48 protein-coding genes, 1 other RNA gene and 4 pseudogenes (2 of these 53 cut by a window edge) are annotated in these 56,477 nt (G+C 69.4%); 14 read left to right on the top strand and 39 right to left on the bottom strand.

Going from position 1 to position 56,477, the window contains the following annotated elements:
• The 16 genes and pseudogenes from hisG to IPG65_RS00845 form a co-directional block, all read right to left on the bottom strand.
• Window positions 1-41, bottom strand: the beginning of a protein-coding gene (gene hisG / locus IPG65_RS00920; protein ID WP_293187437.1) for an ATP phosphoribosyltransferase. The gene continues 610 nt to the left of window position 1, outside the view; the window shows 41 of its 651 coding nt (coding positions 1-41); its start codon is at window positions 39-41; the stop codon falls past the left edge of the window.
• Window positions 38-1,312 (bottom strand): UDP-N-acetylglucosamine 1-carboxyvinyltransferase, encoded by a 1,275-nt coding sequence (gene murA / locus IPG65_RS00915; RefSeq protein WP_293187436.1) that lies wholly within the window; start codon window positions 1,310-1,312, stop codon window positions 38-40. Before murA ends, hisG begins: the two co-directional genes overlap by 4 nt.
• Window positions 1,313-1,389: 77 nt before the next feature.
• Window positions 1,390-1,632, bottom strand: a complete 243-nt coding sequence (locus IPG65_RS00910; RefSeq protein WP_293187434.1) for a BolA family protein — start codon at window positions 1,630-1,632, stop codon at window positions 1,390-1,392.
• 59 nt (window positions 1,633-1,691) lie between these two features.
• Complete coding sequence (locus IPG65_RS00905; protein WP_293187432.1) at window positions 1,692-2,498, bottom strand: ABC transporter permease; 807 nt, start codon at window positions 2,496-2,498, stop codon at window positions 1,692-1,694.
• Window positions 2,495-3,445, bottom strand: coding sequence for an ABC transporter ATP-binding protein (locus tag IPG65_RS00900; RefSeq protein WP_293187430.1), 951 nt, complete (start codon window positions 3,443-3,445; stop codon window positions 2,495-2,497). Before IPG65_RS00900 ends, IPG65_RS00905 begins: the two co-directional genes overlap by 4 nt.
• A gap of 49 nt (window positions 3,446-3,494) precedes the next feature.
• On the bottom strand, window positions 3,495-3,797 hold the full coding sequence (locus tag IPG65_RS00895; RefSeq protein ID WP_293187428.1) for an STAS domain-containing protein: 303 nt from the start codon (window positions 3,795-3,797) through the stop codon (window positions 3,495-3,497).
• Between the two features lie 9 nt (window positions 3,798-3,806).
• Window positions 3,807-4,466 (bottom strand): phospholipid-binding protein MlaC, encoded by a 660-nt coding sequence (locus IPG65_RS00890; protein ID WP_293187426.1) that lies wholly within the window; start codon window positions 4,464-4,466, stop codon window positions 3,807-3,809.
• A 93-nt stretch (window positions 4,467-4,559) separates the two neighbouring features.
• Window positions 4,560-5,327: a VacJ family lipoprotein gene (locus tag IPG65_RS00885; protein ID WP_293187424.1), complete on the bottom strand. Its 768-nt coding sequence runs from the start codon at window positions 5,325-5,327 to the stop codon at window positions 4,560-4,562.
• Between the two features lie 18 nt (window positions 5,328-5,345).
• The gene (gene mlaD, locus IPG65_RS00880; protein ID WP_293187422.1) at window positions 5,346-5,846 is read right to left on the bottom strand and encodes an outer membrane lipid asymmetry maintenance protein MlaD; all 501 of its coding nucleotides are present in this window, start codon (window positions 5,844-5,846) and stop codon (window positions 5,346-5,348) included.
• A 195-nt stretch (window positions 5,847-6,041) separates the two neighbouring features.
• Window positions 6,042-6,824: a lipid asymmetry maintenance ABC transporter permease subunit MlaE gene (mlaE, locus tag IPG65_RS00875; protein WP_293187421.1), complete on the bottom strand. Its 783-nt coding sequence runs from the start codon at window positions 6,822-6,824 to the stop codon at window positions 6,042-6,044.
• Window positions 6,821-7,648, bottom strand: a complete 828-nt coding sequence (locus IPG65_RS00870) for an ABC transporter ATP-binding protein (protein WP_293187420.1) — start codon at window positions 7,646-7,648, stop codon at window positions 6,821-6,823. Before IPG65_RS00870 ends, mlaE begins: the two co-directional genes overlap by 4 nt.
• A 149-nt stretch (window positions 7,649-7,797) precedes the next feature.
• A pseudogene (locus IPG65_RS00865) lies at window positions 7,798-9,274 on the bottom strand (glutamate synthase subunit beta).
• A 15-nt stretch (window positions 9,275-9,289) separates the two neighbouring features.
• Entirely contained in the window at window positions 9,290-14,068 is a 4,779-nt protein-coding gene (locus IPG65_RS00860) for a glutamate synthase-related protein (RefSeq protein ID WP_293187419.1), read from the bottom strand.
• 191 nt (window positions 14,069-14,259) lie between these two features.
• Window positions 14,260-14,952 carry a transposase gene (locus IPG65_RS00855; protein ID WP_293187418.1) on the bottom strand — a complete coding sequence of 231 codons (693 nt, stop codon included), beginning with the start codon at window positions 14,950-14,952 and terminating at the stop codon, window positions 14,260-14,262.
• Window positions 14,953-15,070: 118 nt separating this feature from the next.
• On the bottom strand, window positions 15,071-18,436 hold the full coding sequence (locus IPG65_RS00850; protein ID WP_293187416.1) for an IPTL-CTERM sorting domain-containing protein: 3,366 nt from the start codon (window positions 18,434-18,436) through the stop codon (window positions 15,071-15,073).
• A 351-nt stretch (window positions 18,437-18,787) separates the two neighbouring features.
• A complete protein-coding gene (locus IPG65_RS00845) occupies window positions 18,788-19,822 on the bottom strand; it encodes a LysR family transcriptional regulator (RefSeq protein WP_293187414.1) in 1,035 nt (344 codons plus the stop codon).
• Between the two features lie 92 nt (window positions 19,823-19,914).
• On the opposite strand from IPG65_RS00845, the gene IPG65_RS00840 reads away from it, so the two are divergent.
• A complete protein-coding gene (locus IPG65_RS00840) occupies window positions 19,915-20,439 on the top strand; it encodes a carboxymuconolactone decarboxylase family protein (protein ID WP_293187412.1) in 525 nt (174 codons plus the stop codon).
• A gap of 32 nt (window positions 20,440-20,471) precedes the next feature.
• Entirely contained in the window at window positions 20,472-21,434 is a 963-nt protein-coding gene (locus tag IPG65_RS00835; protein WP_293187411.1) for a tripartite tricarboxylate transporter substrate binding protein, read from the top strand.
• A 487-nt stretch (window positions 21,435-21,921) separates the two neighbouring features.
• Here the strand turns inward: IPG65_RS00835 and IPG65_RS00830 are convergent, their stop codons facing one another.
• Complete coding sequence (locus IPG65_RS00830) at window positions 21,922-22,908, bottom strand: tripartite tricarboxylate transporter substrate binding protein (RefSeq protein WP_293187410.1); 987 nt, start codon at window positions 22,906-22,908, stop codon at window positions 21,922-21,924.
• Between the two features lie 140 nt (window positions 22,909-23,048).
• Between IPG65_RS00830 and IPG65_RS00825 the strand changes: the two genes are divergently transcribed.
• The 3 genes from IPG65_RS00825 (at window position 23,049) to IPG65_RS00815 (ending at window position 26,761) form a co-directional block, all read left to right on the top strand.
• Window positions 23,049-24,140: an SGNH/GDSL hydrolase family protein gene (locus IPG65_RS00825; protein ID WP_293187409.1), complete on the top strand. Its 1,092-nt coding sequence runs from the start codon at window positions 23,049-23,051 to the stop codon at window positions 24,138-24,140.
• Window positions 24,141-24,178: 38 nt separating this feature from the next.
• Window positions 24,179-25,825, top strand: a complete 1,647-nt coding sequence (locus IPG65_RS00820; RefSeq protein ID WP_293187408.1) for an MBL fold metallo-hydrolase — start codon at window positions 24,179-24,181, stop codon at window positions 25,823-25,825.
• A 141-nt stretch (window positions 25,826-25,966) separates the two neighbouring features.
• Window positions 25,967-26,761 carry an rRNA pseudouridine synthase gene (locus IPG65_RS00815; RefSeq protein ID WP_293187406.1) on the top strand — a complete coding sequence of 265 codons (795 nt, stop codon included), beginning with the start codon at window positions 25,967-25,969 and terminating at the stop codon, window positions 26,759-26,761.
• A 73-nt stretch (window positions 26,762-26,834) separates the two neighbouring features.
• On the opposite strand, the gene rnpB is transcribed toward IPG65_RS00815, so the two are convergent.
• An RNA gene (gene rnpB, locus IPG65_RS00810) (RNase P RNA component class A) lies at window positions 26,835-27,195 on the bottom strand.
• A gap of 95 nt (window positions 27,196-27,290) precedes the next feature.
• Between rnpB and cysK the strand changes: the two genes are divergently transcribed.
• On the top strand, window positions 27,291-28,208 hold the full coding sequence (gene cysK / locus IPG65_RS00805; RefSeq protein WP_293187405.1) for a cysteine synthase A: 918 nt from the start codon (window positions 27,291-27,293) through the stop codon (window positions 28,206-28,208).
• A gap of 68 nt (window positions 28,209-28,276) precedes the next feature.
• Here cysK and IPG65_RS00800 read toward each other — a convergent pair whose 3' ends face one another.
• From IPG65_RS00800 to IPG65_RS00785, 4 genes are all read right to left on the bottom strand, one after another.
• Window positions 28,277-29,053 (bottom strand): alpha/beta hydrolase, encoded by a 777-nt coding sequence (locus IPG65_RS00800; protein WP_293187403.1) that lies wholly within the window; start codon window positions 29,051-29,053, stop codon window positions 28,277-28,279.
• A 49-nt stretch (window positions 29,054-29,102) separates the two neighbouring features.
• The gene (locus IPG65_RS00795) at window positions 29,103-29,729 is read right to left on the bottom strand and encodes a TetR/AcrR family transcriptional regulator (RefSeq protein ID WP_293187402.1); all 627 of its coding nucleotides are present in this window, start codon (window positions 29,727-29,729) and stop codon (window positions 29,103-29,105) included.
• 29 nt (window positions 29,730-29,758) lie between these two features.
• Window positions 29,759-30,217 carry a phasin family protein gene (locus tag IPG65_RS00790; RefSeq protein ID WP_293187401.1) on the bottom strand — a complete coding sequence of 153 codons (459 nt, stop codon included), beginning with the start codon at window positions 30,215-30,217 and terminating at the stop codon, window positions 29,759-29,761.
• Window positions 30,218-30,290: 73 nt separating this feature from the next.
• Window positions 30,291-30,824 (bottom strand): hypothetical protein, encoded by a 534-nt coding sequence (locus IPG65_RS00785; protein WP_293187400.1) that lies wholly within the window; start codon window positions 30,822-30,824, stop codon window positions 30,291-30,293.
• 241 nt (window positions 30,825-31,065) lie between these two features.
• On the opposite strand from IPG65_RS00785, the gene IPG65_RS00780 reads away from it, so the two are divergent.
• On the top strand, window positions 31,066-32,781 hold the full coding sequence (locus IPG65_RS00780; protein WP_293187398.1) for an NAD(P)/FAD-dependent oxidoreductase: 1,716 nt from the start codon (window positions 31,066-31,068) through the stop codon (window positions 32,779-32,781).
• 36 nt (window positions 32,782-32,817) lie between these two features.
• Window positions 32,818-33,564 (top strand): ProQ/FINO family protein, encoded by a 747-nt coding sequence (locus tag IPG65_RS00775; protein WP_293187396.1) that lies wholly within the window; start codon window positions 32,818-32,820, stop codon window positions 33,562-33,564.
• 99 nt (window positions 33,565-33,663) lie between these two features.
• Here IPG65_RS00775 and htpX read toward each other — a convergent pair whose 3' ends face one another.
• From htpX to IPG65_RS00740, 7 genes and pseudogenes are all read right to left on the bottom strand, one after another.
• Window positions 33,664-34,533, bottom strand: a complete 870-nt coding sequence (htpX, locus tag IPG65_RS00770) for a protease HtpX (RefSeq protein ID WP_293187394.1) — start codon at window positions 34,531-34,533, stop codon at window positions 33,664-33,666.
• 171 nt (window positions 34,534-34,704) lie between these two features.
• The gene (locus IPG65_RS00765) at window positions 34,705-35,463 is read right to left on the bottom strand and encodes a DUF3025 domain-containing protein (RefSeq protein ID WP_293187392.1); all 759 of its coding nucleotides are present in this window, start codon (window positions 35,461-35,463) and stop codon (window positions 34,705-34,707) included.
• Window positions 35,450-37,219, bottom strand: a complete 1,770-nt coding sequence (locus IPG65_RS00760) for a monovalent cation:proton antiporter-2 (CPA2) family protein (RefSeq protein WP_293187390.1) — start codon at window positions 37,217-37,219, stop codon at window positions 35,450-35,452. Before IPG65_RS00760 ends, IPG65_RS00765 begins: the two co-directional genes overlap by 14 nt.
• Before the next feature lie 36 nt (window positions 37,220-37,255).
• On the bottom strand, window positions 37,256-38,005 hold the full coding sequence (locus tag IPG65_RS00755) for an NYN domain-containing protein (RefSeq protein WP_293187388.1): 750 nt from the start codon (window positions 38,003-38,005) through the stop codon (window positions 37,256-37,258).
• Window positions 38,002-39,044: pseudogene (gene pyrC / locus IPG65_RS00750) on the bottom strand (dihydroorotase). Before pyrC (IPG65_RS00750) ends, IPG65_RS00755 begins: the two are co-directional and overlap by 4 nt.
• 134 nt (window positions 39,045-39,178) lie before the next feature.
• Complete coding sequence (locus IPG65_RS00745) at window positions 39,179-40,192, bottom strand: tripartite tricarboxylate transporter substrate binding protein (RefSeq protein ID WP_293187387.1); 1,014 nt, start codon at window positions 40,190-40,192, stop codon at window positions 39,179-39,181.
• A gap of 12 nt (window positions 40,193-40,204) precedes the next feature.
• Window positions 40,205-41,374: a M20 family metallopeptidase gene (locus IPG65_RS00740; RefSeq protein ID WP_293187386.1), complete on the bottom strand. Its 1,170-nt coding sequence runs from the start codon at window positions 41,372-41,374 to the stop codon at window positions 40,205-40,207.
• 89 nt (window positions 41,375-41,463) lie between these two features.
• On the opposite strand from IPG65_RS00740, the gene IPG65_RS00735 reads away from it, so the two are divergent.
• Entirely contained in the window at window positions 41,464-42,399 is a 936-nt protein-coding gene (locus IPG65_RS00735) for a MurR/RpiR family transcriptional regulator (protein WP_293187385.1), read from the top strand.
• Window positions 42,400-42,471: 72 nt separating this feature from the next.
• Here the strand turns inward: IPG65_RS00735 and pyrC (IPG65_RS00730) are convergent.
• A pseudogene (pyrC, locus tag IPG65_RS00730) lies at window positions 42,472-43,511 on the bottom strand (dihydroorotase).
• Between the two features lie 39 nt (window positions 43,512-43,550).
• Entirely contained in the window at window positions 43,551-44,663 is a 1,113-nt protein-coding gene (locus IPG65_RS00725; protein ID WP_293187384.1) for an Ig domain-containing protein, read from the bottom strand.
• Between the two features lie 334 nt (window positions 44,664-44,997).
• On the opposite strand from IPG65_RS00725, the gene IPG65_RS00720 reads away from it, so the two are divergent.
• The 3 genes and pseudogenes from IPG65_RS00720 (at window position 44,998) to dctP (ending at window position 47,809) form a co-directional block, all read left to right on the top strand.
• Window positions 44,998-45,603 carry a TRAP transporter small permease gene (locus IPG65_RS00720; protein ID WP_293187383.1) on the top strand — a complete coding sequence of 202 codons (606 nt, stop codon included), beginning with the start codon at window positions 44,998-45,000 and terminating at the stop codon, window positions 45,601-45,603.
• On the top strand, window positions 45,600-46,898 hold the full coding sequence (locus IPG65_RS00715; RefSeq protein ID WP_293187382.1) for a TRAP transporter large permease: 1,299 nt from the start codon (window positions 45,600-45,602) through the stop codon (window positions 46,896-46,898). The genes IPG65_RS00720 and IPG65_RS00715 overlap by 4 nt, the downstream gene beginning before the upstream one ends.
• An 87-nt stretch (window positions 46,899-46,985) precedes the next feature.
• A pseudogene (dctP, locus tag IPG65_RS00710) lies at window positions 46,986-47,809 on the top strand (TRAP transporter substrate-binding protein DctP).
• 81 nt (window positions 47,810-47,890) lie between these two features.
• On the opposite strand, the gene IPG65_RS00705 reads toward dctP, so the two are convergent.
• The 5 genes from IPG65_RS00705 to IPG65_RS00685 form a co-directional block, all read right to left on the bottom strand.
• Entirely contained in the window at window positions 47,891-48,628 is a 738-nt protein-coding gene (locus tag IPG65_RS00705; RefSeq protein ID WP_293187918.1) for an amino acid ABC transporter ATP-binding protein, read from the bottom strand.
• A gap of 22 nt (window positions 48,629-48,650) precedes the next feature.
• Complete coding sequence (locus IPG65_RS00700) at window positions 48,651-49,325, bottom strand: amino acid ABC transporter permease (protein ID WP_293187381.1); 675 nt, start codon at window positions 49,323-49,325, stop codon at window positions 48,651-48,653.
• A gap of 1 nt (window position 49,326) precedes the next feature.
• On the bottom strand, window positions 49,327-50,082 hold the full coding sequence (locus IPG65_RS00695) for an amino acid ABC transporter permease (protein WP_293187917.1): 756 nt from the start codon (window positions 50,080-50,082) through the stop codon (window positions 49,327-49,329).
• 88 nt (window positions 50,083-50,170) lie between these two features.
• Window positions 50,171-51,085 carry a transporter substrate-binding domain-containing protein gene (locus IPG65_RS00690; RefSeq protein WP_293187380.1) on the bottom strand — a complete coding sequence of 305 codons (915 nt, stop codon included), beginning with the start codon at window positions 51,083-51,085 and terminating at the stop codon, window positions 50,171-50,173.
• Window positions 51,086-51,248: 163 nt separating this feature from the next.
• Window positions 51,249-53,105: an ABC transporter ATP-binding protein/permease gene (locus IPG65_RS00685; protein WP_293187916.1), complete on the bottom strand. Its 1,857-nt coding sequence runs from the start codon at window positions 53,103-53,105 to the stop codon at window positions 51,249-51,251.
• A gap of 144 nt (window positions 53,106-53,249) precedes the next feature.
• On the opposite strand from IPG65_RS00685, the gene IPG65_RS00680 reads away from it, so the two are divergent.
• The gene (locus IPG65_RS00680) at window positions 53,250-53,612 is read left to right on the top strand and encodes an acyl-CoA thioesterase (RefSeq protein WP_293187915.1); all 363 of its coding nucleotides are present in this window, start codon (window positions 53,250-53,252) and stop codon (window positions 53,610-53,612) included.
• A gap of 37 nt (window positions 53,613-53,649) precedes the next feature.
• Window positions 53,650-54,177, top strand: coding sequence for an ureidoglycolate lyase (locus tag IPG65_RS00675; RefSeq protein ID WP_293187379.1), 528 nt, complete (start codon window positions 53,650-53,652; stop codon window positions 54,175-54,177).
• A gap of 95 nt (window positions 54,178-54,272) precedes the next feature.
• Here the strand turns inward: IPG65_RS00675 and IPG65_RS00670 are convergent, their stop codons facing one another.
• The 3 genes from IPG65_RS00670 to IPG65_RS00660 all read right to left on the bottom strand — a co-directional run.
• Window positions 54,273-54,821, bottom strand: a complete 549-nt coding sequence (locus tag IPG65_RS00670) for a GNAT family N-acetyltransferase (RefSeq protein WP_293187378.1) — start codon at window positions 54,819-54,821, stop codon at window positions 54,273-54,275.
• Window positions 54,822-54,864: 43 nt separating this feature from the next.
• A complete protein-coding gene (locus IPG65_RS00665; protein WP_293187377.1) occupies window positions 54,865-55,641 on the bottom strand; it encodes an enoyl-CoA hydratase in 777 nt (258 codons plus the stop codon).
• Window positions 55,642-55,753: 112 nt separating this feature from the next.
• Window positions 55,754-56,477, bottom strand: partial view of a thioesterase family protein gene (locus IPG65_RS00660; RefSeq protein WP_293187376.1) — the 3' portion only. 143 nt of this gene lie beyond the right edge of the window; the window shows 724 of its 867 coding nt (coding positions 144-867); the start codon falls outside the window, past its right edge; its stop codon occupies window positions 55,754-55,756.

Raw genomic sequence — 56,477 nt, 5'->3', positions numbered from 1 at the left:
TCGTCGAAGATGCGGCCTTTGGAGAGGGCGAGGGTAATCATGAGATGCGCTCGATGTCGGCCCCGATGCCGCGCAGCTTGTCTTCCATCTGGTCGTAGCCGCGGTCGAGGTGGTAGATGCGGTCCACCAGCGTCTCGCCGTCGGCCACCAGGCCGGCGATGACCAGGCTGGCGGAGGCGCGCAGGTCGGTGGCCATGACGGTGGCGCCGGACAGGCGCGGCACGCCCTCGATCAGGGCCGCGCGGCCGTCCACATGGATCTGGGCGCCCAGGCGCACCAGCTCGTTGACGTGCATGAAGCGGTTCTCGAAGATGGTCTCGGTGACCATGCTGGAGCCGGCGGCCACGCAGTTGAGGGCCATGAACTGCGCCTGCATGTCGGTGGGGAAGCCGGGGTACTCGGTGGTGCGGAAGGTCTGCGCCTTCAGCGCCCGGCCGCCGGGGCTGGCCACGCGAAGGCCGTCCGGCGCGGGCTCGACGGTGGCGCCGGCCTCGCGCAGCTTGTCGATCACCGCGTCCAGGTGGTCGGCGCGCGCGTGGCGCAGCGTCGCGTCGCCGCCGACGGCGGCCACGGCGCACAGGAAGGTGCCGGCCTCGATGCGGTCGGCCACCACTTCGTGGGTGCAGCCGTGCAGGCGCGCCGCGCCCTGGATGCGGATGCGGCTGGTGCCGTGGCCGTCGATGCGCGCGCCCATCTTGATGAGCATCTCGGCCAGGTCGGTGATCTCGGGCTCCTGGGCGGCGTTCTCCAGCACGGTCTCGCCCTCGGCCAGGCAGGCGGCCATGAGCAGGTTCTCGGTGCCGGTGACGGTGACCATGTCGGTGGTGACGCGCGCGCCCCGCAGGCGGGTGCGGCCCGGCGGCAGGCTGGCCACCATGTAGCCGTGCTCCACCACGATGTCGGCGCCCATGGCCTGCAGGCCCTTGATGTGCTGGTCCACCGGCCGCGAGCCGATGGCGCAGCCGCCGGGCAGCGACACCCGGGCGCGGCCGAAGCGCGCCAGCAGCGGCCCCAGGGCCAGCACCGAGGCGCGCATGGTCTTGACCAGCTCGTAGGGCGCCTCGGGGTTGAGGGTATCGGGCGCCTGGAACGACATGCCGCCGCGCTCGCCATGCGTCTCGGTCGCCACGCCCATGTGGCCCAGCAGCCGGCGCATGGTGCGCACGTCGTGCAGGCGCGGCACGTTGGCCAGGTGCACCGGCTCGCCGGTGAGCAGGGCGGCGCACATCTCGGGCAGGGCGGCGTTCTTGGCGCCGGAGATGTCGACCTCGCCCCTGAGCGGGCGGCCGCCGCGGATCAGCAGTTTGTCCATGGTTGGCGGGGTTTATGAATCAAGTTGGCCATCAGCCCGCACCAAATATGCACAGGCAGCTATCAAATAAATAGTAATCACGTGCGCCGCGCGGCCCATTCGGTGGGCGTCAGGGTCTTCATCGACAGCGCGTGCACCTCGTCGGACTGCAGGCGCTGGCCGAGCGTGGCGTATACGCGCTGGTGGCGGGCGATGGGGCGCTGGCCCTCGAACTCGGCCGAGACGATGGTGGCGAACCAGTGGCGCCCGTCGCCCTCGACGTCGAGGTGCTCGCACGCCAGGCCGGCGGCGATGAGTTGCTTGAGTTGGTCGGCGGTCATTGTTTTGCGTTGCGCGTTTGGCGTGGGGCGTGGTGGATTTCTCGCTCCACGCTCCACGCTCAACTTCTGAGTTTGTAGCCGGTCTTCAGCAGGTGCTGCGTCAACGCGGCCAGCACCAGCAGGCTGCCCCCCGCGATGGCCAGGCTGAGCCAGGGCGAGACGTCGCTGACGCCGAAGAAGCCGTAGCGGAACCCGTCGATCATGTAGAAGAACGGATTGAGGTGGCTCAAGCCCTGCCACACGCCGGGCAGCGAGTGGATGGAATAGAACACGCCGGCCAGGAAGGTCATGGGCATGACGATGAAGTTCTGGAACGTGGCCATCTGGTCGAACTTGTCGGCCCACAGCCCGGCCAGCAGGCCCAGCACGCCCATCAGCCCCGCGCCCAGCAGGGCGAAGACGACGATCCACAGCGGGGCGGCGGCGCGCGGCGGCGCGTACAGCAGCGTCACCAGGTACACGCCCAGCCCCACCAGCAGCCCGCGCGCAATGGCCGCGCCCACGTAGGCGACGAACCAGTGCCAGGCCGACAGGGGCGTGAGCAGCTGGAACACCAGGTTGCCCATGATCTTGCTCTGCACCAGGCTGGAGGCGCTGTTGGCGAAGGCGTTCTGCAGCACGCTCATCATCACCAGGCCGGGCACCAGGAAGGCGACGTAGCCGACGCCGGGGTAGACCTCCACGCGGCCGCTGAGCACGTGGCCGAAGATCATCAGGTACAGCACGGCCGTGAGCACCGGCGCGGCGATGGTCTGGAAGGCGACGCGCCAGAAGCGCAGCACCTCCTTCTTCAGCAGCATCTTCCAGCCGTCGTTGGTGGCCGGCGCCGCCTGCAGGCGGGGGGCCAAGGCGCTGGCCTGCTTCATCGCGCGACCTCCACGGCGGCGGGCGCGTCGGCGCCCTGCCCGGCCATGAGCTGGATGAACACGTCCTCCAGGTCGGCCTTGCGGATCTCGATGTCCTCCACCGCCACGGCGGCCTCGCGCAGCGCGGCCAGGTGGCGCTCGATCTCGGCCGGGTCGTGCGCGGGCAGCTCCACGATGCGGCCGGTGACGCGCGCCTGCACCGCCAGCGGCCCGGGCAGCGCGCTGTCGGTCTTGAAGTGCAGCACGTTGGCGGTGGCGTTGGCCAGCAGCGTGCTGGTGCGCTCCAGCGCGATCACCCGGCCCTGCTTGAGCATGGCGATGCGCTGGCACAGCGCCTCGGCCTCTTCGAGGTAGTGGGTGGTCAGCAGCACGGTGTGGCCCTGCCGGTTGAGGTTGGCGACGAACTGCCACAGCGTCTGGCGCAGCTCCACGTCCACGCCGGCGGTGGGCTCGTCCAGCACGATGACGGGCGGCTTGTGCACCAGCGCCTGCGCCACCAGCACGCGGCGCTTCATGCCGCCGGAGAGCTGGCGCATGTTGGCACCGGCCTTGTCGAGCAGCCCCAGGCCGGCCAGCAGTTCGTCGATCCAGTCGCCGTTGCCGTGCAAGCCGAAGTAGCCGGACTGGAAGCGCAGCGCCTCGCGCACGGTGAAGAAGGGATCGAACACCAGTTCCTGCGGCACGATGCCCAGGTGGCGGCGCGCCTGCGCGTAGTCGGCCTGCACGTCGAAACCGTGCACCAGCACACGGCCGGCGCTGGCGCGGGCCAGCCCCGCCAGAATGGAGATCAGCGTGGTCTTGCCGGCGCCGTTGGGGCCGAGCAGGCCGAAGAATTCGCCCTCTTCGATGTCGAAGCTGACGTTGTCGAGGGCCTGGAGGGGACGGGAGCCCGGCTTGCCGGAGGCCGCGTAGACCTTGGAAACCGATTGGAAGGAGATCGCGGGCATGAAGCCCGCCATTGTACGTTTTCGAGGGTTTTCGAGCGGCTGCGGGGCCTCAGGACGCGGCCAGCACCGCGTCGGCCGCCGCCGCCGGGGCGGGCAGCAGAGCGCCGACGCCGTACAGACCCGCCAGCTCGCGCAGGCGCGGCGCCAGCCCGTGCACCGCGAAGCCCTTGCCGTCATGCAGGCATTCGCGCCGCACCGCCAGCAGCACCGCCAGCGCCGACGAATCGAAGCGCGCCAGCGGCGTGGCATCGACCAGCACCTGCGTGTCCGTCTCGGCCCGGGCGGCCTTCAGCAGCAGGTCCAGGCAGGCGGTGGCCTGGGCGTGCGTCAACTCGACGGGAAGCACCAGCACGGCGAGCGCTCAGTTTTTGCCGTTGGCGGCGAGGTTGGTTTTGTTGCGCTCGGCCAGCGCACCGATCAGCGCGTCGATGCCGCCGGTGTTGATCTGCTGCGCGAACTGCGGGCGGTAGTTGTCGACCAGCCACACGCCCAGCACGTTCAGGTCGTAGATTTTCCAGCCGGTGCCCTGGCCGGGGGTGCGCTCCATGCGGTAGTCGAGCTGCACCGGGTCGCCCTTGCCCTTGACCAGCGTGCGCACCACCACTTCCTTGTCGTCCGCGCCGGCACGCATCGGCCGGACCTCGACGGTCTGGTCGCCGACCTGCCGGAGCGCGCCGGCGTAGGTACGCACCAGCAGGGACTTGAACTCCTGCTGCAGCTTCTGACGCTGCTCGGGCGTGGCCTTGCGCCAGCCGGGGCCGGTGGCCGAGGCGGTCATGCGCGTGAAGTTCACGTTGGGCATGATCTTGGTGTCCACCACCGCCATCACGCGGTCGATGTCGCCGTTCTGGATCGCCTTGTCGGAGCGGATGATCTGCAGCACCTCGCTGGACAGGCGCTGCACCATGGCGTCGGGCGCCTCCTCGGCGGCGCGCGCCCAGGGCGCGGCGGCCAGGGCAAGCGCGCCCAGCGCGGCGGCGACGGTGGATTTGACGAGGAAACGGCGGTAGGGCTGGTTCATGCGAATGGCTTTCTCCCGGCGCGACGCGCGCCGTCCGGGATTTGGAATGCCTGAGGGCACCCCGGTTCCCCCAGGGTGTTACAAGTTGCGCGCCTACTTGGGCGCGCCTTCGGGCGCGGCGCCCTCCTCCAGGTCGTAGCGCTCCTCGTCCGACGGCGGGTTGCCGTCGTGGACGTCGTTGCGCCGCTTCTGCAGGTAGGCATCGCGCTTGAAGGTGTAGGGGTCGAGCGCGGCCGAGTCGAGCAACTCGCCCGCCTCCAGCAGCCTGGCGCGGGTGTCGATGGCCTGCAGGCCGATCAGCGAGTTGCGCACCGATACATCGTTCACGTGGCCGAGCGGCTGGCCGTAGAAGTCCACCGGCAGCGCCACCGAATCGCGCAGCGTGGACGGCCCCAGCAGGGGCAGCACGAAGTACGGCCCCGCGCCCACGCCCCAGTGGCCCAGGGTCTGGCCGAAGTCCTCGCGGTGGCGATCCAGCCGCATCTCGGTGGCCGGGTCGAGCACGCCGCCCAGGCCGATGGTGGTGTTGATCACCACACGCCAGAAGGAGTGCAGCGCGCCCTCGGGCTTGGCCTGCAGCACGTTGTTGACGAAGGACCAGGCGTCGCTCAGGTTGCCGAAGAAATTGCCCACGCCGGTGCGCACGGGCTGCGGCAGCACTTCCTTGTAGGCGGTGGCGACGGGCTTGATGACGGCGCCATCCACCGCGTCGTTGAACCTCGTCATGGAGCGGTTGTAGCCCTCCCACGGATCGCGCGGATCGGGGTTGGCCACGGTGGCGCAGCCCGCCAGCAGGGCCAGCGCCAGCCCGACGGCCAGTGCGCCGGTGCGCCGCGGCGCGTTCGCGAAAAGCATGTTCATCGACATTCGATCTTCTTCTTACTTGGCCCTGCCCGGCGCCTTGCCGCCCGCGCCGGGGGACGCGTTGCCGGCCGCGCTGTTGTAGAGGAACTGGCTGATCAGGTTCTCCAGCACCACGGCCGATTGGGTGGCGGTCACATTATCGCCGGCCGCCAGGTTGGCATCGTCGGCGCCGGCCTCGACGCCGACGTACTGCTCGCCCAGCAACCCGCTGGTGAGGATCTTCAGCGAACTGTCCTTGGGAAAGTGAAAGCGCGCGTCCATGTCCAGCGCGATCTTCGCCTGGTAGCGCTCGTCGTCGAAGCCGATCTCGGCCACGCGCCCGACCACCACGCCGGCGCTCTTGACCGCCGCCTTGGGCTTGAGGCCGCCGATGTTGTCGAAATGCGCCGTCACGCGGTAGCTGGACTGCCAGCTCAGCGTCAGCAGGTTGGCCGACTGCAGCGCCAGGAACACCAGCGCCGCCAGCCCCAGCATCACGAACAGGCCGACCCAGACATCGTTCTTGCTGCGTCCCATGGTGATCACCTTCCCGGATTGAACTTCACGAACTGAAAAATCGATGGCCCCGCACCCCAACCCAGGAATCCGGAGGCCGCGGAGCAGGCCAGGCCAGGGGCCGCCGTGGACGGGCTTTGCCCGGCCGCTGGCGGCGCCCCCTCGAGGGGGGAGGAGGAACAACGCGCAGCGTGTGGAGCCTGGGAGTGGGCCATGTCAATACGTAAACATCAGCGCTGTCAGGATGAAGTCCAATCCCAGCACCATCAGCGAAGCCATCACCACCGTGCGCGTGGTGGCGCGCGCCACGCCGTCGGCGGTGGGCTTGGCCACGTAGCCCTGCAGCAGCGCGACGAAGGTCACCGCCACGCCGAACACCAGGCTCTTGAGCACGCCATTGCCCAGGTCGGCCCACACGTCGACGCCGCCCTGCATCTGGCTCCAGAACGCGCCGGGATCGACGCCGATCATGAGCACGCTGACGATCCAGCCGCCCATGATGCCGACGGCGTTGAACACGGCGGCAAGCAGCGGCATGACGATCACGCCGGCCCAGAAGCGCGGCGCGATGATGCGCTGCACCGGGTCCACGGCCATCATCTCCATGGCCGAGAACTGCTCGCCCGACTTCATCAGCCCGATCTCGGCCGTGAGCGAGGTGCCGGCGCGGCCGGCGAACAGCAGCGCCGTCACCACCGGCCCCAGCTCGCGCAGCAGCGACAGCGCCACCATCAGGCCCACCGCCTCGGACGAGCCGTAGCGCTGCAGGATGTTGTAGCCCTGCAGCGCCAGCACGAAGCCGACGAACAGGCCTGACACCGTGATGATGGCCAGCGAGTAGTTGCCCAGGAAGTGGATCTGGTCGCGCACCAGCCCGAAGCGCCGGAAGGTGGGTCCGAACAGCCCCACCAGCCGCCCAAAGAAGCGCGCCGCGTAGCCCGTGTCGGCCAGTTTCGAGCGCACGGCAAAACCGACGTCGGCGGGATGCCACCAGCTCATGCGGTCTCTACCCCGAAGTCCTGCTCCACCGTCGGGCCGGGGTGGTGGAAGCGCACCGGCCCCTCCACGTCCAGGCCGATGAACTGGCGGATCAGCGGGTCGGCGCTGGCGCGCACCTCGGCCGGCGTGCCGCGCACCGCGACCTTGCCGTCGGCCAGGATCACCACCTGGTCGGCGATGGAGAAGGTCTCGGCCACGTCGTGCGACACCACGATGCTGGTGATGCCCAGCGCGTCGTTGAGCTGGCGGATCAGCCGCGCCGAGGTGTTCATCGAGATCGGATCGAGCCCGGCGAAGGGCTCGTCGTACATCACCAGCTCGGGGTCGAGCGCGATCGCCCGCGCCAGCGCCACGCGCCGCGCCATGCCGCCCGACACCTGCGCCGGCATCAGGTCGCGCGCGCCGCGCAGGCCCACGGCGTCCAGCTTCATCAGCACGATGTCGCGGATCAGCGCCTCGGGCAGGTTGGTGTGCTCGCGCAGCGGGAAGGCCACGTTGTCGAACACCGTCAGGTCGGTGAACAGCGCGCCGAACTGGAACAGCATGCCCATGCGGCGCCGCGCGGCGTAGAGCTGGCGCTCGTCCATCGCGCCCACGTCCTGGCCGCCCACCAGCACCTGCCCGGCCTGCGCGCGCTGCTGCCCGCCGATCAAGCGCAGCACCGTGGTCTTGCCGCCGCCGGAGGCGCCCATGAGCGCCGTCACCCGGCCGCGCGGCACGGCCAGCGACAGGTTGGCCAGCACCGGGCGATCGCCGTACCCGAAGGTGACGTCGCGCAGTTCGACCAGGGCATCGCCCTGGGGGGCGGCTGAAGGGCTGGACATGGAGGCCATCTTAAAAAAACAAGCCGGCATCAAGCCGGCCTGGGAGATGAACGGATTTTAGCCAGCGGGCGCCAAAGCCTGTAACACTACTATTTCAGGAGCTTTTGACGCAAAATCCATGCGGGCTGGAGTCCGATTCGGCTTGAAGTTCAGCGCGGCAGGTCGCTCGATCCCATCAGGTACTCGTCCACCGCGCGCGCCGCCTGCCGGCCTTCGCGGATGGCCCAGACGACCAGGCTCTGCCCGCGCCGCATGTCGCCGGCCGCGAACACCTTGGCCGTGCTGGTGGCGTAGCCGCCGCTGAACTCGGTGGTGGCCTTGGCGTTGCCGCGCGCGTCCTTGGCCACGCCGAAGGCATCGAGCACGCTGGCCACCGGGTTGGTGAAGCCCATGGCCAGCAGCACCAGGTCGGCCGGCCACTCCTTGTCGGTGCCGGGCACCTCGACCAGCTTGCCGTCCTTGAACTCGATCTGCGCGGTCCGCAGCGCCCTGACCTGGCCCTTCTCGCCCACGAATTCCTTGGTGGAGATGGCGAACTCGCGAACCGCAGCCTTCCTCGTGGCTGGAGCTGGTGCGCAGCTTGATGGGCCAGTAGGGCCACACCAGCGGCTTGTTCTCCTCTTCGGGCGGCATGGGCATGACCTCGAACTGGGTCACGCTCTTGGCGCCGTGGCGGTTGCTGGTGCCCACGCAGTCGCTGCCGGTGTCGCCGCCACCGATGACGATGACGTGCTTGCCCTTGGCCGAGATCGCATCCTTCACCTGGTCGCCCGCATTGGCGCGGTTCTGCTGCGGCAGCAGCTCCATGGCGAAGTGGATGCCGTCCAGCTCGCGCCCCGGCACGGGCAGGTCGCGCGAGTGCTCGGCACCGCCGGTGAGCAGCACGGCGTCGAAGTCCTGCGTGAGCTGCGCGGCGGACACCGTCTCTTGCGCCAGGTTGGTGACCTTGGCGCCCGGGCCCTCGCCCGGCATGCCGCCCACCAGCACGCCGGTGCGGAAGGCGACGCCCTCGGCCTGCATCTGCGCCACGCGGCGGTCGATGTGCGACTTGTCGAGCTTGAAGTCGGGGATGCCGTAGCGCAGCAGGCCGCCGATGCGGTCGTTCTTCTCGAGCACGGTGACGTCGTGGCCGGCGCGCGCCAGTTGCTGCGCCGCCGCCATGCCGGCGGGGCCGGAGCCGACCACGGCGACCTTCTTGCCGGTGCGGTGCGCGGCCGGGCGCGGCGCGACCCAGCCCTCGTCCCAGGCGCGGTCGATGATGGCGTGCTCGATCGACTTGATGCCGATGGGATCGTTGTTGATGTTCAGCACGCAGGCGGCCTCGCAGGGCGCGGGGCAGATGCGGCCGGTGAACTCGGGGAAGTTGTTGGTGGAGTCGAGCACCGCGAAGGCATTCTTCCAGTCGCCGCGGTACACCAGGTCGTTGAAGTCCGGGATGATGTTGTGGACCGGACAGCCGTTGTTGCAGAACGGCGTGCCGCAGTCCATGCAGCGCGCGCCTTGCAGGCGCGCTTGCGCCTCGTCCAGGCCGATGACGAATTCCTTGTAGTGCCGCACGCGCTCGGCGACGGGCGCGTAGCCCTCTTCCACGCGCTCGAATTCCAGAAAGCCGGTGACTTTACCCATGATCTCGCATCCTTCTCACTTGGCCGCGGCCGCTTCTTTTTTGGTAGCTTCTGGCGCTTTATCGGTGCGGGCCAGAGCCTGTTTTCTTGCATGAATCTCGCCCAGGGCGCGCTTGTACTCGGTGGGCATCACCTTGACGAACTTCTCGCGCGTGGCGCTCCACTCGTCGAGCAGCTCGCGGGCACGGCGGCTGCCGGTCCAGCGCAGATGCTCGTCCAGCAGCTGGCGCAACTGCTCCTCGTCGGTGCGGCCGCGGTGCCAGGTGCCGGGGTCCTGGCTGGCCTTCTGCTCGGTGGCGGGCAGCACCTTGTCCAGGCTGACCATGGACAGGTTGCAGCGCCGGGCGAACTGGCCGTCCTCGTCATAGACGTAGGCCACGCCGCCCGACATGCCAGCGGCGAAGTTGCGGCCCGTGGCGCCCAGCACCACCACGGTGCCGCCGGTCATGTATTCGCAGCCGTGGTCGCCCGTGCCCTCGACGACCGCCGTGGCGCCCGACAGGCGCACCGCGAAGCGCTCGCCCGCCACGCCGGCAAAGAACGCCTCGCCCGTGGTGGCGCCGTACATGACGGTGTTGCCGACGATGATGTTCTGGTGCGCGACGCCGCGGAAGTCCAGGCTGGGGCGGATGGCGATGCGCCCGCCCGACAAGCCCTTGCCGGTGTAGTCGTTGGCCTCGCCGATCAGGTAGAGCGTGATGCCCCGGCACAGGAAGGCGCCGAAGCTCTGGCCGCCCGTGCCTTCGAGCTGGATGCGGATGGTGTCGTCGGGCAGCCCCTCGGGGTGCGCCTTGGTCACCGCGCCCGACAGCATGGCGCCGACCGAGCGGTTGACGTTGCGCGCCGTGTCCATGATCTTGACGGCCTCGCCCTGCTCGATGGCGGGGCGCGACTTCTCGATCAGGCGGTTGTCCAGCGAGCGCTCCAGGCCGTGGTCCTGCCTGTCGACCTGGCGGCGCGGCACGTCGGCCGGCACGTCGGGCCGGGCGAACAGGCGCGAGAAGTCCAGGCCCTGGGCCTTCCAGTGCCGCAGCCCCGTGCGCATGTCCAGCAGGTCGCTGCGGCCGATCAGCTCGTCGAACTTGCGGATGCCGAGCTGCGCCATGATCTGGCGCGCCTCCTCGGCGATGAAGAAGAAGAAGTTGACGACGTGCTCGGGCTTGCCGGAGAACTTCTTGCGCAGCACCGGGTCCTGCGTGGCCACGCCCACCGGGCAGGTGTTGAGGTGGCACTTGCGCATCATGATGCAGCCCTCGACCACCAGCGGCGCGGTGGCGAAGCCGAACTCGTCGGCGCCCAGCAGCGCGCCGATGACCACGTCGCGGCCGGTCTTCATCTGCCCGTCGGCCTGCACGCGGATGCGCCCGCGCAGGCGGTTGAGCACCAGGGTCTGCTGCGTCTCGGCCAGGCCGATCTCCCACGGGCTGCCGGCGTGCTTGATGGACGACCAGGGCGAGGCGCCCGTGCCGCCGTCGTGCCCGGCGATCACCACGTGGTCGCTCTTGCACTTGGCCACGCCCGCGGCGATGGTGCCCACGCCGATCTCGCTGACCAGCTTGACGCTGATGTCGCTGTGCGGGGCGACGTTCTTCAGGTCGTGGATGAGCTGCGCCAGATCCTCGATGGAGTAGATATCGTGGTGCGGCGGCGGGCTGATGAGGCCCACGCCGGGCACGCTGTGGCGCAGCTTGCCAATGTAGTCGCTGACCTTGCCGCCGGGCAGCTGGCCGCCCTCGCCCGGCTTGGCGCCCTGCGCCATCTTGATCTGGATCTGGTCGGCGCTGGACAGGTACTCGGCCGTGACGCCGAAGCGGCCCGAGGCCACCTGCTTGATGCGGCTGCGCAGCGAGTCGCCAGCCTCCAGGGGCATGTCGACCTCGACGTTCTCGTCGCCGATCACGCTCTTGAGGCTGTCGCCCTGCTGGATGGGGATGCCCTTGAGCTCCTGCCGGTAGCGGCGCTCGTCCTCGCCGCCCTCGCCGGTGTTGCTCTTGCCGCCGATGCGGTTCATGGCCACGGCCAGGGTGGCGTGCGCCTCGGTGCTGATCGAGCCCAGCGACATGGCGCCGGTGGCGAAGCGCTTGACGATCTCGGCGGCGGGCTCGACCTCGTCCACCGGGATGGCCTTGGCCGGATCGACCTTGAACTCGAACAGGCCGCGCAGCGTCATGTGGCGGCGGCTCTGGTCGTTGATGATCTGGGCGTACTCCTTGTACGTCCCCCAACTGTTGGCGCGCGCGCTGTGCTGCAGCTTGGCGATGGCGTCGGGGCTCCACATGTGCTCCTCGCCGCGCGTGCGCCAGGCGTATTCGCCGCCGGCGTCCAGCATGCCAGCCAGCACCGGGTCGGCGCCGAAGGCGGCGCGGTGGCGGGCCAGGGCTTCCTCGGCGATCTGGAACACGCCGATGCCCTCGACCCGGCTGGCGGTGCCGGTGAAATACTTGGCGATGGTGTCGGAGTTGATGCCGATGGCCTCGAACAACTGCGCGCCGCAGTAGCTCATGTAGGTGCTCACGCCCATCTTGGACATGATCTTGGACAGGCCCTTGCCGATGGCCTTGACGTAGTTGTAGATGGCCTTCTCGGCCGACAGCTCGCCCGGCAGGTCCTGGTGCATGGCGGCCAGGGTCTCCATGGCCAGATAGGGGTGCACGGCCTCGGCGCCGTAGCCGGCCAGCACGGCGAAGTGGTGCACCTCGCGCGCGCTGCCGGTCTCCACCACCAGGCCGGCGCTGGTGCGCAAGCCCTCGCGGATCAGGTGCTGGTGCACCGCCGACAGCGCCAGCAGCGCCGGGATCGCCACGCGGTCGGCGCCCGCGCCCCGGTCGCTGATGATGAGGATGTTGTGCCCGCCGCGGATGGCGTCCACCGCCTGCGCGCACAGGCTGGCCAGGCGCGCCTCCACGCCCTCGGCGCCCCAGGCCAGCGGGTAGGTGACGTCCAGCACCGCGCTGCTGAACTTGCCCTGCGTGTGGCGCTTGATGTCGCGCAGCTTGGCCATGTCGGCCGGGTCCAGCACCGGCTGGCTCACCTCCAGCCGCATCGGCGGGTTGACCTGGTTGATGTCCAGCAGGTTCGGCTTGGGGCCAATGAAGCTGACCAGGCTCATCACGATGGCCTCGCGAATCGGGTCGATCGGCGGGTTGGTGACCTGCGCGAACAACTGCTTGAAGTAGCTGTACAGGGGCTTGTTCTTGTCCGACAGCACGGCCAGCGGGCTGTCGTTGCCCATGGAGCCGATGCCCTCCTCGCCGTTGGCGGCCATGGGGCTCATCAGGAACTTGATGTCCTCCTGCGTGTAGCCGAAGGTCTGCTGCAAATCGAGCAGCGCGGGCGGGGTGCTCTCGACCCCGGCGGACTGAGGCTCGGTCTCGCCGATGGGCAGCTCGGTCGCGTCGGCGCCGGCGACGGGCTGCACGACGTCGTCGAGGCGGATGCGCAGGTCCTCGATCCAGCGCTTGTAGGGCTTGGCGTTGGCCAGGCTGGCCTTGACCTCCTCGTCGTCGATCATGCGGCCTTGGTCGAGGTCGATCAGGAACATCTTGCCCGGCTGCAGGCGCCACTTCTTGATGATCTTGTGCTCGGGCACGGGCAGCACGCCGGCCTCGGATCCCATGATGACGTAGCCGCTCTCGGTCACGCAGTAGCGGGCCGGACGCAGGCCGTTGCGGTCCAGCGTGGCGCCGATCTGGCGGCCGTCGGTGAAGACGATGGAGGCCGGGCCGTCCCAGGGCTCCATCATGGAAGCGTGGTACTCGTAGAACGCGCGGCGGCGCTCGTCCATGGTGGCGTGCTGCTCCCACGGCTCGGGGATCATCATCATCACCGCCTGGGCCAGCGGGTAGCCGGCCATGGTCAGCAGTTCCAGGCAGTTGTCGAAGGTGGCGGTGTCGGACTGGTCGGCGAAGCTGATGGGGTAGAGCTTCTTCAGGTCGGCCTGCAGCACGGGCGAGCTCATCACGCCCTCGCGCGCGCGCATCCAGTTGTAGTTGCCCTTGACGGTGTTGATCTCGCCGTTGTGCGCCACGTAGCGGTACGGGTGCGCCAGCGGCCACTCGGGGAAGGTGTTGGTCGAGAAGCGCTGGTGCACCAGGCCCAGCGCGGAGACGCAGCGCTCGTCCTGCAGATCATGGAAGTAGGTGCCCACCTGGTCGGCCAGCAGCAGGCCCTTGTAGATCACCGTGCGGGTGCTCATGCTGGGGACGTAATACTCCTTGCCGTACTTGAGCTTGAGCGCCTGGATGTTGGCGCTGGCCGTCTTGCGGATGACGTAGAGCTTGCGCTCCAGCGCGTCCTGCACGATCACGTCGGCGCCGCGGCCGATGAACACCTGGCGGATCACCGGCTCGGTGGCGCGCACGGCGGGCGACATGGGCATGTCGCGGTTGACCGGCACGTCGCGCCAGCCCAGCAGCACCTGGCCCTCGGCGGCGATGGCGCGCTCCATCTCCTCCTCGCAAGCCTGGCGGCTGGCGTGCTCCTTGGGCAGGAAGATCATGCCCACGCCGTACTCGCCCGGCGGCGGCAACTCGACCCCCCGCCGGGCCATCTCTTCGCGGTACAGCGCGTCGGGCAACTGAATCAGGATGCCGGCGCCATCGCCCATCAGCTTGTCGGCGCCCACCGCGCCGCGGTGGTCCAGGTTCTCCAGGATCTTCAGCGCATGGGTGACGATGCCGTGGCTCTTCTCGCCCCGGATGTGCGCCACGAAGCCCACGCCGCAGGCGTCGTGCTCGTGGGCCGGGTCGTACAGGCCGGTGTGCTGCAAGTGCTGTCGCTCGGCGGGCGTGCTCATCGCGTGTTCCATTCGTGGGGTAGGGAGAAAGAAGCGTGAGGATACTGCACCGCAACAACAATGCCAAGAAAATAAATCGGGGTCAGATCAAAATAAAATCATCCATTCAAACAATTCAATTAAATTAGGGACATATCAAAATAGATAGCAACTAGCACAATACTGGTGCCGGCATGAGCACTATTTGATACTCAATCCGCAGGCTTCGGTGGCCGCCCTCGCGGCGCGCGGACCACCCGGCGCTCGGCGCGCCGCTGCAGGTCTCGCACGAAATCAGCGCCGCCCAGCGCCCAACCGCTGTGCACGGCGCGCGCCAAATCGGTGTGCTGGCCGGCGTCGAGGCCGGCATGCACCAGATCGGCGTAGGCCCGCTCGCGCGCGAACGGCGTGTTGCCCAGCGCCCAGTACAGGGGATGCGGCGTGACCAGCGGGTCGCCGCGCAGGCCGACGCCGTGGGCGTGGCTCGACCACGGGTAGTCCGCCGGGTCCGCCGCCAGCCCCGCGCGCACGGGGTTGAGGTCGATGTAGGCCATGCACGCCAGCAGATGGCGCTCGGCCTCGATCAGCGTGCTGCGGTAGCGCCCCTCCCACAGCGTGCCGCTGCGGTCGTGCCGGCGGTTGAAGTAACGCACGTACGCGCGCCCCAGGCCCTGCATCATCAGCGGCACGCCGTCGGCGGTCTCGGGCGTCACCAGCAGGTGCAGGTGGTTGGTCATCAGCACATAGGCATGCACGGCCACCTGGTGGGCGGCGGCCTGGGCCTTCAGTTCGTCCAGCAGGCGCTGGTAATCGGCCTCGTCGCCAAAGATCGCCTGGCGGTTGTTGCCGCGCTGGACGATGTGGTGGGGATAGCCTGGGAGGGTGAGACGGGGAAGTCGGGACATTCAGTAATTTTAATCTGACCCCATTAATTTCCATGAAAACGCCGCAAACAGTGGCCTGTTTGCGGCGCAGCGGCTGTTTGATCAGCCGAACCATCCTGACGATGGCAGCAGGGACAACTTAGCGCTTGTGCCGTCCGATGCCACGGTGGCGCAGGCTGCCAGCCCCCATCACCGCCACCATCAACACGCTCAGCAAGAGCAAGGCGTATTCGTTCATCGTGGGAACGGCCACTGGTCCTGCAATCTGCTCCTTCTTCTTGAAGGTCACGTGCACATGGCAGTCTGCATGGACCGGCAAGGTGGTGTAGTTGCCGCCAGAGAAATTGCCACCGCTGCAGGTCGTGGTGATCTCACCCACGACATACCCGGTGTCAGGCGTGATGCCCAGCGTGGCCGTCGCACCGTCGATCACGTTTTGGCTGTCTGGGCCGATGGCCCCGCCAGGGCCCGCCGTTCCGGTGACCACATAGCTGACGCTGGCGACATCCACACGCACATCCTGGGATGACAACACCGGCGATCTACCGCTGAAGGTTCCAGTGGCACGGAAGTTGTTGATGTAACGTCCACCGCTTCCATTGCCCGAGGCCTCCATCACGATACCCACGTTGTAAACGGTGCCAGAGGTCAAGATCGCCGCTTCAAAGCGCAGGCCAGTGACTTCCGCCAACGACGCGGGGCAAGCACCCCCGCTCAGGCTGGCGCACCAGATACTGCCCGGATTCACATTGCTGGCATGGGCAGGGTCAGGGTTCAGATTGCCGGGTGCCAGCTTGGTGTAGGTCGCTGTCACACCTGCCGGCACATTGATGGCGGCCAGCACGGCCGTACCTGGAAAGCTGGAGCCGGTGGCGCCGCGAATGCCTGCATCACCGTTGTAAGGCAGGATGTCGATCCAACGGGCATTCGTGACGTCTCCGCCAATACCTGTCAATGCCAGGTTGAAATCCATCGTGGAGTTGATGGGCCGTGTTGGCTCCGGGGTTGTTTTCGCCAGATAGAAGCCCGGAGGCGCCGACACCACCAGCAATTTGTGGGAGGCCTTCTGGCACCCTGGATTGACGAAGCCCGTTGCTGGCCCCTGGTACGTGCAGTCACCCGCATAGTCATGCTCCGAATCCAGGGTGGACGAGTTCAGCAACTGGGTGCCACTGGCGACCACACCGACCACGGCATCGAACTGGAGATGGCCCAGCAGGCTGTTGGGGTCTGCATTTTCGAAACTGAATGCAGGCTGGGTGGCATTGATGGTCCATGCCAGCGTGGTGCAGGTGGGGCAGCCAGGCGCACCGGCACTCACGGAAGGTTCTCCCGCCAGAGTACCAGGCAAGCCCCCGCGGTAACCGTTGCCAAGCACCGTCCCGTTTTGCTGCGGGTTGCCCGCGTAGGTGCTGCTCCCGGCCACATACGACAAACCGGGCGGCAACACGTCCGTCACCGTCAGCGTTTCAGGCCCGGCGTAACCGACATTGCGGCTGTAGATCGCCAGTTGGTACTTGAGCGTCTGGCCAATCCCAACCGGATCCGGCGAGGTGTGGATGGGAGAGATGCTGGTCTTGCGGATGGAATTGAACACGCTGGGGCGTCGCACCCCCACGGACACGGTATAGCCAGCGGGCGCTTCCGTCCACCCAGTCGCCATCGCCGCGATCTTGTTGAGCACACGGTAGTTGGCAGGGCTGTAAAAGCTGTCGTCGGGCACGATGCTGCTGTTGGCTGCATAGGTGCCCGCGAAGGCCGAAGGTGTGTTCACGGCCGTGGTGTAGCGCCACGTCGACCGCAATTGCACGCCGTAACGCACCCCGATGGCTGCGCCAGGCGGCAAACCACCCTCTCCGACGTAGCGAACGCGGATGCGGGTCACGCCACCCACACCACCTGGCAAGGTGCTGGGGTCGGTTGCCCATGTCACCCCCGTATCGTTGCAGCGCGCCTGGGTTTGGGCAGAGCTGTTGCCCACACTGGCCCACTGCCCGCTCGGATCCAGCGCACCGCCCGTGCCATATTCCAGCACGTAGTTCGCTGGGGGAATGGGAGGCCGCGGCGCCCCCGTGCTGGGGGGAGCGTACGTCGCATTGGCCGTGGCATACACACCCGGCGAGGTTTCAATCAGATCCTGCCGTGCATTGTCAAAATAGTCACAGAGGAGAAGGTTGGTCATGGACACCGAGGTGGTGTTGGCGATGCTGAATCGAGGCCGCCAGCGCGACCCAACCACCGTCGTGTTGACAGCGTCCGCATAGCCCGTGGGCACGCCGCCTGGCGCATCGTTCGGCCCAACGGGCTGGTTCACGTCAAGACCCCATGGCACGCTCAGCTTGAAGAGAGTTCCGGCCCCCCCGTTGCGTAGTCCGCTGGTGAACGAGTTGTTCGACGTGTTGGGCTCGGTGTACGTCTGCTGGCCATCCTGCGCGGTGAAGGTGGTCGCCGGGATCGTGTTGGTGATGCTGGTCAGTTCGCCACCGGGAGCCACATCTGCCTGTGGAATCCAGACAAACAGATTTTTGGAGATGATCGCGGTGGTGCGGATGTCGCTGGGTGGAATGACATCACCGGACCAGGTGCTCGGCCGGTGCGTCAGGCTGGAGTCCACGCCCGTCAAGGTGAGGGCGGCGGTCTGCCCCACCTGCGTGGCGGCGCAACTGCCGCCATTGGCAACGGCTTGAGCACTGGTGCTGCTCGTCGGGCCGAGGTCCAGAACAGAATTGTTAAATTGGTTGAAACCAGTACCTTGCCCCACGCAAGCTGTGGTTTGGTATGGATTGGCGTAATCCATGATGCGCGCATTGGGGGTCGGCAGCGTGTCGTTGATGACGACCGTGGCGCCCAGCGGAGCCAGCCCCTTGAGGGAGTCTGCCCCGCCCCGGCTCTTGTAGTTCTCCGCCTGCACCATGATGTTGTAGGGCAGGATGAAGCCAGGAACTCCACCGGGCCCGGAATCCACGCGGAACACCTGGCCATAACCGGCTTCGAGCTTCACCACATCCCAACGAGGAGCCGCGGACCCCGTCAGGGTGGGCGGCGCGGTGTAGGCGGGCGGCGTCGGCGTCTCGTTGGACGTGAAGTTGACCGTGGCCGGCGGCACCGACGAGCCCTGCGTGCGGGCACCCGCATTCATCTCCAGATCGATGCTCTGGACTTGTGCATTGGGAATGTTGCCCAGCACGCAGGTCAGAACCTGCCCGACGATGGCTGAACCGGCGCCGCATCCGGCAGGCATATAGCTCCAGCGCGCACCCGCGGGTGCCGTGAAGACCGCCTGGGCGTTGGTGTCACCACCGGTCGTCTGGTAGAAAAAGCGGTAACCAACCCTGTCATTGCTTCGGATGACCGTGTTGGCATCACCAAAGTCGTTGCCTGCAAGATCATCGTCGTCAAACGGCGCTGTGCCGCTGTACAACATGGTGAGGTCGCCAGCCGTCAACGCGGCGTGCGCGGAAGTCGCGAAGCCCCCCGCGGCCAATCCCCCGATGGCCAGCAGCACCCCACCCAGCAGGTTAGCGCTTCGCCCGAATGGTGCTAGGAGAGGGGGGGGGGGTACAACTTCTCGGCAAGCCAGCCTCCTTGCGGTCGCGCAACAACTGCTTCAGTACGATGTTATTCATGACACCTCTCGTCTTTTTGCGGTTTGATCAGCCGGGTCGCGGCCATTTGTCTGCCCCACCGATCTGAATGCTTGCCGCGCAAGCACGGGCCGCCCAAACCGTGGAGAGGCCTTGAATTTCGCACAAAACGTGTCCAACAGTCAGAGTGGAAACCACATCTGTGTCAAAAAAACGAAATAGTTGACACATCGCCCCTTCTCTCGACCAGTCCAGGCCGGCCCGGTCGGCGATCACCAGCCCGTGGGCCTGGCTCGCGCGGATGGCGTCTGGCGTCTGGCGTGAGCGTGATCGGCATCAGGAAATTCAACCTGACCCTGTTTTGGGCCCCCTTGCCCACTGGCCACCGGAATGATCCAGCCCGCATGCCGGACCAGCAAGTCCTGCGTGGTGGCCCGGACCTCCTCCATCGCCGCCAGGGCCACCGACGTGGGGTTGCCCAGGCGGCGGGTCACGATGCCCACGGAGCGCAGCGGCCCGTCCACGATCTCGGACATCTGCACGCCGCGCATCCCGAAGATGGGCATCACGCCCAGATAGGGCAGGACCGCCACGCCCACTTCCTTCTTCACCAGGCCGGCCACGGTGGCCACCTGATCGACCTGCATCTTGGGGCGGTACTCGATGCCGCGCTGCAGGTACGCCGCGCTCATGTAGCGCATGGCGGTGCTGGCATCGGTGAGGGTGATGAGCGGCAGGGCCAGCAGTTCGTCGAGACGCATGCGCGCAGCCACCTGCTGGCGCCATTTGCCGCAGGCCAGCAGCACGAAGCGGTCGCGCAGCAGTTCCTCATAGGCCAGGTCGGGGTGCGAGGGCGCGACGGACGCCAGCGCGAAGTCGGCCTGGTGGTGGAGCAGGCGCTGGATGCAGGCGCTGTTGGCGCAGTCGTGGATGGTGACCTGCGGCGCGCGGAACCGCCGCTCGATGGCGGCGCACACGCCGGGCAGCACCACGTGCGCCAGCGAGGGCCAGCAGGCGATGGCCAGTTGCAGGGCCTCGCGCTCGGCCGACGATTGCATGCGCCGCAGGCCGGTGTCGAACTCGCCCACGATGGAGCGCGCCAGCGTCGCCATGCGGGCGCCGCCGGGGGTGAGCCGCACGCTGCGCGTGGTGCGCTCGAACAGGGGCAGCCCCAGGGCGGCCTCAAGGTCCTGGATCGCCTTGCTCAGCGATGGCTGCGTCATGAACAACTGCTCGGCCGTCTTGCTGAAGTTGAGCGATTCGGACAGCGCCAGGAACATGCGCAGGTGCTTGGGCGAGATATTCATTCTTTTGATTGATAAATCGATAGATATAAAGAATTTCAAAAATATATCGCAGACCTCTAGCATCCGCTTCCCAGAACAAAGGAGCGAATCCCGTGGCCCGTATCCCCTACGCCGACTGCACCAGCGCCGCCGCGCGCCCGCTGGCCGAGCGCATCGCCGCCGAGCGCGGCGGCGTCCTGCACCTGTACCAGATGCTGCTGCACAGCGCCCCGGTGGCCGAGGGCTGGCTGAACTACCTGACGGCCATCCGCCAGAAGTCCCAACTGCCGGGCGACGTGCGCGAGCTGGTCATCATGCGCGTGGCACTGCTCAACCACGCGCCCTACGAGGCCGACCAGCACGCGCCCATCGCGTTGATCGAGGGCGTGTCGCAGGCCAAGCTGGACGCGCTGCCCGATTGGCCGGACTGCCCGCTGTTCGACGCGCGCGAGCGCGCCGTGCTGGCCTACACCGACGCCATGACGCGCCAGGTGCAGGTGAGCGATGAGGTCTTCGCCGCCGTGGCCGCGCACTTCGAGCCGCCGCGCCTGGTGGAGCTGACGGCCACGGTGGCCGCCTACAACATGGTTTCGCGCTTCCTGGAGGCACTGCGGATCCATTCGCACGACGCCCGCTGAGTGACCTGACTTATTTCAACAAGGAGACATGCATGTTCAAGAAAGCCCTTGCCATCGCCGCGCTCGCGCTGCCGCTGGCCGCCGCCGCCCAGGACGCCTGGCCCAGTAAACCCATCACCTTCGTGGTGCCCTACCCGCCCGGCGGGCCGACCGACCTGATGGCGCGGCTGATCGCCACGCCGCTGTCCAAGCGACTGAACGTGCCCGTGGTGGTGGAGAACAAGGCCGGCGCCAGCGGCAACATCGGCACCGTGCAGGTGGTGCGGGCCAAGGCCGACGGCCACACCATCCTGCTGGCGGCCAGCGGCAACCTGGCGGTCAACCAGTACCTGTACAAGAAGCTGGGGTTCGATCCGGTCAAGGACCTGGCGCCGGTGATGCAGATTTCCAGGTTCCCGCTGGTGCTGGAAGTCTCGGAAAAAAGCCCCATCAAGAATTTCAAGGATTACGTGAACCACGCGCGCAAGGCCGACAACCGCGTGACCTTCGGCTCGGCCGGCAACGGCACCCCGCAGCACCTGGGCGGCGAGCTGTTCAAGGCCACGGCCAAGGTCGACATCTCCCACGTGCCCTACAAGGGCGCGGGCCCGGCCATCGTGGACCTGATGGGCGGGCAGATCACGAGCATGTTCGACATCCTGGGCAGTTCCATGCAGCACATCCAGTCGGGCAAGTTCAGGCCGCTGGCCGTCACCACCAAGGCCCGCTCCGCGATGCTGCCCCAGGTGCCGACCATCAGCGAACTGGGCTACCCCGATTTCGACTATTACGCTTGGCACGGCATATCGACCACGGCGGGCACGCCCCAGCCGGTCATCGCGCGGCTGAACGCCGAGTTGCGCGGCATCTTCAGCGACGAGGCGTTCAAGGCGAAGTGGCTGGAGATCGGCTCCGAGGTCGTCGCGGGCACGCCCGAGCAGTTCGACGCCGTCATCAAGACCGAGGCGCGCAAGATGGACGGCCTGATCCGCACCCTGAACATCCAGTTGGACTGAGCCACGGCGGAAAGCGCCATGGCGGTGACACCAGGACGGGAACCTGGGCGCGCCGTGCATCATCCGCGCAAGGTAGCCGATCCGCATCCTTCGGATGGGCGATGCGCTCCGGCCGAGCCGGTGCCATGGTGCCGGTGCCAGGGGGGTAAACCTTGGCCCTCGCCGCCGAAATGGACCGCTTCGTGAACGCCTCCACCGCCGCGCAACAGCCACTGGACCGGGGCCAACGCGGCGATGGCGGCCTGGCTGCACGAACACAACGGCCAGCGCCTGGACAAGGCGATCGCGGTGAACATCGGCAACTCGGCCATGTGCCTGATCACCACCGCGGTGATCATCTGGTTCCGGCTGTAGGGGTGCCGGGATCGGCCACGGAAAGCGCCTCGGTCACTATTATTTTCATAGCTCACGGCGTAATAGTGGTGCCGGCTACAGGCCAATTCGGCCTGGAATACCGGGTTGCCCCCGCCGGGCCGGCGCCGGCCGCCTAATCCGCCTTGATCTGGGCCCGCGCGGCCACCGCGCGGATCTGGGGCAGCTCCTGCTCCACCCGCTCCCGCAGGGCCTGGCCCGTGCTCCAGCGCGGGGTCAGGCCCACCTCCCTGAGCTTGCCCTGCACCTCGGGCCGCGCCATCACCGCCTGCAGCGCCAGGGCCAGCTTGCGCTCGACGGGCGCCGGCAGGCCGGCGGGCGCCAGCAGCCCGTACCACGCCGTGGCCTCGAAGCCGGGGTAGCCGCTCTCGGCCACCGTGGGCACCTCGGGCAGCAGCGGCAAGCGCTGGGCGCTGAGGGCGGCCACGGCGCGCACGCGGCCGGCGCGCACCAGCGGCGCCGAGGCCACCACGGTGTCCACGGCCACCGGCACCTGCCCGCCCATCAGCGCCGTCAGGCTCTGCGAGCTGCCGTTGAACGGCACGTGCGTCATGCGGATGCCCAGGGCGGACTGCAGCAGCTCGGCGCCCACGTGCACCGATGAGCCGGCGCCGAACGAGGCGTAGCTGAGCTGGCCCGGCTCGGCCTTGGCCCGGCGCACCAGGTCGGCCAGCGTCTTCACCCGGGCGTCGGGATGGGCGACGACGAGCAGCCCCATGTCGGCCACGCCGCCGAGCATGGCGAAGCTGGCGAGCGGGTCGTACGGCAGCGCGGCGCGGATGGCCGGGTTCAGCGTCAGCGTGCTGTTGGACGCCAGGAACAGGGTGTAGCCGTCGGGGGGCGACTTGGCGACCTGCGACGCGGCGACCATGGTGCCGGCTCCTGGCCGGTTCTCCACCACCACGGGCTGGCCCAGCCGGTCGGCCAGCGACGACGCGAGCAGGCGCCCCAGGATGTCGGTGGCGCCGCCGGCGGCAAAGGGCACGACGAGCTTCAGCGGCCGCTGAGGAAAGTCGGTCTCGGCCGCGAGGCCCGGCCCCGCCGTGGCGAGCGCGCCGGCGCCCAGGGCGCCGCGCAGGAACTGCTGGCGGGTCAACGTCATGGAAATACCTCCTTGGCCAAGTGGATGAAGCGGGACGGAACGCCCCCGCGCCATGGTACGCGCGCAAGGCAGGGCGGCTGGCATACTGCCCGCCGGCACGCGTCGCGCCGTGTCCAAGACCACAAACCCCGGAGACAAGCATGAAGAATTCCAGAAGCCGCGCATGGCTCGCGGCGGCCGTGTGCGCACCCCTGATCGCCGCCCTGGGCGCCTGCGGCGGCGATGGCGGCGACGGCAAGATGGCGGTGAAGTCCATCACCGTCTTCGGCGACAGCCTGAGCGACGTGGGCACCTACCAGGTCGCGACGGGCGACCCCGCCAACCCGGGCAAGTTCACGGTCAATCCAGGCAAGGTCTGGGCCGAGAACGTGGCCGAGCACTATGGCCTGGCGCTCAAGCCCCACCGCTCCCTCACCCTGGACAAGGACGCCAGCTACGGCGCCACCACGGAGGTCGGCACCGCCACGGTGATCGGCGGCAATGGCTACGCCGAGGGCGGCGCGCGCGTGGCGCGACTGCCCAGCCAGAGCGGCGTCGGCAACAACCGGCTGGTGGCGCCGGTGCGCGAGCAGGTCAACAGCTACCTGGCGGCCCACGGCAAGTTCCCCGCCGGCGAGCTGCTGCTCGTCAGCGGCGGCGGCAACGACCTCTACGCGCAGTTCAGCGCCGTGTGCTGGGGCACCGACGAGAACGGCCTCGGCCCGGGCAACACCACGCTCGACATCGCCAACGCAGAGATCGCCAAGGCGGCCCAGGCCGCCGTCGACATGGTCAAGCAGATGCAGGCCAACGGCGCCAGGCTGATCCTGGTGCTGGCGCAGGGCAACCCCATCGTCAGCCCCTTCTCGCGCCACTACGGTTCGCCCGAATACCAGGCCACCGGCTGCTACACCCCCGTGACGGCAGAGCAGGTGAATGCATGGACGTCGCAATTCAACGCCATCCTGAAAAGCGGCCTGGCCCCGCTGCCTGGCGTCGTGCTGCTGGACACGGGCTCGCTCTGGTCGGAGGTGCAAGCCAACCCGGCGCGCCACGGCCTGGTCAACCTGACCGACCCCGCCTGCGTGGGCACCCGGCCGATCAACAGCGCCGCGTTCTGCACCGCCGCCACGCTGGCCGCCCCCGACGCCGCCCAGACCTGGTTCTGGGCCGATTCGTCGCACCCGACCCCGCGCGGGCACCAGATCCTGTCGGACCACGCGCTGGCGCTGCTGAAGGAGCACGCGCGCTGAGCCGGCGCGGCCCCGGTGCGCGCCCCATAATCGCCGCCATGCCGCGTCCCAGCCAACTCCTGCACCCCCCGCGCGAGCCCGCGCTCCCCCGCCCCGCCGCCACCGTGCTGCTGCTGCGCGACACGCCGGCTGGCATCGAGGTGCTGATGACGCGCCGCTCGCCCACCGCCAGCTTCGTGCCGGGCGCCTATGTGTTCCCGGGCGGCGGCATCGACGCGGCGGATGCGGCGGCGCATGCCCTGGCCACGCGCCGCCCGACGCAGAGCGACGAGCACCTGACGCAGGCCATCGCCGCCATCCGCGAGAGCTTCGAGGAGCTGGGCGTGCTGATCGCGCGCCGCGCCGATGGCACCCCGGCCACCGCCAGCGACGTGGCCGCGCTGGACCGCCACGCGCCCCTCGCCACGCAGTGCGCCGCGCGCGGCCTCCTGCTGGCGGCGGCCGATGTGTTCGTGCTGGCGCGCTGGATCACCGACCGCGACCTGCCCCGGCGCTTCGACGTGCCCTTCCTGGTGGCGCGCATGCCCGAGGGCCAGACGCCGGTGGCCGACGAGGCCGAGCAGTTCGAGCCCGTGTGGGTGCGCCCGCGGGACGCGCTGGCGCGGCACGCGGCGGGCGACTTCTTCATCATCTTCCCGACCATCCGCACGCTGGAGCGTCTGCAGCGCCACGCCACCGTGGACGCCGTGCTGGCCGCCTGCGCCGGCGACAAGCCGCTGTGGACGAGCTGCCCGCGCGGCGGCCTGCTGGCCGGCAAGGAAGAGCGCTACATGGAGCACGAGCCGCCCTACGGCGAGCTGGCGCTGGTCTGCCCCGGCGGCCAGCTGCTGCACGCGCTGGACTGGCAGAGCGAGCAGCCCGTGCCCCTGCTCAGGAACGTGCAGCGCCTGACCGCGCCCAACCCCGGCTTCATGACCGGCCCCGGCACCAACAGCTACCTGGTGGGCGACCCGCGCACCGGCTACGTTGCCATCGACCCCGGCCCGGCGGACGCCGCCCACGTCGAGCGCCTGTGGCGCGCCGCCGGCGGCGACATCCGCGCCATCGTCTGCACCCACTCTCACCCCGACCATTCGCCCGGCGCCCGGCCGCTGCAGGCGCTGTGCGACGGCCGCTCGCCCATCCTGGGCCTGCCGTCGCAGCCGACGGCGCGCGCCGCCAGCGAGTTCACGCCCGACCGGGCGCTACAGGATCAGGAGCTGATCACGCTTTCTGGACGCGGGCCAGAGGGCGAAATCACCCATATCCTGCGCGTCATCCACACCCCTGGCCACGCCGCCAACCACCTGTGCCTACTGCTGCAGGAGGACGGCCTGCTGTTCTCCGGCGACCACATCCTGAACGGCAGCACCACCGTGGTGGACCCACCCGACGGCGACATGACCGCCTACCTGGACTCGCTGGACAAGCTGGACGCCGCCTGCGCCGCGCACGGCGCCGACTTCATCGCGCCCGCCCACGGCCACGTGCTGGGCAGCGCGCGCGCGGTCATCTCGCACCTGAAGCAGCACCGCCTCGCGCGCGAGGCCAAGGTGCTGGCGGTGATGCGGGCCGACCCTGGCGGCACAATGGACGACTGGGTGGCCATGGCCTACGACGACGTGCCGCCGCGTGTGTGGCCGGTGGCCAAGCGCTCGCTGCTGGCGCACGTGGAGCGTATCCAGGCCATGGCGCCGGGGAATTGAGACACCCGCCTGAGTCGCTTCGCGCTGGCGCAGCCGGCGGGGTGCGCCAGCGGCCAGCCCGGACGGCGCCAATCCCCACTTGATTTGCTGTGCATTTGATGGCAACCGATGCTTTCTGGATGCTGGCCAACGGGTTCAATCATGACTGAAGACACCCTCCACCCCGGCCTGGTTCGACTCGCCAAGCGCGTCGCCGATCAAATGCGCTGCTCACGCAGCACGGCCGAGCGCTACATCGAAGGCGGCCTGGTCAGCGTGGACGGCCGCGTGATCGAAGTGCCCGGCGCGCGCGTGGCGCCGCACCAGCGCGTGGTGCTGGAAGCCAACGCCAGCCTGATGGACCTGGCCCCGGTCACCCTGCTGCTGAACAAGCCCGCCGGCCACGAGGCCGGGCTGGGCGCACCCGCCGCCGCCACCGCGCAGCGCGCCCACGCCAGCCGCAGCCAGGGCGCGCCCCTGGCGCAGGCGCTGCTGACCGAGGCCCATCACGTGGCCGACGACGCCAGCGGCATACGCGTGCTGCAGCGCCACTTCAAGCTGCTGGCGTGCCACACGCCGCTGCCCACCGAGGCCAGCGGCCTGGTGGTGTACACGCAGGACGCGCGCATCGCCCGCAAGCTGGCCGAGGACATCGAATCGCTGGAGCAGGAATGCATCGTGGAAGTGGCCGGCACGATGGCCGAGGGCGGCCTGGCGCGCCTGTGCCACGGCCTGTCCTTCAACGGCCGGCCGCTGCCGCCGGTCAAGGTCAGTTGGCAGAACGAGACCCGCCTGCGCTTCGCGCTCAAGGGCATCCGCCCGGGGCAAGTGCCCTCGATGTGCGAGGCGGTGGGCCTGCGCGTGGTGGCGCTGCGCCGCATCCGGCTGGGCCGCGTGCCCCTGGCCAAGATGCCCGAAGGCCAGTGGCGCTATCTGCAGCCGTGGGAAAAGTTTTGATTCTTCAGGCCGAAAACCCTTTGCGGGTGCCAGCCGGCAGCTAGGTGTTTCATAGCCACCGGCATTGAACAAAGTGTGAAGCCCGCCGATACGCCGGATTCTGTGCGCCCTGGTTGCCCAAGGCGTGACCGCCATCAATCTGGGCCGGGGGTCGCCCACCCGGCTCGGTGCCACCTACCCGCCAGCTCGTCCCGCGGAGCCACAAGATCGAGAGAGGTCGCCCTGCTCCCGTGGCTGGCCTCACTTGGTGTTGCTGCGCGTAGAGATTGCCCGTTTCACCCGGCGCCGGGTTTCCCCATTGCCGACTCGTCTCTGTTGCTCTGATCCTCACCTTGCGGTGGAGAGGTGTTACCTCCTACGCTGCCCTGTGCAGTCCGGACGTTCCTCCAGTGCGGCCTTTCGACGCTTGCACCAGCGGCGGCCTGGCGGGCTTCACGGGGCGGATTATCCACCGGCATATGGATATGCCACTTCCGGTCGAACGATTGCGCCAGAATGGCCGACTTGCCCAACCCGATCAGGAGACCCCATGAAAGCCGACAACATCCTCGACACCATCGGCCGCACCCCCGAGGTACGCATCAACCGCCTCTTCGGCCCGCAGGCCCAGGTGTGGATCAAGTGCGAGCGCGCCAACCCCGGCGGCTCGATCAAGGACCGCATCGCCCTCAGCATGATCGAGGCGGCCGAGCAGAGCGGCCAGTTGAAGGCCGGCGGCACCATCATCGAGCCCACCAGCGGCAACACCGGCGTCGGACTGGCCATGGTGGCGGCCGTCAAGGGCTACAAGCTGGTCCTGGTGATGCCCGACAGCATGAGCGTGGAGCGCCGCCGCCTGATGCTGGCCTACGGCGCCACGTTCGACCTGACGCCGCGCGAGAAGGGCATGAAGGGCGCCATCGCCCGTGCCGAGGAGCTGGCCGCGCAAACGCCCGGCGCCTGGATCCCGCAGCAGTTCGACAACCCCGCCAACGTGGCGGTGCACGAGCAGACCACCGCGCAGGAGATCCTGGCCGACTTCCCCGACGGGCTGGACGTGCTGATCACCGGCGTCGGCACCGGCGGCCACCTCACGGGCTGCGCACGGGTGCTGAAGGCGAAGTGGCCGAATCTGAAGGTGTTCGCCGTCGAGCCCACGCAGTCGCCCGTCATCAGCGGCGGCGCGCCCGCGCCGCACCCCATCCAGGGCATCGGCGCCGGCTTCATCCCGAAGAACCTGGACACCAGCCTGCTCGACGGCGTGATCCTGGTCGAAGCCGAGGCGGCGCGCGAGTACGGTCGCCGCAGCGCGCGCGAAGAGGGCCTGCTGGTGGGCATCAGCAGCGGCGCCACGCTGGCCGCCATCGCGCAGAAGCTGCCCGAGCTGCCGGCCGGCAGCCGCGTGCTGGGCTTCAACTACGACACCGGCGAGCGCTACCTGTCGGTCGAAGGCTACCTGCCAGCCTGACGCCAACGAAACGGGCGCCCGAGGGCGCCCGTCGCTCAGTGGCCGCGGCGCGGCCCGTGGCTCCCGCCTCAGGCGCGCTGCGCCGGCGTGGGGTAGACCAGTGGGCCCAGCAGGCCGCGGTTGAAGGGCTTCCACTCGCCTTCGGGCTGCGACAGGCGGTCGGCCAGCGCATACAGCACCGCCGGGTGCACGCCCATGCCGATGTGGCTGGCCAGCACCTCGATGTTCTCCGACCGCGGGCCGTTCTGCTCCAGGCTGCACTGCCAGGCGACCACGCCGTCGGTGCGGCTGTAGATCGACGTGGTGGGCACCGGCGGCGTCGGCCGCACCGAGCTCCATTGCGCCTGGTCGTCGGCGCTCTTGCCGCTCACGTTCTCATACAGCCGCCAGGCGTTGGTGGAGTGGCCGTTGCCCACGAACGGGCTGCCCAGCGTGATGACGCTGCGCACCATGTCGGTGTGGGTGGACGCCAGCATGCGCGCGTAGACGCCGCCCAGGCTCCAGCCCACGATGCTGACCTTGCGGCCGCTCTTGTCGGCCAGTTGCTTCAGCAGGTCGACCATGCGGTCCTCGACGCCCGGCCGCGGCCCCAGGTTGCGGCCCTGGCCCCAACCGTGCGGGTCGTAGTGGCGGCTCTTGAGGTAGCGGCGCAGCAGGCCGGTCGAGGCATCGCTGGCCACCAGCCCCGGCAGCACCAGCACGGCATGGCCGTCGCCGCGCGGCGCCCGCTGCAGCAGGGGCCAGAAGGTGAGGCCCGCGACTGTTTCCCAGAGCGCGCGGCCTTCGGCCAGCAGCAGCAGCCGCGACGGCGGCGGGATCGGTTGGTCATAAGTCACTGCGGTCATGTAAGTTCCTTTCTTGCTCGGTGAGGGCAACGGAGTCCATCGGGGATGCTCATCCCAGATACTTGCTCTTCAGGTAGTCCAGATATGCCCTCGATTCGCTGGACACATAGGGAGAAATCAGGGTCAGCGCGTAGAAAGCCGCCAGCCCGGGGTCGGTGTCACGCCCGTCGCGGCCCGGGATCAGTCGCTCGAACGACAGCCAGCAGGTGGTGGTGAACACCATCTGCAGCGCCAGGATGCGCGCCTGCTCGGCGCTGGCCTGCACCACGCCCGCGGCCGCCAGGCCCTCGAACAGCGACTGCGCGGCCACCAGTTCGAGCGCGGTCAGGGCCTGCGCCCGCTGGCCCAGGGCCGGGTACTCGCTCGACAGGAAGGCCATGTCGCGGTACACGAAGCGGTACTCGCCGATGACCTCGAAGCGCAGATGCAGCGCCAGCCACAGGTCGTCCACGGCGGCGATGCCCGCGGTCGAGCTGTTGAGCGCCTCCAGCTTCTGCTCGAAACGCCGGAACAGCCAGGTGACGATCTGCTCCTTGGTCTTGAAGTGGTAGTGCAGATTGCCCGGGCTCATGCCCAGTTCGGCCGCGATCTTGTGCGTGGACACCGCCGGCAGCCCGTGTGCATTGAACAACGCCAGGCAGGTCTGCAGGATGCGTTCGCGGGTGGAGCCGGCCACGTTGGTGCGCCTGAACCCGGGTCATCGATTCAGCGTCCCGACCGCCCGCCGCGCGCGGCGGGCGCCGGCGCCGGCGGTTTGCGGCGCGAGGCGCGCAACTGGTCCACTTCAGCCCGCAGGCGCTCGATCTCGGCCTGCAGGACCTGCATTTCTTGCGCGCCCGGCCAGCCCAGGCGCTGCAGGGCACCGGCCACGCGCTGGTCGAACACGTCTTCAAACTTGCGAAAGCCGAAGCCTTCGAGGCCCGAAAACCCCAGGCCCGGCACGCCGGCGTCGCCGCGCGCGGACTTCTTGGGCGGCACCAGCCCCATCAGGTTGTCCAGCTTGAAGGCCTTCAGGCCCGCGCGCAGCAGCTCTTCGGCGGCGTGGGCCGCCGGCGTCTCGGCCGCCTTGACGCACACGCTGGCGGGCGTGCCGCCGCCCGCGGTTTTCCGGGGACGGGCGGCCTTGCGCGCCGGCGGGCTGGACGATTCGGCTTTGCTTGCCATGCGTGACTCCTGCATCGGGGCCGAGGATAGGGGAACTGGGCGCTCCCCCTCGCGGCGCGGCGTCGCCTGCGTGTCAGTCCGCCTTGCGGGCGCGGCGGGCCGGACGGGTCTCGGCGGCGACCTCTTCCTGGCCATTCACGCGGGCCTCGACGCGCTTGGCGCCGACCACGTACTGCTCAGCCACCTGGGCGGACAGTTGGGCGATCGGCAGTTGCAGCTTGCTGACGCCGTTGATGAACGCCTGCGCGGCCGGCGAATCGATCTTCTCGAGGCGGCTGGTGGCCGCGTCGATGCCGCTGGTGCTGGCCACGGCGATGCGGTCGATGACGGCGATCACGTTCTTGGTGTCGGCCTCGGCACGCTGGATCAGGAAGCCATTGAACTTCTTCTGCGCGTCGATCAGCTGGGTGCGGATCTGCTCGTTCAGCACCGGCAGCTTGGCCTGCTCCAGGTAGGCGCCGTAGCGCGTGGCTGCGCCGTTCAGCAGGCGCTGCACGCCCGTGCGGTAGGCGCCGACCAGCGTCTTGTTGGCGGTGTTGTACGACTCCACCGTGCGGATGGCGGTGTTGGCCAGGTTCTCGATGGCGGAAACGGCTTGGGTGGTCATGGTCAATTTCTCCTGTGGATTGAGTTGAGGGTTCGCGTTGTGCGATGGGTTGATCTTCCCGCACAAATCCTAGGGCTGGAAAACCAGAATCCACTGAAAACTAGGACGATCGCCCTAATTTTCGGGGGGCGCGGTTGAGGGACATCGAACTTGCCGCATCGGCGGGGAGCGCGCCGCCCGCCGCGGGGCGCGGGCCGGCCTTGCGTATCATCACCAGCCCTTTGCTTGATGACCACAAGCCATGATCCGCATCGCCGAACTCCGCCTGCCGCTGGCGCAGGCCGACGCCCCGCAGGCGCCGCTCGCCGCCGCCGCCGCGCACAGGCTGGGGCTGCCCGAAGGCGCCATCGCGCGCCTCGCCGTCTTCAAGCGCAGCTTTGACGCGCGCAAGGCCGAGCTGCTGGCCGTGTACATCGTGGACGTCGAACTGGCCGACCCCGGCGCCGCCACCGCGCTGCTGGCGCGCTTCGGGGACGACCCGCACGTGCAGCCCACGCCCGACCTGGCCTGGCGCCCGCCCGTGGCAGCGCCCGCCGGCTGGCAGGGCGAGCGGCCGGTGGTGGTGGGCTTCGGCCCCTGCGGCATCTTCGCCGCCCTGGTGCTGGCGCAGATGGGCCTGAAGCCCATCGTGCTGGAGCGCGGCAAGCCGGTGCGCGAGCGCACGCAGGACACCTGGGGCCTGTGGCGGCGCGGCCAGCTCGACCCGGAGAGCAACGTGCAGTTCGGCGAGGGCGGCGCGGGCTTGTTCTCCGACGGCAAGCTCTACAGCCAGGTGCGCGACCCGCGCCACCTGGGCCGCAAGGTGATGGCCGAGTTCGCCCAGGCCGGCGCGCCGGAGGACATCCTCTGGGTCGCGCACCCGCACGTCGGCACCTTCAAGCTGGTGAAGGTGGTGGAGAACCTGCGCGCGCAGATCATTGCCCTGGGCGGCGAGGTCCGCTTCCAGCACCGCGCGATCGATTTGCTATTAGAACAGGAGCAAGAGGCGCAAGTCCTGCGCGGGCTGAAGGTCGAAAACCTTCAGAACGGCGAGGTGCGCGAGTTGCCCGCCCGCCACGCTGTGCTGGCGCTGGGCCACAGCGCGCGCGACGCCTTCGCCCTGTTGCACGCGCGCGGCGTGGCGATGCAGGCCAAGCCGTTTTCCATCGGCGTGCGCATCGAGCACCCGCAGGGGCTGATCGACCGCGCCCGCTGGGGTCGCCACGCCGGCCACCCGCTGCTGGGCGCGGCCGAATACCGGCTGACGCACCACGCTGGCGGCGGGCGCACGGTGTACAGCTTCTGCATGTGCCCCGGCGGCACCGTGGTGGCCGCCACCAGCGAGCCCGGCCGCGTGGTCACCAACGGCATGAGCCAGTATTCGCGCAACGAGCGCAACGCCAACGCCGGCCTGGTGGTGGGCATCACCCCGGCCGACTTCCCACGCGACGCCGCCGCCTTCGAAGCCATGCTGGGCGCCACCCACGGCGCCGAGTCGCTGCAAGGCGGCGCCGCGCACCCGCTGGGCGGCATCGTGCTGCAGCGGCAGTTGGAAGCCGGCGCCTACGCGCTGGGCGGCGGTGGCTACCGCGCGCCGGCGCAGCGCGTGCAGGACTTCCTGGCCCAGCGCCCATCCACCGCGCTGGGCGAGGTCATCCCCTCCTACCAGCCCGGCGTGACCCCCGCCGACCTGCACGCCGCCCTGCCCGCCTGGGCCACCGCCGCCCTGCGCGAAGCCATTCCCGCCTTCGGCCGCAAGCTCCGGGGCTACGACCTGCCCGACGCCATGATGACCGGCGTGGAGACGCGCACCTCCTCGCCCGTCCACATCCAGCGCGGCGAGGACCTGCAGAGCCTGAACGTGCGCGGCCTGTACCCCGCCGGCGAGGGCGCGGGCTACGCCGGCGGCATCCTCTCGGCCGGCATCGACGGCATCAAGGTGGGCGAAGCCGTGGCGCAGAGCTTGCTGGGCCACTGAACCCCTTTTTCCAGCGCAGACAAGTCAACATCGCACATGACCGATACCACCCAACCCAACACCGCCACCGATGCGCGGCCGCCCGCCGCCCCACGCCGGCGCCGCCGCGGCGGCGCCAAAACGAGCCCCGACGCACGGGTTGCCCCGCCGCCCCAACCCGGCGCGCGCCCGCCGCGCAAACCCAGCCCGGTGCTGGAGCGCCTGTTCGCGCTCTACCCCCGGCTCTTCGGCGCCCGCTTCGTGCCGCTCAAGCTGGGCGTCTACGAGGACCTGCTGGCGCGACACCCCGAGGACTTCTCGCCCGAGGAGCTGAAGCTGGCGATGGGCCAGCACGCCCGCTCCACCCGCTACCTGGAGAGCGTGGCCGCCGGCCACCCGCGCCACGATCTCGACGGCAACGCCGTGGCGCCGGTGGCGCCCGAGCACGTGCACCACGCCATCCTGGAACTGCACCGCCGCCGCCACCCGCGCACCCCCGCCGACGCGCAAGCCGGGCTGAACGCGCAACTGGTGGCGCGCGTCGCCCGCGCCATCGAGGCGTCGGGCCTGCCGCACCACGACTACGCGGCGCGGGTGCGCTCGCGCGACGCCAGCGCCAATGCCGTGGTCGATGAAGCGCTCATCACCCTGGCCGCGCAGGCCGCCAAGCGCGAGGCGCTGCTGCGCGCCTTCGAGGCCAGCGGGCGCGGCGAGCCCGAATTCGCCGAGATGTACGGCATCCCGCTGGACGAGGTGAGGCGCAGCCTGCAGCAGGCGCGGGCCGCGCGAACACCGGCCACCTGAAGCGCCGGCAAAGAAAAACCGCGGCCCTGCGCGGCGCTGCGGTTTTGATAGCTTCCGGCGTACTATCCGCGCCGGCTGGAACCTGATTCTACTTGTGGATCAGCCCTGGTAGGCCTTCAGCGCCGCGATGCGCTCCTCCATCGGCGGGTGGGTGGCGAACAGCTTGCCGATGCTGCCGGCGATGCCCATGGCGGCCAGGTTCTTGGGCATGTCGGCACCGTCGGCGTGCAGGCCGCCCAGGCGCGCCAGGGCGTTGATCATGGAGCGCGGCTGGCCCATGAACTGGGCCGCGCCGCGGTCGGCGCGGAACTCGCGCTGGCGCGAGAACCAGGCCACCACGATGCCGGCCAGGAAGCCGAACAGGATGTCCAGCACGATGGTGGTCACGTAGTAGCCGATGCCGGGGCCCGAGCTGTCGCTGCCGCGCCGCAGGAAGCCGTCCACCAGCGAGCCGATAACGCGGCTGGCGAACACCACGAAGGTGTTCATCACGCCCTGGATCAGGGCCATGGTCACCATGTCGCCGTTGGCCACGTGGGCCACCTCGTGGCCAATGACGGCCTCGACCTCCTCGCGCGTCATGCCGCGCAGCAGGCCGGTGGAGACGGCCACCAGGGCTGAATTCTTGAACGCGCCGGTGGCGAAGGCGTTGGGCTCGCCCTCGTAGATGCCGACGTCGGGCATGCCGATGCCGGCCTTGTCGGCGAACTTGCGCACGGTGTCCACGATCCACGCCTCATCCTGGTTGCGCGGCTGGTCGATGATGTGCACGCCCATGCTCATCTTGGCCATGGTCTTGCTGAGCAGCAGCGAGATGATGGAGCCGCTGAAGCCCACGATCAGCGAGAAGATCATGAGCTGCCCGGTGTTGGTGCCGGTGTAGCGGCCCAGCCCGAACAGGCTGGTGACGATGCCCACCACCACCATCACGGCGATGTTGGTCAGGACGAAGAGCAGGATGCGTTTCATGGGTTCCTTTTTTTCCGCAGGGGCGCCCGCCGGCGTGGCGGCTCTGGCGCGAATGGTAGGGGCGGTTGGAGCAAATTCAATGCCGCGTGTTCCCTTCGCGCCTTAGGTTACTACCTTATTGATAGCTTAATTATCAATATCCACGAGGGTTTCAGGCTTTTCTCATTCAAATCAGCGCGGCGGCCGCACGTGACGGAACACCCGCGCGTCGTCGTAGAACGCCGGCGCCTCGTTACCCGGCCACCAGCCCGGCACACCCAGCAGCGGCAGCGGCACGAAGGGCTTGGCGGCCAGCCGCTCGGGCGTGAGGTCGCGCGCCAGCCAGTCGTCGAGCGCCCGCAGGTCGCCCGCCGCGTCGAACGGCGGCGCCACGCGCCAGGCGTGGCCGGTGATGGACTTGTAGGGCGCCACCAGCTTCTCCAGCGCGGCATGGCCGAACACCAGCAGCCGCGCCTGGCCCCACAGCGGACGCAGCGGGCCGAACAGCTCGCCCCAGCGGCGCGCGGCCAGGGCCTGCCACAGCGCGTCCGGCGCGTGCAGCAGCACCGCGTTCTCGTCGAACACCGTGGCCGCGTCGCGCACCGGCCCGCGCGTGGCGCGCACCCCGTCGCGCGCGATCTCGGCCGCCTGCAGGGCGTTCAGCCGGCGCTTGGCGCGCGGCAGGCGCATCCACACCAGCGCGTTGAAGAAGTCGTGCCAACCCTCGCGCATGGGCACCTGGCCGGTGTCGAAGATGAAGCGCTCGTAGGGCTCGCCCGCCGGCAGCGCGGCCTGCGGCACGAAGCGCACCGGCGCCCACGCCAGCGCATTGGCGGCCTCGTGCGCCGGCAGGCCGGTCGACCGCCGGGCCAGCAGCGCCTGGGCCTCGGCGCGCCAGGGCGCGAACCAGGCGGCGCGCCACTCGGGCACGGCCGCGCTAGCGGGCGTCATCGGCGGGCGGCGCGGGCTGGTTGAAGTACACCAGCGAGCGCCCGGCGAAGCGGTCGCCCGCCACCTCCAGCGCGAAGCGCTCGGCATCGCGGCGGCGGATGTCGTCCATGATCTCGCCCGCCTCCTCGTCGCTGGCGCCCAGGGCCTTGAGCGCCTCGCCGCCCAGCAGCAGGGACGACTCGAACACCTCGCGCACCACCACGTCGGCGTCGGCCTTGACCAGGTCGCGCGCGTGCTCGCGGTCGAAGGCGCGCACCAGCAGGCGCGCCTGCGGAAACTCGGCCTTGACGATCTCGGCGATGCGCGTGGCGGCGGGCCGGTCGTCGATGGCGGAGACGACCACCCGCGCCTGGTGCGCGCCGGCGGCGTGCAGCACCTCGGGCCGCGTGCCGTCGCCGTAGTAGACCTTGAAGCCGTAGCGGCTGGCGTCGCGCACGGTTTCGGGGTCGGCGTCGATGATGGTGATGTCCGCCCCGCGCGCCAGCGGCCCCTGGCTGACGAGCTGCCCGAAGCGCCCGAAGCCGATGATGAGCACGCTGCCGCAGGAGTCGTGCACCGCCTCCACGCCGTCCAGCGACAGGGCCGGCGCGCGCGCCAGCCGCCGGTGCAGCATCACGGCCAGCGGGGTCAGCGCCATGGACACCACCACCACCGCCGTCATGAGGGCGTTGACCTGTCCGCTGATCACGCCCTGCGACTGCGCCGCGTTGTAGAGCACGAAGGCGAATTCGCCGCCCTGCGCCATGATGACGGCACGGTCCAGCGCGTCGGCGTGCGAGCTCCGGGCCAGCCGCGCCACGGCGTAGATGCACAGCGCCTTGGTCAGCATCAGCGACAGCACGCCGGCCAGCACCAGCGGCCACTGCGCGCGCACCACGTCCAGGTCCAGCGCCATGCCCACGCCGAGGAAGAACAGGCCCAGCAGCAGGCCGCGGAAGGGCTCCACGTCGGCTTCGAGCTGGTGGCGGAAGTTGGACTCCGACAGCAGCACGCCGGCCAGGAAGGCGCCCATGGCCATCGACAGCCCGCCCAGCTCCATCAGCAGCGCCGCGCCCAGCACCACCAGCAGCGCGGCGGCGGTCATCACCTCGCGCGCCTTGGCCCGCGCCAGCAGGCCGAACAGCGGGTTCAGCAGCCACAGGCCGGCGGCCACCAGCGCCGCCAGCGCCGCGGCGGCCAGCCCGATCTGGCCCCACAGCCCGCCGACCGGCCGCGCCTCGGCGCCGTGCGGCGCCAGGAAGGCCACCAGGGCGAGCAGGGGCACGATCAGCAGGTCCTCCAGCAGCAGGATCGCCACCACGCGCTGGCCGCGCGGCGCGGCGATGTCCCCGCGCTCGGACAGCAACTGCATGACGATGGCGGTGGAGGTGAGCACGAAGCCCATGCCGGCGACGAAGGCCACCGCCCACGGCGTGCCGAAGCCGACCACGCCCACCAGCGTCAGCAGCGCGGCGCACACCAGCACCTGCAGGCTGCCCAGGCCGAAGATCTGCCGCCGCATCGCCCACAGGTGCGAGGGCTTCATCTCCAGCCCGATGATGAACAGGAACATCACCACGCCCAGCTCGGCCACGTGCAGGATGGTCTGCGGCTCGGCCACCAGCTTCAGCCCGAACGGCCCCACCACCAGCCCCGCCGCCAGGTAGCCCAGCACCGAGCCCAGGCCGATGCGCTTGAACAGCGGCACCGCCACCACGGCGGCGCCCAGCAGGGTCACCACCTGGACCAGATCGGAACCACCGCTTGCGTCCGCCATGCCGTTCTCCCGGGATTCCCGCCGCGCCGTGAGCGCCTAGGCGCCCCTGGTGCCCGCGCTCCGCTTATCGCGCACCGACACCTGGGACGTGCCCTCGCTCGCCATCTCGAACAACTGGGTGGCCGTGAGCAGCTTGGTCAGCGAGGCGTAGCCGTGGTTGCGGGGGTCGAAGGACGCCTGGTTGGCGATCTGCTGGCCGACGGCGTTGACGCGCGCCCAGCCGTCCTCGCCGGCCGCGGCCTGCACGGCGTTGCGCAGCAGCGTGACGAGCTTGGCGTCCTGCCGCAGCCGGTCCGTCGGCACGCGCAGCGACGACGCTCCCGCCGATTCGGCCGCGGCCTCGGGCTGGTCGAGGAACAGGAAGCGCGAGCACGCGTTGACGAACGGCTCCGGCGTCTTGCGCGCGCCGAAGCCGTAGACGGCGGCGCCCTTGGCGCGCAGGTGCATCACCAGCGGCGTGAAGTCGGCGTCGGACGACACGATGCCGAAGGCGTCGGGCCGGTCGGTGTAGAGCAGCTCCAGCGCGTCGATGACCATGGCCATGTCGCTGGCGTTCTTGCCCTTGGAGTAGTCGAACTGCTGCATGGGGCGGATCGCGTGCTCGTGCAGCTGCTCCTCCCAGCCCTTCAGCTCGTTCTTCTTCCAGTTGCCGTAGGCGCGCCGCACGTGGGTGACGCCGAAGGTGGACAGCTCGGTCAGGATCAGGTCGATCTTGGACGCGGGCGAGTTGTCCGCGTCGATGAGCAGGGCGATCAGCGGCTCCGGCCGCGCGCGTGCAGTGCTCATGCAGCCAGCCTCCAGGCCAGCGGCTCGCCGCCCGCCAGGGCTTTCAGCCGGGCCTCGCCGAAGGGATAGCTCTCGGGCGGCGTCCAGCCCTCGCGCCGCAGCGTCACGGTGCCGGCGTTGCGCGGCAGGCCGTAGAAGTCGGGGCCGTGGAAGCTGGCGAAGCCTTCCAGCCGGTCCAGCGCGCCGGCGGCTTCGAAAGCGGCGGCGTACAGCTCCAGCGCGGCGTGGGCGGTGTAGCAGCCGGCGCAGCCGCTGGCGTGCTCCTGAGCTGCGCCGGGTGCGGCGCGCTGTCGGTGCCCAGGAAGAAGCGCGGGCTGCCGCTGGTGGCCGCGTGCACCAGCGCCTGGCGGTGCACCTCGCGCTTGAGCACGGGCAGGCAGTAGTAGTGCGGCCGGATGCCGCCCTGGAAGATGGCGTTGCGGTTGTACAGCAGGTGGTGCGCGGTGAGGGTGGCGGCGGTGTGCGGGCCGGCCTCGGCGACGTACTGCGCGGCCTCGCGCGTGGTGATGTGCTCGAAGACGATCTTCAACCCGGGGAAGTCGCGCCGCAGCGGCTGCAGCACGCGGTCGATGAACACGGCCTCGCGGTCGAACAGGTCGATGTCGGCGTCGGTCACCTCGCCGTGCACCAGCAGTTTCAGGCCGTGCTGCTGCATCGCCTCCAGCGCGGCGTAGGTCTTGCGCACGTCGGTCACGCCGGCATCGCTGTTGGTGGTGGCGCCGGCCGGGTACAGCTTGAGGGCGACCACGCCGGCCGCCGCCGCGCGGGCGATCTCGCCGGGCGGCGTGTTGTCGGTCAGGTACAGCGTCATCAGCGGCTCGAAGGCCGCGCCCTCCGGCACGGCCTGCAGGATGCGCTCCTTGTAGGCCAGCGCCTGCGCCGCCGTGGTCACCGGCGGCTTGAGGTTGGGCATGATGATGGCGCGCCCGAACCGCGCCGCCGTGTGCGGCACCACGGCGGCCAGGGCGGCGCCGTCGCGCACGTGCAGATGCCAGTCGTCGGGGCGGGTGAAGGTGAGGGCGGCGGGCGCAACGGTCATGGGCGCCATTGTCCCATTTGCAGGATTGCTTCTATATTTATAGCTTTTGGCGCTTTATTGGCGCGGGCTTTGGCCGATTTCATCATGAAGAAGGCCCTGCGGTGCAGGGCCTTCGCCAGGGGCGCTGGCGCGGATCACTCGGCCGTGATGCCCGCCTTGCGCACCACCTCGCCGAACCGGGCCAAGCGCTCGGCCATCATCTTCTCGAACGCGGCGGGCGGCATCTCCTCGGGCGGGATCACGCCGCGCTCGTTGAGGCTGGCCACCAGGGCGGGCGAGGTCGCGGCCTGGCGCACGGCCTTGTACAGCGTCTGCACGATGGGCGCGGGCGTCCCGCCAGGCGCGGCCAGGCCGGTCCACGAGCTCAGGTTGAGCTGCGGATAGCCGACCTCGGCCAGCGTGGGCACGTCAGGCAGTTGGGGCAGGCGCTGCTCGGAGGCCACGGCCAGCGCGCGCACCTTGCCGGCCTGGACGTGCGGCAGCATGATGACCAGGTTGTCGAGGATGAACTGCACCTCGTTGGCCAGCACCGCGGTGATCAGCGGCGAGCCGCCGCGGTAGGGGATGTGGGTGGTCTGCACGCCGGTGACGGCCTTGAACATTTCCACGTTGAGCTGGCCCATGCTGCCGGTGCCGCCGCTGCCGTAGTTGAGCTTGCCGGGGTTCTTCTTGGCGTAGTCGATGAACTCCTGCACATTCCTGATCGGCAGGCTGGCATGCACCACCAGCGCATTGGGCAGCCGGCCCAGGATGGTGATGTTCTCGAAGTCCTTGACCGGGTCGTAGCCCACCTTGGGCTGGGTGAGCGGGTTGGCCAGGTGGCTGCTCTGGGACGACGCAACGAGCGTGTAGCCGTCGGGCTTGGCCCGCGCCACGCTCAGCGAGGCGACCGAGCCGCCCGCGCCGGGGCGGTTCTCGACCACGATGGGCACGCCCAGGGCGCGCGCCAGCGGCTCCGAGTACTGGCGCGCCATGATGTCCACCGAACCGCCTGGCGGAAACGGCACGACGAGCGTGATCGGGCGCGAGGGGTATTTCTCGTCGGCCTGCGCGGCCAGGGGAGCCAGGCCGGTCAGGCCCAGCCCCAGGCCGGCGCCCAGGAGTTGGCGGCGTGTGGAGGATGGAGGGTGCATGGTCACGTCTTTCATGGATGCGGAAAATCAGGGATGGTCGAACACGGCCAGGGCGACGGCCTGCGCGCGCGGCACGAAGGTAGACAGTTCGCAATACTCGCGGTCGGTGTGGGGGTGCCCACCCACGGGGCCGGTGGCGCACAGCGTGGGCGCGCCGACCGAGGCGGTGAGGCCGCTGTCGGCCGCGCCGCCCGTGAACTCGCCCTGCACGTCGAAACCCAGCGACTGGGCGCCGCGCCGGTACAGCGCGAGCAGCGCGTCGGGCGTGGGCGCCATGGGGAGCGTGCGGCGCGATTCGGTGATGCGGCCGCTCGTGCGCGGCAGCGACTCCTCCTCGATGATGGCTCGGATGCGTTCGAGCAGCGCGTCGGGGTCGGTACCGGCGGTGTAGCGCACGTCGAGTTCGGCCTTGGCGTGCGGCGCCACCATGTTGGGCACGATGCCGCCGTGCACCACGCCCACGTTGGTGGTCACGCCCGTGGCGGGGTCGGTGAGCGCATGCAGCGCGAGCAGCTTGCGCGCCAGCGCCTCGAGGGCGCTGGCGCCGGCCGCGTGGTTGATGCCCGCGTGCGCGGCCACGCCCTCGACCTCGAACTCCACGGCCATCGAGCCCTTGCGGCTCGTCACCAGGTTGCCACTCACGCGGCCCGGCTCGGCGTTGAACACGGCGCGCGCGCCGCGCGCCACCTCCATGATGCGCTCGCGCGTGGCCGGCGAGCCGATCTCCTCGTCGCACGAGAAAAACAGCCGCAGCGGCGCCCGCAGGCCGCCGCAGCGCGCGAAGGCCTCGGCCACGAACACGTTGAGCACCAGGCCCGACTTCATGTCGGCCACGCCCGGGCCGTGGGCGCGCCCGTCCTCCACGCGGAAGGGGCGCCGCGCCTCGGTGCCCGCCGGGTAGACGGTGTCCATGTGGCCCATGAGCAGGATCGGCGCGCCCTCGGCAGGGCCCGGCACCTCGGCATGCAGCAGCACACCGTAGCCCGGCACGGACTCGAAGCGCACGGCCACGCCGGCGGCCCGCAGCCGCTCGCCCAGCACCTGGGCCACGGCCGTCACGCCGGCTTCGTCGCGGCTGCCGCTGTCGATGTCGACCACTTTCTGCAGCAAGTCCTGCATGGCCTGCTGCTGGCCAGCCAGCCAGTCGAGCAGTCGGGCGCGCTGCCGCGCGCGGCTTTCTTCAAGGGTATCCTGCATGGTCGCCAAGGGCTCGTGACGGTGGAAATGGGCGCAGTGTTGCACGTCGATTCCGGGTTTGCAATACATTTTGCACGAAACATACCTCGATGAAATCATCATTGCAGAACACCGAGGCCCTGCTGCCCGAACGCCTGACCCGCCAGGGCGCGGGCCTCACGGCCAGCGAGCAGGCGCTGGCGCTCGCGCTGGGGCGCGACTACCCGCACGCGTTGCTCGAATCCGCCACCGCCCTCGCGACGCGCACGGGCACCAGCCCCTCCACGGTGGTGCGCCTGTTCGCCAAGCTGGGCTACGCCAGCTACGCCGAGGCCCAGCGCGAGGCGCGCGGCGAGGTCACGGCGCTGCTGCAGACCGCCGCCGAGCGCGCGCCCGCGACCCTCGGCGCGCAGCGCAGCCTGCGCGAGTGCGTGGACGATGCGCTGCTGCACGACCAGCACAACATCCAGGCCACGCGCGGAGAGCTGGACATGGCGGCCTTCGAGGCCATGGCGCGGCGGCTGGCGCAGGCGGGGGGCGGGCGCGTCTACGTGCTGGCGCAGATCAACAGCGCCCCCGTGTCGGCCTGGCTCGCGCTGCACCTCAACATGTGCCGCCCCGGCGTGCAGGAGCTCGACGCGGGCGCCGTCTCCCCCGCGGACCAACTGCTGTGGGTGCGGCCCGGGGATGTGCTGCTCGCCTTCAGCGTGAGCCGCTACGCGCGCGGCACGGTGCAGGTGGCGCGGCGCTTTCGCGAGGCGGGCGGCCAGGTGCTGGCCATCACCGACGGCCCCGCCTCGCCGCTGGTGCCGCTGGCCCACCACTGGCTGCAGGTGCGCACCTCGAACGCCTCGCCCTTCCACTCGTACACGGCCGCGTTCTTCCTGTGCAACGCGCTGGTGTCGGCCGTGGCGCAGTTGCGCCGCAAGAGCGTGTCCGAGGCGCTGGCGCGGCGCGATGCGCTGTGGGAGGAATTCGAGCACCAGATCGCCGCCCCGGCGTCGGGGCGGCCCGCGCCCCGCGGGCGCACCACCAAGGGCCGCTGATCAGCGGCCTTCTCATCGGCGAGGCGCCGTGCCTGGAGGGCGTGAGCGGCTCCGGCCGCGCGCGTGCAGTGCTCATGCAGCCAGCCTCCAGGCCAGCGGCTCGCCGCCCGCCAGGGCTTTCAGCCGGGCCTCGCCGAAGGGGTAGCTCTCGGGCGGCGTCCAGCCCTCGCGCCGCAGCGTCACGGTGCCGGCGTTGCGCGGCAGGCCGTAGAAGTCGGGGCCGTGGAAGCTGGCGAAGCCTTCCAGCCGGTCCAGCGCGCCGGCGGCCTCGAAGGCGGCGGCGTACAGCTCCAGCGCGGCGTGGGCGGTGTAGCAGCCGGCGCAGCCGCTGGCGTGCTCCTTGAGCTGCGCCGGGTGCGGCGCGCTGTCGGTGCCCAGGAAGAAGCGCGGGCTGCCGCTGGTGGCCGCGTGCACCAGCGCCTGGCGGTGCACCTCGCGCTTGAGCACGGGCAGGCAGTAGTAGTGCGGCCGGATGCCGCCCTGGAAGATGGCGTTGCGGTTGTACAGCAGGTGGTGCGCGGTGAGGGTGGCGGCGGTGTGCGGGCCGGCCTCGGCGACGTACTGCGCGGCCTCGCGCGTGGTGATGTGCTCGAAGACGATCTTCAACCCGGGGAAGTCGCGCCGCAGCGGCTGCAGCACGCGGTCGATGAACACGGCCTCGCGGTCGAACAGGTCGATGTCGGCGTCGGTCACCTCGCCGTGCACCAGCAGTTTCAGGCCGTGCTGCTGCATCGCCTCCAGCGCGGCGTAGGTCTTGCGCACGTCGGTCACGCCGGCATCGCTGTTGGTGGTGGCGCCGGCCGGGTACAGCTTGAGGGCGACCACGCCGGCCGCCGCCGCGCGGGCGATCTCGCCGGGCGGCGTGTTGTCGGTCAGGTACAGCGTCATCAGCGGCTCGAAGGCCGCGCCCTCCGGCACGGCCTGCAGGATGCGCCCTTGTAGGCCAGCGCCTGCGCCGCCGTGGTCACCGGCGGCTTGAGGTTGGGCATGATGATGGCGCGCCCGAACCGCGCCGCCGTGTGCGGCACCACGGCGGCCAGGGCGGCGCCGTCGCGCACGTGCAGATGCCAGTCGTCGGGGCGGGTGAAGGTGAGGGTGTGCGGTGCGGTCATCGCCAGATTTTCGCGCAGCGCGCCGCACCCCTGCGCGCTTCAGGCGCGCCGCAGCGCACTGGCGCGTACGCCCAGCGCCGCCAGCAGCAGCGCCAGCAGGCCCAGCGCCCATTCGCCCAGCGTGGGCACGGGCGTGGGCGCGGCCACTGGCGCCGGATTGACCAACAGGGGGATGGGCATCGTCCGGCGCAGGGGCGTGGCCGAACTGTCCTGCACGCTGACCTGCACCGTGAACGTGCCGTAAGCCGTGGGCGTGCCGGAAAGCTCGCCAGCCGGCGACAGGCTCATCCCGGCGGGCAGCCCGGTGGCCGACCAGGTGAAAGGCGCCACTCCGCCGCCCGCCACGCTGAAGGTGACCGGCGTGTAGGCCGTGCCTTGCTGGCCCGCCGACAGGTTGTTGGGGGAAATCAGCAGGCTCCACGCCAGCGCGTTGGCCATGATGCGTCCACCGTCGGTGCCGACGTCCCAGAGGTCGTCGCGGGCGTCGAACGACGGCGGAAAGAAGTTGAGCGCCACCACGTTGCCCTTGACGGCAATCAGCGGGGTTGGGGCCGCGTCGCTCCAATTTGCCACCAGCGTGGCGCCCGCGGTCAGGCTGACGGCGTTGCGAAAGCTGATGCCGCCGTTGAAGCCGCCCACGCCTTGCAGCAAAGGGTGGCCGGTCACCACGGGCACCAGGCTTTGAGGGCTGCCGTGCAAATTGGCACCACCCGTCGTCAGGGGCAGGTAGCCGCCGCTGACCAGGCGGCCTTGAATCGCGAAGTCGCCGTTATAAAACGAACTAAAAGCCATCACCACCGTGCCGCCCGCATCCACGTAGTCGGCCAGCACATCGCCCAGGGCCACGGGATCGGCATAGTCAAGGTCGGAATACACCAGCACCGCGCTGTAGGCCTGCAACTGGGCCAGCGTGGGCGTGGGCTCGCAGGGGTCGTCTCCATTGCACAGCACGTGGCTGACCACGGCACCCAGGCTGCCACCGCTGGCCGCAGTGATCTTGCTCACCACATCGTCATTCCAAGTGGCGAGTTCCGCGCCGTACACCGCCACATTGGCCTGGGCTGCAAGCGAGAACGACGCAGCGGCCAGGCCGAGCGCGACAAATGAGGCGCCGCGCGCGAGGCGCTGGCGAAAGAGGGACATCAGGGACATGGGTGGGGCACCTGTAACTATGGGTTTTGATTCTGTGACGACTGTGAAAACTGTGAACAAATTGCAGTTTAGTGTAGGTGTAACGGCCCTGGGCGATTCCGTCGGGCGACGTGTTGCCAGTCAGGTGCTGCCGGCCGGAGCGTTGGGGGCTGGCAGACAAGGCCACTGCGGGGGCCATCCAATGCAGTGGCGAAGCAAAAGGACGCGCAGCCCGCGCGGGCACGCGCGCACGGCGCCGGTCGCGCCCCGGTGGCGGCTGTGCCTGCGGCTTTAAGATGCGCACGGTTCGCGGCCACTGCAGCCGCCTTTTTTTTGGCCCCGTCGCCCGTCTCTCATGCCCCTGCCCCCACAGCCCACGCGCCGCGGCGCGACCGTCGCCGACGCGCGCCCGGCGCCTTTGCGCCCCGCCCCTGCCGTGGCCCAGCCGCGCGTGCCGCTGGCCATCGAAGACTGGCTGACGGTGGTCATCATGGCGCTGCTGGCGCTGATCACCTTCGCCAACGTGCTGGTGCGCTACTTCACCAGCGCCTCGTTCGCCTGGACGGAAGAGGTGTCGGTGTTCCTGATGATCGTGCTGGCCATGGTCGCCGGTTCGGCCGCCGTGGCGCGCAACCGGCACATCCGCATCGAGTTCTTCGCCGACGGCGGCACGCCCCGGCGCCAGCGCGCGCTGGCCACCTTCGGCGCGGCCATGGTGGCGCTGCTGTTCGGGCTGATCGCGGTGCTGTCGGTGCGCCTGGTGTGGGACGACGTGCAGTACGGCGAGACCTCGCCCGGCATCGGCGTGCCGCAGTGGTGGTATTCGATCTGGCTGCCCATCATCTCCGCCGCCATCACCCTGCGCGCCCTGGGCCTGATGCTGCGCCGCGGCCGCGCGGCGGGCGACGACCCCAAGGCGCCCACCTCGCCCGAGGTACGGGCCGAGGAGCGGGCGCCGTGATCGCCACGCTGCTCTTTGCCGTCTTCATCGCCATGATGCTGCTGGGCGTACCCATTGGCGCGGCGCTGGGCCTGGCGGGCGCGGCGGCGATCGCGCTGGCCAATGCCGACACGCAGTGGTTCGGCCTGCTGGCCGTGCCGCAGAACTTCTACGCCGGCCTGGGCAAGTACCCGCTGCTGGCGATCCCGATGTTCGTGCTGGTGGGCTCGATCTTCGACCGCTCGGGCGTGGCGCTGCGGCTGGTGAACTTCGCCATCGCGCTGGTGGGCCGGGGGCCGGGCATGCTGCCGTTGGTGACGATCGTGGTGGCGATGTTCCTGGGCGGCATCTCCGGCTCCGGTCCGGCCAACGCGGCGGCGGTGGGCAGCGTGATGATCGCGGCCATGGCGCGCGCCGGCTACCCGGCCTCGTACTCGGCCAGCGTGGTGGGCGCGGCGGCGGCCACCGACATCCTGATCCCGCCCTCGGTGGCCTTCATCGTCTATTCGGTGCTGGTGCCAGGCGCTTCGGTGCCGGCGCTGTTCGCCGCCGGCATGGTGCCGGGCGTGCTGGCCGGGCTGGCGCTGATCGTGCCGGCGGTGTGGATGGCGCGCAAGCACGGCATGGGCCAGCTCGAATCGGCGCTGCCGCGCCCGCCGCTGGGCCAGAGCTTGCGCGACGCGGTCTGGGGCCTGTTCGCCCCGGTGCTGATCCTGGGCGGCATGCGCGCGGGCTGGTTCACGCCGACCGAGGCGGCGGTGGTGGCGGTGTTCTACGGCCTGTTCGTGGGCATGGTGGTGCACCGCTCGATGACGGTGCGCGACCTGTTCCCCATCCTCAAGGAGTCGGGCGAGCTGTCGGCGGTGATCCTGCTGGTGGTGTCGCTGGCGGGCATCTTCGCCTTCTCGCTGTCCACGCTGGGCGTGATCGACCCGATCACCACCGCCATCGTCCACTCCGGCCTGGGCGAGTACGGCGTGCTGACGCTGCTGATCCTGCTGCTGATCACGGTGGGCATGTTCCTCGACGGCGTGTCGATCTTCCTCATCTTCGTGCCGCTGCTGTGGCCGATCGTGCAGCACTACGACTGGGACCCGGTCTGGTTCGGCGTGCTGCTGACGCTGAAGGTGGCGCTGGGCCAGTTCACGCCGCCGCTGGCGGTGAACCTGATGGTGTCGTGCCGCATCGCCGGCGTGCGCATGGAGCAGACCGTGCGCTGGGTCGGCCCGATGCTGCTGGCCATGGGGCTGGTGATGGTGGCCGTCATCATCTGGCCCCAGTTGGCGCTGTGGCTGCCGCGCGTGCTGGGGTATTGATGTTTTCAAGTCAAATCGGCCTTCAGCCCCCATCAACATTACGTCAACAGCTATATTTTTCATAGTTAAAACCAAGGAGACCCTGCCATGAAGCCACGCCGTACCCTGCTGACGCTGGCCTGTGCCGCCGCCGCGCTCTCGCTCGGCGCCGCCCTGCCCGCCAGCGCGCAGAACTACAAGTCCGAATACCGCATGTCCCTGGTCGTGGGCACCGCCTTCCCCTGGGGCAAGGGCGGCGAGATCTGGGCCAACAAGGTGCGCGAGAAGACGGGCGGCCGCATCAACATCAAGCTCTACCCCGGCGTGTCGCTGATCCAGGGCGACCAGACGCGCGAGTTCTCCAGCTGAGCAACTCCAAGCACGTCGTCAGGACGCCCGCCGACCTGAAGGGCCTGAAGATCCGCGTCGTCGGCTCGCCGCTGTTCCTGGACACCTTCACCGCGCTGGGCGCCAACCCCACGCAGATGAGCTGGGCCGACGCGCAGCCGGCCTTGGCCAGCGGCGCGGTCGACGGGCAGGAGAACCCCATGAGCATCTTCACCGCCGCCAAGCTGCACACCGTGGGCCAGAAGTACCTGACCCTGTGGGGCTACGTGGCCGACCCGCTGGTGTTCGTGGTCAACAAGGACGTGTGGAACGCCTGGACCCCCGCCGACCGCGAGGCCGTGCGCCAGGCCGCCGTGGAAGCCGGCAAGGAGCAGATCGCCATCGCCCGCAAGGGCCTGATCGAGCCGGGCCAGCCGCTACTCAAGGACATCGCCGGCCAGGGCGTGACCATCACCCAGCTCAGCCCGGCCGAGCGCGACGCCTTCATCCAGGCCACCCGCCCCACCTACGACAAGTGGAAGGGCCAGATCGGCACAGACCTGGTGAACATGGCCGAGAAGGCGATCGCGGCGCGCAAGAAATAACGGCACGAAACAACGGCAAGAGGCGACTCGCCCCAATGAGGAAAGCCCCGCGATGCGGGGCTTTCCTCGTGGCCGAGTGGTTTAGTGTTGCAGGATCTTGTTGAGGAAATCCTTGGTGCGTGGCTGGCGGTTCTCGGGGTGGCCGAAGAACTCGTCCTTGCTGCAGTCCTCCAGGATCTTGCCGCCGACGTCGATGAAGATCACGCGGTTGGCGACCTTGCGCGCGAAGCCCATCTCGTGCGTGACCACCATCATGGTCATGCCCTCCTTGGCCAGCCCCACCATCACGTCCAGCACCTCGCCCACCATCTCCGGGTCGAGCGCCGAGGTGGGCTCGTCGAACAGCATCACGATCGGGTCCATGCTGAGCGCGCGCGCGATCGCCACGCGCTGCTGCTGGCCGCCCGAGAGCTGGCCGGGAAACTTGTCCTTGTGCGCCATCAGGCCCACGCGGTCGAGCATCTTCAGCCCGCGCGCCTTGGCCTCGTCGGCGCCGCGGCCAAGCACCTTGATCTGCGCGATGGTCAGGTTCTCGGTCACCGACAGGTGCGGAAACAGCTCGAAGTGCTGGAAAACCATGCCGACCTTGCTGCGCAGCTTGGGCAGGTCGGTCTTGGGGTCGGTCAGCGAGATGCCGTTGACGACGATGTCGCCCTTCTGGATCGGCTCCAGGGCATTGACGGTCTTGATGAGGGTGGACTTGCCGGAGCCGGAGGGGCCGCAGACGACCACCACGTCGCCCTTGTCGATGTTGACCGAGCACTCGTTGAGCACCTGCACCGGGCCATACCACTTGGAGACGTTCTTTACTTGAATCATGGCGTCGGACATGGCGGGCTCCTTATCGAATGATGGCGATTTTCTTGTGCAGACGCTTGACGAAATACGACAGCGCGTAGCAGATGATGAAGTACAGCACGGCCGCCAGCAGGTACATCTCGATCGGGCGGCCGTAGTTCTTGCCCGCCGTCTCGAAGCCCTTGAGCAGGTCGTAGGCACCGATGGCGTAGACGAGCGAGGTGTCCTGGAACAGGATGATGGTCTGCGTCAGCAGCACCGGCAGCATGTTGCGGAAGGCCTGCGGCAAGATCACCAGCTTCATGTTCTGGCCGTAGGTCATGCCCATCGCCTGGCCGGCATAGACCTGCCCGCGCGGGATGGACTGGATGCCGGCGCGCATGATCTCGCTGAAGTACGCCGCCTCGAACGCGACGAAGGTGACGATGGCCGAATACTCGGCGCCGACCGGCCGCCCGATCATGAACGGCACCAGCAGGAAGAACCACAGGATCACCATCACCAGCGGAATGCTGCGCATGCCGTTGACGTAGATCGCCGCCGGCAAGTCGAGCCACTTCTTGCCCGACAGCCGCATCAGCGCCAGGAGGGTGCCGAAGAAGATGCCGCCCAGCGTGGCGACGAAGGTGAGCACGACGCTGAAGTACAGGCCCTTGAGGATGAAGCCCTGGATCAGATCCCAGTTGAGCAGCGAGAAGTCGAGGTTCATCAGGTTCATCTCAATGCCCTCCGCCCGTGCCCGCGACGACGAAACCCGGTACCCGCGCGCGCTTCTCGACGAAGGCCATGATGCGGTTGATGACCAGCGCCGAGATCACGTAGAGCACCGTCACCGCCAGGTAGATCTCGATGGGACGGGAGGTTTCCTCGCCCACCTGCATGGCGTACTGCGTCAGCTCGGGGATCGACACCGCGAACGCGACCGACGAGTTCTTGAAGATGTTCATCGATTCGCTGGTCAGCGGCGGGATGATGATGCGGTACGCCATGGGCAGCAGCACGTAGCGGTAGTACTGGAACGTGGTGAAGCCCATCGCCATGCCGGCGTAGCGCTGCCCCTTGGGCAGGGCCTGGATGCCGGCGCGCACCTGCTCGGCGATGCGCGCGGAAGTGAAGAAGCCCAGCGCCAGCACCACCAGCACGAAGGGCGGCAGGTCGCGCATCGGTGGAACGAGGGTCGGCATCACGTGGTACCAAAGGAAGATCTGCACCAGAAGCGGGACGTTGCGGAACATCTCCACCCAGGCGTTGCCCAGGCGCACCAGCCAGGGGCTGTCGGGCAGGGTGCGGATGACGCCGATCAGCGAGCCCACCAGCAGCGCGATCAGCAAGGCCGTGAGCGAGACCGACACCGTCCAGCCCCAGGCGGTGAAGATCCAGTTCAGGTAGGTGATGTCGCGCCCGCTGCCCAGGCAGCCGGCGACCGCATCCCCCGTCAGGGTGTCCTGGCAGAACACCTGCCAATCCATGTTCAGCATCTTGCGCCTTTCCCGCTCATGTCCGTGCTGCGTAAAAAAGCCCGTGGGCTGGCGCGCACGGGCTATTGTTGCATCCGCGGCAAGCTTACTTGGCCAGCAGCTTGGAGCTGTAGGCTTCCGCCGGCTTGTCGTTGGGGGTGGCCCAGGCCGCCTTGGTGCTCTCGTTCAGGGGCATGTTCAACGCCACGTTGTTGGGCGGAATCGGCTGCATGAACCACTTGTCGTACAGCTTGGCGAGCGAGCCGTCCTTGATCTGGCGCTTGATCGAGTTGTCCAGCGCTTCCTTCATCTTCGGGTCGTCCTTGCGCAGCATGCAGGCGATGGGCTCGACCGACAGCACCTCGCCGACGATGGCGAAGTCCTTCGGGTTCTTGGCCTTGGAGATGCTGGCCGCCAGGATGGAGCCGTCCATCACGAAGGCGTCGGCGCGGCCCGATTCGAGCAGCAAGAAGCTGTCGGCGTGGTCCTTGCCCTGCACGGTCTTGAAGTCGATGTTGGCGCCGCGCTCGTGCCGGCGCAGGTGCTGCACGCTGGTGGTGCCGGTGGTCACGGCGACGGTCTTGCCGTTCAGGTCGTTGACGGACTTGATGCCCGAGCTGGTCTTGACGGCGGTGCGCACTTCATCGACGAAGGTGGTGACGGCGAAGGCCACGTCCTTTTGGCGCGCGGCGTTGTTGGTGGTGGAGCCGCATTCGAAGTCGATGGTGCCGTTCTGCACCAAGGGCACGCGGTTCTGCGAGGTGATGACCTGGTAGTTGATCTTCAGCGGCTTGCCGGCCTGCTTGCTCAGGTCGTCGATGATGCGCTCGGCCATCTCCGTGTGGAAGCCCACGTACTTGCCACCACCGATGGTGAAGGCCAGACCGGACGAATCGCGGACACCGAGGTTGACGACGCCGCTGGACTTGATCCTGGCCAGCGTGTCGTTGGCTTGCGCCATCGCCGCGCCGGTGGCCAGCGACAGCGCGGTCAAAACCAGCAATTGCTTCTGCTTCTTCATGATGTCAATCCTTTCAGATAATGCGGAGGAGCCCCCCCAGTGAGCCAGCACGGCCCACGTACTTCAGCAACGCCATTCTAGGAAGCCAAGGCCACAGGGATACCCTCGCGAATCAGTCGCCAGCGTGACTTATGCCCGAAGACGCCATGCAAATACCGTGCCGTCACGCCGCCAGCTCGGCGGCGCCCTGCTCGGCCGCCTGCTGCAGCGCCCACATCTCGGCGTAGCGGCCGCGCGCGGCCAGCAACCGCGGATGGGTGCCGCGCTCGACGAGGCGGCCCGCCTCCAGCACCAGGATTTCGTGCGCGTCCACCACGGTGGACAGGCGGTGCGCGATCACCAGCGCCGCTCGGCCGCGCGCGGCGCTGCGGATCTCGGCCTGGATGGCGCGCTCGTTGGCCGAGTCGAGCGCGCTGGTGGCCTCGTCGAAGATCAGCACCGGCGGGTCCTTCAGCAGCGTGCGCGCGATGGCCACGCGCTGCTTCTCGCCGCCGGACAGCTTCAGCCCGCGCTCGCCCACCATGGTCTGGTAGCCCTTGGGCGTGCTCACGATGAAGTCGTGGATGTGGGCGGCGCGCGCGGCCTGCTCCACCTCGGCGTCGTTGGCCTCGGGCCGGCCGTAGCGGATGTTGTAGGCCACCGTGTCGTTGAACAGCACCGTGTCCTGCGGCACGATGCCGATGGCGCGGCGCACGCTGGCCTGGGTGACGCCGCGGATGTCCTGGCCGGCGATCAGGATGCGCCCGCCGCCGCCGGTGCCGGGAACGCCGACGTCATAGAACCGGTACAGCAGCCGCGCGAGCGTGGACTTGCCCGCGCCCGAGGGGCCGACCACGGCCACCGTCCGGCCGGCGGGAATCTCGAAGCTCAGGTCGTGCAGGATGGGCCGCGCCGCCTCGTAGGCGAAATCGACGTGCTCGAAGCGCACGTCCACCGGCCCGTGGGTGGCCAGCGGCCCGGCGCCCGGCGCGTCGGCCACCTCGCGCTCGCGGTCCATCAGCGTGAACATGCGGTCCAGGTCGGTCAGGTTCTGCTTGATCTCGCGGTAGACCACGCCCAGGAAGTTGAGCGGGATGTAGAGCTGGATCATGAAGGCGTTGACCATCACCAGGTCGCCCAGCGTCAGGCGGCCGTCCACCACGCCCTGCGTGGCGCGCCACAGCATGGCCAGCAACCCGGCGGCGATGATGAGTTGCTGGCCGGTGTTGAGCATCGACAGCGTGCTCTGGCTGCGCAGCCGCGCGCGGCGCAGGCGGTCCAGGCGCTCGCCGTAGCGCCGGGCCTCGAATTGCTCGTTGTTGAAGTACTTGACGGTCTCGTAATTCAGCAGCGAGTCGATGGCCTGGGCGTGCGCGGCCGAATCGGCCTCGTTGGCCTGGCGCCGGAACTGGGTGCGCCACTCGGTCACCGTCACGGTGAAGGCGATGTAGGCCAGCAGCGCCGCGCCGGTGATCCAGGCGAACGCCGGGTCGAACCGCGACGCCAGGATGGCCAGCACCAGCGCCACCTCGACCAGCGTGGGCACGATGGAGTACAGCGAGAACGACACCAGCGACTCGATGCCGCGCACGCCGCGCTCGATGTCGCGCGTCATGCCGCCGGTCTGGCGCTCCAGGTGAAAGCGCAGGCTGAGCGCGTGCAGGTGCTCGAAGGTCTGCAGCGCGATCTGGCGCGAGGCGCCCTGCGTGGCCTTGGCGAACACCAGCTCGCGCAGCTCGGTGAACAGCGAGGTCGTCAGGCGCAGCGCGCCGTAGGCCAGCAGCAGGCCGGCGGGCACCACCAGCACGGCGGCGGGGTCGCCCGGCTTGAGCGTCATCGCATCGACCAGGTGCCCGAGCAGCACCGGCACGCCGACGTTGGCCAGCTTGGCGCCGAGGACGAAGGCCAGCGCCGCCGCCACGCGCCACTTGTACTGCCACAGGTAGGGCGCCAGGCGCCCGAGCGTGCGCCAGTCCGAGCGCGGACCGCCGCCTGCCTGGGGCACCGGAAGGGGAAGGGAACGCTCGCCGCCGCCGCGCATCGTGGACAATCTCTTTCGAAAGAATATTTCCCAAGGATTGTGCCCATGTCCACCTCCGCCCGGCGGCCCTCCGTCATGCGCCCCCCCAACCTGAACGCCGTCACGGCCCCGGAGGCGGCGCTGCCCGAGGACCACGCCCTGGTGATGAAGGTGATCCCCATGCCGGCCGACGCCAACGCCAACGGCGACATCTTCGGCGGCTGGGTGATGGCGCAGGTGGACCTGGCCGGCTCGGTGCTGGCGGCGCGCCACGCGCAGGGGCGCATGGCCACGGTGGCGGTGAACCAGTTCATCTTCAAGCAGCCGGTGCGCGTGGGCGACATCCTGTCGCTCTACGCCAAGATGGAGCGCATCGGCCGCACCTCGATGACGCTGAACGTGGGCGTCTACGCCGAGCGCATCCGCAAGCAGGGCCGCTACATCAAGGTGACCGAGGCCACGCTGACCTACGTCGCCATCGACGAAGAAGGCCGGCCGCGCGAACTGCCGCCAGCGGCGCGGGACTGACGGCCCGGTCCTCGCCAGACGCCCCGCCGCGACGCCGATGAGCCACTCTTCCGAGGCGCCCTGCCGGCCCCTGACCGCCGAGCCGCTCACGGCCGCGGCTTTCGCCCCCTTCGGCGACGTCATCGACAGCAGCGGCCACGCGCCGATCCTCATCAACGGCGGCATGACGGAGCGCTTCCACGACCTGGCGCGGGTGGACGTGGCGGCCGGCGGCGGCCGGCCCTTGATCAGCCTGTTCCACGCCCGCCCCTACGCGCTGCCGCTGCGGGTGCTGGCGCTGGAGCGCCACCCGCTGGGCAGCCAGGCCTTCGTGCCGCTGGACGGGCAGGCCTTTCTGGTGATCGTGGCGCCGGCGGGCGAGGCGCCGGCCGCCGGCGCGGTGCGCGCCTTCCTCACCGACGGCCGGCAGGGCGTGAACTACCACCGCGGCGTGTGGCACCACTCGCTGGTCGTGTTCGACCAGCCTTCACGCTTCGTGGTGGTGGACCGGGGCGGACCGGGGGACAACTGCGACCTGTTCACACTGGCGACGCCGCTCGAACTTCGGGCCATCGCCGCCGGCTGATGCCGGTTTCAAGCAAAATCGGCCTTCAGCCAGCACCAGTATTGCATTGACAGCTATCTATTAAATAGCAATCAAAACCCGGGAAAACGCGCGGCTCACCCGTCCACCGGCTGCGCGGGCGTGTCGAGGGTGAGCTGGTAGAAGGCCGCGTCCAGCCAGCGGCCGAACTTGAAGCCGGCCTGCCGCACCGTGCCGGCGTGCACGAAGCCCAGGCGCTGGTGCAGCGCGATGCTGGCGGCGTTGGCGGCATCGATCACGCCCACCATGACGTGCAGTTGCCGCGCCCGCGCGGCGTCGATCAGCGCGCGCATCAGCAGCGGCCCCAGGCCGTGGCCGCGCTGGTCCTGGCGCACGTAGACGGAATGCTCGACGCTGTACTTGTAGGCCGGCTGCGGGCGGAACGCGCCGTAGCTGGCGAAGCCCAGCAGCTCATCGGCGGCATCGACCGCGCCGATGACCGGCAAGGCCCCGGCCGCCTTGGCGTCGAACCAGGCGCGCATGTGGGCCGGGGTGCGCGGCTGGTAGTCGTACAGCGCCGTGGAATGCAGGATGGCGTCGTTGAAGATCGCCAGGATGGCCGGCGCGTGCGCGTCGTGGCCGCAGGCGACGAGCCGGGGTGGATCGACGGATACTGTGTTTTCCATGGCTGCTTGCGCAACGTGGGTGCGGGCTTGCGGCCCAAAGCACTCAGATCTTGCTGAAATCGGGCTTGCGCTTCTCGGCGAAGGCCGCGAACGCCTCGCGCGCGGCGGGCTCGTGCAGCATGCGGCCGAAGACGGCGCCCTCCTCCTGCATGCGCGCCACCACGGCGGCGTGCTGCGCGCCCTTGAGCAGGCGCTTGGTCTCGACCAGGGCCGACAGCGGCTTGGCGGCGAGCTTGAGCGCCTGCTGGCGCGCGAAGGCGTTGCACTCGGCCGGCGGCACCACGCGGTTGACCAGGCCCACCTCCAGCGCCGCCTCGGCCATGAAGGGATCGCCCGTCAGCAGCGCCTCGGACGCGCGGTGCATGCCGAACATCCGCGGCATGAGCAGGCTGGAGGCGGCCTCGGGCACCAGGCCCAGGTTGACAAAGGGCACCGAGAAGGCCGCGTTGTCGCCCGCGTACACCAGGTCGCAGTGCAGCAGCAGGGTGGTGCCCACGCCCACCGCCGGGCCGCAGACGGCGGCGACCAGCGGCTTGGGGAAGGTGGCGATGCCGCGCAGGAAGCGCCACACCGGCCGGTCCGGGTCGGGCTGGCCCTCGGACTTGGGCGCGTTGCGGAAGTCGCTGATGTCGTTGCCGGCGGTGAAGATGGTGACGTCGCCCTGGATCAGCACCACGCGCACGGCCGGGTCGGCGGCGGCCTGGGCCAGCCCGTCGGCCATCGTGCCGTACATGGCGGCGGTGATGGAGTTCTTCTTGCCGACCCGGTTGAAGGTCAGGGTCATCACGCCGGCTTCGGTGTGGACGAGGATGTCGCTCATGGGGTTTCCTTGGTGGACGAATGGCGGTGAGCCGAGGAAAAGGTGGCGTCGCCGCGGGCCGAGGTGGGTATCGTACCGGCGCGGCCGCGCGGCCGGTGCCGCGCGCGCGACGCTACTCCTTGTAGTAGACGACCTGGTGCGTGGTGGCCAGCAGCCGGCCGGCGGCGCTCCACATCTCGGCGCTCTGGTCGAAGTAGCCGTCGTGGAACGCATGCCCGCGCGCCTGGCCCAGCAGGTGGCCGGTGCCGGCGGCGGCCAGGTCGGCGGCGCTGGCGTGGAAGTACACGGTCATGGAGACGGTGCCGATGGGCGTCATGCGCGCGCGTCGCAGCCACACGCGCGGAAAGAACACGTCGCACAGCGCCGTCAGCGATGCGAAGTCGAGCGCGCGCGGGGGCTCGTCGCGCACCCACAGGCGCGTGACGCTGTCCTCGCCCTCGGCGCCGTTCCATTCGAGCGGCATGGCGCCGGCGAACCAGCGCATGTCGTAGCGGTCGAGCCACGCCGGGCGCTTGACGCGCCGGGTCGGCGGCACGGACTCGGGCGCGGGCGCGTCCGGCATCACCGCGTCGGTGGCACGCCAGGTGTCGCGCCGCAGCGCGGTCATCGCCGTGGCGGTGTAGACCACGCTGTCGCGGCCCTCGGCGTCGCGCTGCCGCGTGGTCAGCACCCAGTGCTGGGTGGACCGGTTGGTGCGCACCGGCTGCGCGTCGATGGTGAACTCGCCGTCGGCCAGCGCGGCGGCGAAGTTGCCGGTGAAGGCCACCGGCTCGCCCAGCCGGTCGGGGTGCAGCCAGATGGCCTGCAGCGCCTGCGCGGCGGTGATGCCGCCGAAA

The sequence above is a fragment of the Ottowia sp. genome, assembly GCF_016703145.1.
Lineage (GTDB): Bacteria > Pseudomonadota > Gammaproteobacteria > Burkholderiales > Burkholderiaceae_C > Ottowia.
Note: the sequence above shows the minus strand (reverse complement) of the source record. Positions and strands in the feature narration are given on the sequence as shown.

What these genes read in the sequence shown, in the direction of transcription:
- murA (WP_293187436.1), bottom strand. Translation starts at nt 1,312, where the DNA reads ATGGACAAACTGCTGATCCGCGGCGGCCGCCCGCTCAGGGGCGAGGTC.
- IPG65_RS00910 (WP_293187434.1), bottom strand. Translation starts at nt 1,632, where the DNA reads ATGACCGCCGACCAACTCAAGCAACTCATCGCCGCCGGCCTGGCGTGC.
- IPG65_RS00905 (WP_293187432.1), bottom strand. Translation starts at nt 2,498, where the DNA reads ATGAAGCAGGCCAGCGCCTTGGCCCCCCGCCTGCAGGCGGCGCCGGCC.
- IPG65_RS00900 (WP_293187430.1), bottom strand. Translation starts at nt 3,445, where the DNA reads ATGCCCGCGATCTCCTTCCAATCGGTTTCCAAGGTCTACGCGGCCTCC.
- IPG65_RS00890 (WP_293187426.1), bottom strand. Translation starts at nt 4,466, where the DNA reads ATGAACCAGCCCTACCGCCGTTTCCTCGTCAAATCCACCGTCGCCGCC.
- IPG65_RS00885 (WP_293187424.1), bottom strand. Translation starts at nt 5,327, where the DNA reads ATGAACATGCTTTTCGCGAACGCGCCGCGGCGCACCGGCGCACTGGCC.
- mlaD (WP_293187422.1), bottom strand. Translation starts at nt 5,846, where the DNA reads ATGGGACGCAGCAAGAACGATGTCTGGGTCGGCCTGTTCGTGATGCTG.
- mlaE (WP_293187421.1), bottom strand. Translation starts at nt 6,824, where the DNA reads ATGAGCTGGTGGCATCCCGCCGACGTCGGTTTTGCCGTGCGCTCGAAA.
- IPG65_RS00870 (WP_293187420.1), bottom strand. Translation starts at nt 7,648, where the DNA reads ATGTCCAGCCCTTCAGCCGCCCCCCAGGGCGATGCCCTGGTCGAACTG.
- IPG65_RS00860 (WP_293187419.1), bottom strand. Translation starts at nt 14,068, where the DNA reads ATGAGCACGCCCGCCGAGCGACAGCACTTGCAGCACACCGGCCTGTAC.
- IPG65_RS00855 (WP_293187418.1), bottom strand. Translation starts at nt 14,952, where the DNA reads ATGTCCCGACTTCCCCGTCTCACCCTCCCAGGCTATCCCCACCACATC.
- IPG65_RS00845 (WP_293187414.1), bottom strand. Translation starts at nt 19,822, where the DNA reads ATGAATATCTCGCCCAAGCACCTGCGCATGTTCCTGGCGCTGTCCGAA.
- IPG65_RS00835 (WP_293187411.1), top strand. Translation starts at nt 20,472, where the DNA reads ATGTTCAAGAAAGCCCTTGCCATCGCCGCGCTCGCGCTGCCGCTGGCC.
- IPG65_RS00830 (WP_293187410.1), bottom strand. Translation starts at nt 22,908, where the DNA reads ATGACGTTGACCCGCCAGCAGTTCCTGCGCGGCGCCCTGGGCGCCGGC.
- IPG65_RS00825 (WP_293187409.1), top strand. Translation starts at nt 23,049, where the DNA reads ATGAAGAATTCCAGAAGCCGCGCATGGCTCGCGGCGGCCGTGTGCGCA.
- IPG65_RS00820 (WP_293187408.1), top strand. Translation starts at nt 24,179, where the DNA reads ATGCCGCGTCCCAGCCAACTCCTGCACCCCCCGCGCGAGCCCGCGCTC.
- IPG65_RS00815 (WP_293187406.1), top strand. Translation starts at nt 25,967, where the DNA reads ATGACTGAAGACACCCTCCACCCCGGCCTGGTTCGACTCGCCAAGCGC.
- cysK (WP_293187405.1), top strand. Translation starts at nt 27,291, where the DNA reads ATGAAAGCCGACAACATCCTCGACACCATCGGCCGCACCCCCGAGGTA.
- IPG65_RS00800 (WP_293187403.1), bottom strand. Translation starts at nt 29,053, where the DNA reads ATGACCGCAGTGACTTATGACCAACCGATCCCGCCGCCGTCGCGGCTG.
- IPG65_RS00790 (WP_293187401.1), bottom strand. Translation starts at nt 30,217, where the DNA reads ATGGCAAGCAAAGCCGAATCGTCCAGCCCGCCGGCGCGCAAGGCCGCC.
- IPG65_RS00785 (WP_293187400.1), bottom strand. Translation starts at nt 30,824, where the DNA reads ATGACCACCCAAGCCGTTTCCGCCATCGAGAACCTGGCCAACACCGCC.
- IPG65_RS00780 (WP_293187398.1), top strand. Translation starts at nt 31,066, where the DNA reads ATGATCCGCATCGCCGAACTCCGCCTGCCGCTGGCGCAGGCCGACGCC.
- IPG65_RS00775 (WP_293187396.1), top strand. Translation starts at nt 32,818, where the DNA reads ATGACCGATACCACCCAACCCAACACCGCCACCGATGCGCGGCCGCCC.
- htpX (WP_293187394.1), bottom strand. Translation starts at nt 34,533, where the DNA reads ATGAAACGCATCCTGCTCTTCGTCCTGACCAACATCGCCGTGATGGTG.
- IPG65_RS00765 (WP_293187392.1), bottom strand. Translation starts at nt 35,463, where the DNA reads ATGACGCCCGCTAGCGCGGCCGTGCCCGAGTGGCGCGCCGCCTGGTTC.
- IPG65_RS00760 (WP_293187390.1), bottom strand. Translation starts at nt 37,219, where the DNA reads ATGGCGGACGCAAGCGGTGGTTCCGATCTGGTCCAGGTGGTGACCCTG.
- IPG65_RS00755 (WP_293187388.1), bottom strand. Translation starts at nt 38,005, where the DNA reads ATGAGCACTGCACGCGCGCGGCCGGAGCCGCTGATCGCCCTGCTCATC.
- IPG65_RS00745 (WP_293187387.1), bottom strand. Translation starts at nt 40,192, where the DNA reads ATGAAAGACGTGACCATGCACCCTCCATCCTCCACACGCCGCCAACTC.
- IPG65_RS00740 (WP_293187386.1), bottom strand. Translation starts at nt 41,374, where the DNA reads ATGCAGGATACCCTTGAAGAAAGCCGCGCGCGGCAGCGCGCCCGACTG.
- IPG65_RS00735 (WP_293187385.1), top strand. Translation starts at nt 41,464, where the DNA reads ATGAAATCATCATTGCAGAACACCGAGGCCCTGCTGCCCGAACGCCTG.
- IPG65_RS00725 (WP_293187384.1), bottom strand. Translation starts at nt 44,663, where the DNA reads ATGTCCCTGATGTCCCTCTTTCGCCAGCGCCTCGCGCGCGGCGCCTCA.
- IPG65_RS00720 (WP_293187383.1), top strand. Translation starts at nt 44,998, where the DNA reads ATGCCCCTGCCCCCACAGCCCACGCGCCGCGGCGCGACCGTCGCCGAC.
- IPG65_RS00705 (WP_293187918.1), bottom strand. Translation starts at nt 48,628, where the DNA reads ATGATTCAAGTAAAGAACGTCTCCAAGTGGTATGGCCCGGTGCAGGTG.
- IPG65_RS00700 (WP_293187381.1), bottom strand. Translation starts at nt 49,325, where the DNA reads ATGAACCTGATGAACCTCGACTTCTCGCTGCTCAACTGGGATCTGATC.
- IPG65_RS00690 (WP_293187380.1), bottom strand. Translation starts at nt 51,085, where the DNA reads ATGAAGAAGCAGAAGCAATTGCTGGTTTTGACCGCGCTGTCGCTGGCC.
- IPG65_RS00685 (WP_293187916.1), bottom strand. Translation starts at nt 53,105, where the DNA reads ATGCGCGGCGGCGGCGAGCGTTCCCTTCCCCTTCCGGTGCCCCAGGCA.
- IPG65_RS00680 (WP_293187915.1), top strand. Translation starts at nt 53,250, where the DNA reads ATGAAGGTGATCCCCATGCCGGCCGACGCCAACGCCAACGGCGACATC.
- IPG65_RS00675 (WP_293187379.1), top strand. Translation starts at nt 53,650, where the DNA reads ATGAGCCACTCTTCCGAGGCGCCCTGCCGGCCCCTGACCGCCGAGCCG.
- IPG65_RS00670 (WP_293187378.1), bottom strand. Translation starts at nt 54,821, where the DNA reads ATGGAAAACACAGTATCCGTCGATCCACCCCGGCTCGTCGCCTGCGGC.
- IPG65_RS00665 (WP_293187377.1), bottom strand. Translation starts at nt 55,641, where the DNA reads ATGAGCGACATCCTCGTCCACACCGAAGCCGGCGTGATGACCCTGACC.